Genomic DNA, 57,671 nt, shown 5'->3' with positions numbered 1-57,671 from the left:
CGCGGTGAAAGAACGCCGGGATCCAGCCCGGTCACCGGGCTCGCCATCACCGTGCTGACCAGGGCGAATCTCCGGCGCACGCCGTTCGAAGCCGTTCCGTGGGAAAGCGTGGACAACGGAACGTTGACCGGCCTTCCCTCGAGTCATAATCTCCGGTCGAACCGATTTCGCGAATCGATTCGACTCAAGCAGCGACAACGCCGGTCGAACGCGGCGTCCGGGAACTCCCCGGATGAAGGAAGATCAGATGAGAGCCAGATCACTCCTCATACCCACGCTGGTCGCGGCGTTCGTCGTCCTGGCGATGGGCGGCACGGCGCTGGGCAGCGGCTACCACGGAACCCCGTCGTCCACGGCCGTCCGCCCCGCCGCGGCGACCGCCGGATGCGGCCATGGGCCCGCGCCGGCGAGCGGTACGCACACGATTCAAAGCAGCGGCCAGAACCGCAGCTACATCCTGCGGGTGCCCGCGGGCTACGACGACAACCACCCCTACCGGCTGGTCTTCGGGTTCCACTGGGCCGGCGGCACCGCCAACGACGTCGACTCCGGTGGAACCGACGGTTACAACTGGTCCTACTACGGGCTGCGTCGCCTGGCGGACGGCGACGGCAACAACACGATCTTCGTCGCGCCCCAGGGCCTCGACAACGGCTGGGCCAACTCCGGTGGCCAGGACGTGACCTTCGTCGACGACATGCTCCGGCAGCTCGAGGCGGGCCTGTGCGTCGACACGACGCAGATCTTCTCCTCCGGTTTCAGCTACGGCGGTGCGATGACGTACGCGCTCGCCTGTGCCCGGCCGGCGGTCTTCCGCGCGGTCGCGGTCTACTCCGGGGCGAACCTCAGCGGATGCAGCGGCGGTACGCAGCCGGTCGCCTACATCGGGCTGCACGGCATCAGGGACAACGTCCTGCCGATCTCCTCGGGACGGGCCCTGCGCGACACGTTCGTCCGCGACAACGGCTGCACCGCGCAGAACCCGCCTGAGCCGGCCTATGGCAGCCTGACGCACATCGTGACCGCCTACTCCGGGTGCCGGGACGGCTATCCGGTCGTCTGGGCCGCGTTTGACGGAGCGGGTCATGACCCCGGCCCGATCGACGGGTGCACCTGCGACGGCTGGCACACCTGGACCTCCGGAGTGGTCTGGAGCTTCTTCACCCGGTTCGGGGGCGGATCCTCACCGCCGCCCTCGACGTCGGCTCTGGTCAACGCCGCCGCCGGCCGTTGCCTCGACGTACCGAACTCCTCGCAGACGAACGGCACGCAGGTGGAGCTGTGGGACTGCAATGGCCAGTCCAACCAGCAGTGGAACGTGAACGCCGACGGCACCGTCGTCGGCGTGCAGTCCGGCCTGTGCCTCGCCGCCGGCGGCGCCGGAACCGCCAACGGCACACGGATCGTCCTGTGGACCTGCAACGGCGGAAGCGACCAGAAATGGACCCGGAGCTGACCCACGGCTCCGGGCCGCGCCCGGCGGGTCCGGCCACGGCCGCCCGGCGAGGCGAAATCCCACCGAAAGGACGGATGATGAGTGATCATCTCTGGGGCGGCGGCCGCTGGAAGGCGGCCACTGCCGCGGTGGCCGTCGCCTGCGCGGCCATCACCGCCGGACTGTTCGGCGTCGGCGACGCCCAGGCCGGCACGCTGTCCGGGACCCTCTACCGAGATCCCACCTCGCAGGCGGTCCGATGGGTCCAGGCCAACCCGGGCGACGTGCGCACGCCCGTCATCCGCGACAAGATCGCCAGCCAGCCGCAGGCCCACTGGCTGTCGAATTTCGACCCAGGCACGGTGACCTCTGAGGTCTCCGGTGTGGTCAACGCCGCGAACGCCGCGAACCAGATCCCCGTCTTCTCGGTGTATGAGATCCCGAACCGCGACTGCGGCGGCGCGAGCGCCGGCGGGGCCCCGGACCTCGGCCAGTACCAGCAGTGGATCGGGGGCTTCGCCAACGGGCTGGGCGGCCGGACGGTCATCGTCATCCTGGAAACCGACGCGCTCGCCCTGCAGAGCTGCCTGAGCGGCTCGGAGGTCACGGCCCGCGACCAGGCGATCTCCCAGGCGGTACAGACGATCAAACGCGCCGACGCGAACGTCAAGGTGTACCTCGACGGGGGCCACTCGGCCTGGAACTCCGCCGGCGAGCAGGGCAGCCGTCTGAAGGCCGCCGGCGTCCAGTACGCCGACGGATTCTTCACCGACGTGTCGAACTTCCAGCCGCTGTCCAACGAGGCGGCGTACGGCCGGGCGATCATCTCCTATCTGCAGTCCCAGGGAATCTCCGGCAAGCACCAGATCATCGACACCAGCCGCGACGGCGGCGCGGTCGGCGCGGCGGGTGACTGGTGCGGCGACGACAACACCGACCACCGCATCGGCACCTACCCCACCCTCGACACCGGCGACCAGAACATCGACGGCTACCTGTGGGTCAAACCGCCGGGTGAGGCCGACGGTTGCGTCTACGCGGCCGGAAGCTTCGTGCCCGACCTCGCCTACAACCTCGCGCGCACGGCCCCCGACCCGCCGGGGTCATCCGACCCGAACCCCCCGGGCGACCGCGGCTGCGCGGCGGCGTACCAGACGACGAGCTCCTGGCAGGGCGGGTTCCAAGGGCAGATCTCCGTCACCGCCGGAAGCGCGGCGATCAACGGCTGGAAGCTCACCTTCTCGCTGCCCGCCGGCGTATCGATCAGCCAGCTGTGGAACGGCACGCTGACCACGAGCGGATCCACCGCGACGGTCGGCAACGCGTCGTGGAACGGCGCGCTGTCACCGGGAGGCTCCACTCAGGTCGGTTTCACCGCCGGCGGCGCCGCCTCCTCCCTCACCGTCACCTGTTCGGCATCGTGAACGGTTCGCGCGCCGGAGGTGGCCGCAAAAGGCTGGTATCTGATGTTCCAGACCGCTGACGCCTCCTATTCGACGAACCCGGATATCGGCGATTCCAATGGATGGAGCACGCCGAAGAACGTCCATTCTTCGATGCCAGGCGTCATCTCGTAGAAACCACGATTTGTTCGAGGCGAGCGGGCCGGCGGTGAGTCAACCGCCGGCCCGCGATCCTTCCCTCCGCTGGACGGCTCAGCCGGTCGTACAGGTCGTGCCGTTGAGCGTGAAGGCGGTCGGGGCGGCGTCGTCGCTCGCCCAGGTGCCCTGGAACCCGAACGACACGGCCGCACCCGCGGCGATCGTGCCGTTGTACGTCGCGTTCTTCGCGGTCACCGCCGTTCCGGACTGTGTCACCGTGGCGTTCCAGGCGCTGGTCACCTTCGTGTCGCCGGGAAAGGCGAACCCGAGTGTCCAGCCGTTGACCGGGCTGGTCCCGGTGTTGGTGACGGTGACGCCGGCGGTGAGCCCGCCCGGCCACTCGTTCTTCGTGTAGTCGACCTTGCAGGCGCTGCCGCCGCCCCCGCCGCCCGGGTGGAGCTGGACGACGACGAGCGAGTACGCCGGAATCGTCTGGCTGGTGGCGCTGCCGGCGGTCGTGGAGGTGATGGACGTGGCGTTCTGCGTGTACGTGTAGACGGTGGGCGTGGCCGAGGACGGGGTGAAGCCGCTGTAGGACAGGTTCGCGGTGTAGGCGTTCGACGGGTCCTTGTTCACGAACAGCAGGTCGACGTCCCCGTTGCCCCGTTTGACGGCGTGCACGGTCAGCGGCGACTGGCCGCCGGTCGCGGGGACGAGCGTGTCGCCGGGCGCGCCGAGCTTGGTCAACATCTGGATGCCGTAGTAGGGCGCGAACGGCGTCTCGGCGGCGGGCTCGCTGCCCGAGGCGTTGGAGAGCACACCCTCATCGTCGTAGTCGGTGGCGCCGTTCACGGTGCTGGTGCCGTTGGAGCCGTTGTGCAGGTTCCACCAGTCGACGTTGAACGCGCCGTTCTCCAGCCAGGTGAGGTAGGCGTCCGGCGCGAACAGCGCGGCCGGATGCGTGTCCTTGTCGATGGTGGAGTTGGTCTCGGTGACGGCGATGCCGACGTTGGGCGCGTTCGCGCCGGCGTACTGGTTGATCAGTGAGCGCAGCGTGGCGGTGATGGTGCCGATCTGCGCCTGTGGCTTGGTGAGCAGGTCGGCGGGGCTGTCGCCGCCCGGATACCAGTGCACGACCACGAAGTCGATCTTCGAGCCGGCGATCGACATGACGGTGTGGTTCCAGTCGGCGCCGTCACCGGGCCCGGTGATGCCGTCCGGCCAGCTCCCCGGGGTGGTCAGCACCGCACCGATCTTGATGGTGGGGTCGGCCGCCTTCATCGCGGTGGCGTACTGCAGCAGGTTCTGGGCGTACGTGGTCGCGCTCTTGCTGGAGTGGGTGTCGTTCTCCCACGAGGAGCCGTACTCGCCGTTGCCGTAGACCTCGTTGCCGATCTCCCAGTACTCGGCGCCGTACCCCTTGGTCACGTTGGCGTAGCGCACCCAGTCCGCGGCCTCCTGCGGCGTGCCGGACCCGTAGTTCGCGATGATGACCGGCTGCGCGCCGGCCGCGCGGACCGTGCCCATGTACGAGTCGAAGTCGGTGTTCGGCGCCACGTACCCGCCGTCGGTGGTGTTGGTCTTCCAGTGGTAGATGTCGGCGTACGAGCCGCCCGGGTAGCGCACCGCGCCGATCCCGGCGTCCTTCAGCAGGCCGGGCACGGGGGAGTCGTTCATGTAGCCGTCGTACACGGCCACGTTCATGCCGACCGCGGCCGACGGTATCGAGGCCAGCGAACGGCTCGTGTCGACCGACACGTCGACGGACGTGGCGGCCGAGGCGGGCGTCGTGCCGACCGGGACGAGGACGGCCGCGGCCAGCCCCGCGGCTCCGGCGAGCCCGCGGAGGAAAGGCCGGGACGGGCATGCGGCTCTGAGTCTTCTCACCGGCACTCCTGTCATGGGAATCCTGGTCTTCGCTTCGCTCCAATGAGCGGCATAGCGCTTTGATTATTCGTACGTCGACCCGGTGAGGCTCGCAATAGGTGTTCATTGCCGCGTCATCTTTCATTTTCTTTCATGCGCGCCATGGTCGCTACCAGCACCCGAACGGGTCACTCGGGGCGCCCAATCGACAATTCCTTGACTTCGCCCGGCCCGCCCGGATACTCCCGGCTGGAGCCAATTCCAATATCTCGCATTTTGTTCGAGATGCCGAACATCAGGAGGGTGGCCGATGAGAGGACCTCGATCATGAAACCTTCGCTCCGACCCCGTCGGGTACGGGCGCTCGTCTCGGTGCTGTCGGCCGCTGTCGCGGTCGCGGGGGCGGCCGTGCTCGTGCCCTCGCCGGCGCGGGCCGCCACCACGCTGGGCGCCCAGGCCGCGGCGTCCGGGCGTTACTTCGGCACCGCGGTGGCCGCCGGCCGGCTCGGCGACTCGACGTACGCCACGATTCTCGACCGGGAATTCAACATGATCACCCCGGAGAACGAGATGAAGTGGGACACCACCGAGCCGTCCCGCGGCTCGTTCAACTTCAGCCCCGCCGACCAGATCGTCAACCACGCGCAGGCGCACGGGCAGCGCATGCGCGGCCACACACTCGTGTGGCACAACCAGTTGCCGAGCTGGGTCGGCTCCATCACCGACGCGAACACGCTGCGCAGCGTGATGGACAACCACATCACCACCGAGATGACGCACTTCAAGGGCAAGATCTACGCGTGGGACGTGGTGAACGAGGCGTTCGCCGACGGCAGCACCCAGCACCGCGGCTCGGTCTTCCAGAACGTGCTCGGCAACGGCTTCATCGAGGAGGCGTTCCGCACCGCCCGGGCCGCCGACCCCTCGGCCAAGCTCTGCTACAACGACTACAACATCGAGAACTGGTCCGACGCCAAGACCCAGGGCGTCTACGCCATGGTCAGGGACTTCAAGTCCCGCGGCGTGCCCATCGACTGCGTCGGCTTCCAGAGCCACTTCGGCTCGGGCGGCCCACCGGCGAGCTTCCCGACCACCCTGAGCAACTTCACCGCTCTCGGTGTCGACGTCCAGCTCACCGAGCTCGACATCGCCCAGGCGCCGACGACCGCCTACTCCAACACGGTAAAGGCGTGCGTGAACGTCTCGCGCTGCGCCGGCATCACCGTGTGGGGCATCCGCGACAGCGACTCCTGGCGCAGCGGTGACAACCCGCTGCTCTTCGACGGCGGCGGCAACAAGAAGCCCGCCTACGACGCGGTCCTGTCCGCGCTCGGCGGCGGCGTCCCGTACGGCGGGGGAGGCTCGTCACCGCCGCCGGGCGACGGCGGGTGCTCGGTGACGTACACGATCGGCTCGCAGTGGTCGGGCGGGTTCGGCGCGAACGTGAGCGTGACGAACCTGGGTGATCCGGTGTCGAGCTGGACGCTGACCTGGTCCTTCGGCGCGGGCCAGCAGGTCACTCAGGCGTGGAACGCCACGGTGACCCAGAGCGGGTCGAACGTGACCGCCGAGAACGTCTCCTACAACGGTGCCCTGGGCACGGGCGGCAGCACGAGCTTCGGGTTCAACGGCTCCTGGAACGGCGGCAACCCGGCGCCCGCGAACTTCGCGCTCAACGGCACCGCCTGGACCGGCTGATCAGCCCAATCGCAGACGCCGGCCGGACGGGTGAACGACGCGTCCGGCCGGCGCCCGGCCACCCGGTCGGCCGGGCGTGCGTCACCCCCATCCACGACTGACGGAGGTCCCTTTCATGTCCCCACTTCCCACCCGCCTGCGACCGGTCGCCGTGTCGTTGACGGCCACGGCGGCGGCCGTGCTCGCCCTCGGCACGTCGGCGCTCACCGGCACCGCGTCGGCGGCGTCGCTGCCCTGTGACATCTACGCGGCGGGCGGCACCCCCTGCGTGGCGGCGCACAGTACGACCCGTGCGCTGTACGCCTCGTACAGCGGGCCGTTGTACCAGGTCCGGCGTTCGTCGGACAACGCGACCCGGGACATCGGTGTGCTGAGTGCCGGTGGGGTCGCCAACGCCGCCACGCAGGACTCGTTCTGTTCGGGGACGAGTTGTGTGATCACGATCATCTATGACCAGTCGGGGCGGGGGAACAACCTGACCCAGGCGCCCGGCGGTGGTGCGGCGGGTGGGCCGGACAACCTGGCGAACGCGACCGCGGCTCCCACCACGGTCGGCGGGCAGAAGGCGTACGGCGTCTATGTGGCTCCGGGTACCGGTTACCGCAATGACCACACCTCGGGCATCGCGACCGGGGACGCGGCCGAGGGGATGTATGCGATCTTCGATGGCACGCATTACAACGGTGGGTGTTGTTTCGATTACGGCAATGCCGAGACCAGTAACAACGACACCGGTAACGGGCACATGGAGGCCATCTACTTCGGCAACATCCGGGTCTGGGGTTATGGCACCGGCAACGGTCCGTGGATCATGGCCGACATGGAGAACGGCCTGTACTCCGGTGTCAATGCCGGCTACAACGCCAACGACCCCACGGTGAACCACCGGTACACCACCGCGATCATCAAGGGCCAGCCCAACCACTGGGCCATCCGCGGCGGCAACGCCCAGTCCGGGGGCCTGTCCACCTTCTACGACGGTGTCCGTCCCAACGTCTCCGGCTACAACCCCATGCACAAAGAAGGCGCCATCATCTTGGGCATCGGCGGGGACAACAGCAAAGGCTCGGCCGGGACGTTCTACGAAGGCGTCATGACCTCCGGCTACCCCTCCGACGCCACCGAGAACGCCGTCCAGGCCAACATCACCTCCGCCGGGTACGGGCAGGGCGGCGGCACCGGTGGTTCGTACCCGAGCGGCTACCACCGGCTGGTCGTCGGTAACAACGGCCTGTGCCTGGATGTGTTCGGCAATACGAGTACCGCGGGTGCGGCGATCGATCAGTGGTCCTGCAACGGGCAGTCGAACCAGCAGTTCCAGTTCGTGTCCGGTTCGAACGGCTACGGGGAGCTGCAGGCGCAGAACTCCGGTCAGGTGGTGGCGGTCGCCGGCGGTTCGACCTCACAGGGCGTCCCGGACATCGTGCAGCAGCCGCGTAACGGCGCGGCGAGTTCGATGTGGCGGCCGGTGGCGCAGTCCGACGGGTCATGGGCGTTCCAGAACCAGAACAGCGGCCTGTGCCTGGACGTCTACGGCGCGGGAAGCAACGCGGGTCAGCAACTGGACCAGTGGCCGTGCAAGAACGCGGCCGGCAACAACCAGGACTTCACCCCCCGCTGACACCAGGCCCTGACCGGCCCGAACCGGCCCTACGCCACCGGCAGGCGGACGGACCCCGCTGCCACGTAGGGCCCGCCTGCCGACCCGGCGGCCACCCTTCGGGGCGGCCGCCGTCCGCACGGGAGCCAGGACGTCAGCGGACCGTCAGGGTCCACAGGTGGTCTGCGGTGCCGTTGTCGTCCCACTGGATCACCTGGGCGCCCGAGGAGGTGCTCATGTTGGTGACGCCCAGCAGCAGGCCGCTGTTGTGATTGATGATCTTGTAATGGCCGCTACCGTCCGCGACCAGTTGCCACAGGTGGTCGGCCGTGCCGTTGTCGCCCCAGATCAGAGCGGTGCCGCCGTCCGAGGTGCTCATGTTCGTGATGCCTAGGAGCAGCCCGCTCGCCTGGTTGGCGATCTTGTAGAGACCGGAGCCGGTCGGCGTCAGGACCCAGGTCTGGGTGTTGCTGGAGGAGTTGACCGTGGCCTGGTCCACCAGGGTGCCCTGGGCCGTTCCGGAGTTCTGGGTGTCGAGCGCCAGGCCGCTGTTGACGTTCGTGATCCGGTACGGGCCGGACGGTGAGGAGGAACCGCTGCCCGGGGTCAGGACCAGGTGGTAGCCGTAGGCGGAGTTCATCGTCACCGGCACGGTGACCGATCCGCCGGAGACGGCGTAGTCACCTTCGGAGATGGTGGTCGGGCCGGCCACCGCCGTGGTGCGGCCGTTCGACGGGGTGTACTCCAGCTTCGCGTGGACCGTGCCGCCGAACGCCGAGCCCAGGCCGTTCACGGTGACCGCGGTCGAGCCCGAGCCGCCGCCGAAGATGACGCTGACCTGGTTGCCCGCGCTGTTGATGGCGGCGGCTCCGTCCAGGCCGGTCGAGCCGGGCGGGGTGGTGGTGAGCATGTCGCCGCTCATGTCGGCGTACCACTTGTAGAGCCAGTAGGCGCCGTTCGGTGAGCCGCCCTGGCCGGTCAGCAGGTCGCCGAGCGCGCCGGACTGGTTCCAGAAGGCCAGTTCGGCGTCGTGCACGCCGAGGCGTTCGAACTTGGCGATGTAACCGATCAACGCGCCGGGGATGCCCACCTGGGACGGCGCGGCGTACTCCTCGATCGCGATGGGGCGCGGGGTGATGCCCAGGTTCCGCTCGATGTTCGTGACCGTGGAGATGTCCCCGGCGATCTTGGAGGAGCTCGACAGCTCATGCCAGGAGATGATGTCCGGGACCGTGTTGGTGTTCACCGCGTTCTGCAGGAAGTTCTGCATGTCGCCGATGTTGTCGGAGAAGCTCGGTCCCTGGATCGGCGTCTGGGAGTCCTTGGACCGCACCTCCCGGTACGTCGTGGTCCAGAAGCTCTCGAAGCTGCCGTTGGAGGACAGCCAGGTGCCGTCGGGCTCGTTCCACAGCTCCCAGGAGGCGAGGTTCGTGATCCCGGATGCCTTGACCTGGGAGATCTGCTGGTCGACGACGCTGATCCAGTTGGACCAGCTGAACTGGTAGGGCCAGCCGGCGTAGTAGTCCGACAGGCGGTCCACGACCTTCGCGCCCGCGCGGGCCGCCTTCGGCGCCACGACGAGGATGTCGCCGGAGCCCTGCTGGTGGCCGCCCGCGGGCATCTGCACGAAGGTGTTCGGCTTGATCTGCTGGACCAGGGTGTCGGAGGGCGTGGAGGCGTTGGCCAGACCGTACAACGAGCCGGTGGCGACGTGGGTGACCGGCCGTAGGACGGAGCCGGCGTTGACCACCAGCGTGGTGGCCGCGTGTGCGGGCGCGGCGGTCAAGGCCGGGGCCAGAGTGAGCGCGGCGGTGAGCAGGGCGAGACGGGTCCTCTTCTTCATGGGGACACTCCGGGTGGGGGGCGAGGCCGGCGGAAGATCAGTCCTTGACGGCTCCGGCGGTGACACCGGCGGTCACGTACCGCTGGGCGAGGACGAGGAGGAGTGCGGCGGGCACCGAAGCGACCACGGCGGTGGCCATGATCGCGTTCCACTCCTGGTTGTTGTTGCCGATGTAGTGGTAGATGCCGAGCGTGATGGGGCGCAGGTCACCACCCCCGTCGAGGGTGTTGGCGAAGACGAAGTCCGACCAGGCCCACAGGAAGCTGAACAGGGAGACGGTGACCAGCGCGTTCCGGCTGACCGGGAGGACGACGGACCAGAACGTACGGAACGCTCCGGCACCGTCGATGCGCGCGGCGGCGAGGAGTTCGTCGGGGACGCCGGACATGAACGCCCGGAAGATCAGGACACCGAACGGCACGGCGATGGTGGAGTCGGCGACGATCAGTCCCCACCAGGTGTTCATCAGCCCGAGGTTCAGGAAGATCCCATAGAACCCCATGGCCATGACGATCCCCGGGATCATCTGGGCGATCAGCAACGCGAGGGCGAGCGCACCGCCGCCGCGCGGGCGCAGCTTGGCCAGCGCGTACCCGGCCGGAGCGGCCAGGACCAGCGTGAGCGCCACGGTGCCGAGACCGATGAGCAGGCTGGTCAGCAGGTACGGCAACTGGTCGTGCAGGACGGCCCGGTAGCCCTCGAACGTCGGGTGCCGCGGCAGGAGGTCCGGCGGGCTTTTGCGCATGTCCCGCTGTGGCGTGAGCGAGACGTTGACCATCCAGTAGACGGGGAACAGCATCAGGGCCGTGAGCACGATGCCGATCGCGGTGACCCGGATCCCGCGCCGTCGTCCGATCATGCCTCCTGCCTCCTCTGTATGCGGATGTAGAGCAGCCCGAAGACCAGGGCGATGACGATGAGGACGTTGCCCACGGCGGCGCCGGGGCCGAACTGCGGCAGCAGGGATCCGAACCCGAGCCGGTACGACCAGGTGGCCAGCGTCGAGGAGGAGTCCCCGGGACCACCCTTCGTCATGATCCAGATGAGGTCGAAGACCTTGAGCGTGTAGACGAAGCCGAGCAGCAGCACGACCATCGTGACCGGCCGCAGCAGCGGGAACGTGAGCCGCCGGAACTGCTGCCACGCTCCCGCACCGTCCAGCGCGGCCGCCTCGTACAGGTCGGGGGAGATGTTCTGCAGCCCGCTGTGGAGGATGACCAGGTTGAACGGGATGCCGATCCAGATGTTGGCGATGATCACCGAGGTGAGGGCCCAGTGGGGTGAGCCGAGCCAGTCGACCGGGGAGACGCCGACGAAGTGGAGGGCGTAGTTGATGACACCGCTCTCGCTGTTGAGCATCCACGCCCAGGTGGACGAGGACACGATCAGCGGCAGCAGCCAGGGGACCAGGAACAGGGCTCGCAGGAGGCCGGAGAGGCGGAAGTGGCGGTTGAAGAAGACGGCCAGGGCGAGCCCCGCTCCGTACTGGACCGCGATCGAGACCAGCGTGAACACCAGGGTGTTACGGATCGCCGGCCCGAACGTCGGGTCGTGCAGGACCTGGTCGAAGTTGGCCCAGCCGGCGAACGGCGCGTCGCCTTCGACGAAGGACCGCACCGTGTAACGGCGCATGCTCAGGTCCAGGTTCCGGTAGAGCGGATAGACGTAGAACGCGGCCAGGTAGATCACCAGGGGCAGCATGAACGCCCAGGCGGTGAGCCGGCTCTTCCGGCGGTGTACGCGGCGGTGCGGCGTCCTGGAGCCTGCGGTCGCCCGGACCGCGGCCGGCGACTGCTGCGGGTGGTCGGTTCGGGCGAGGGTCATGCAGAGCTCCTTGCTTCGGCGCCGGAAGGGTCAGCTGTGGGCGGCGGCGGCCTGCTGTGCCGTGTCGAGGGCGCCCTGCGCGGGTTTGCCGCCGGACAGCGTCGACTGGACCGCGGCCCACAGCTGCTGGGAGATCACGGGATACCTCGTGCCAAGGCCGTTGCTCGTACGCCCGCGGGCCGCGGCCACCGCGGAGACCCACGGTTTGAGCGCCGCGTCCTGCTGGACCTGCTGCTTCTGCACCGCTGCGGTCGGCGCGACGTAGGACAGCGTGGTGTCGGTCGCCAGCAGGTTCGCCGGGCTGACCAGGCAATTCACGATCTTCGTGCTGACGGCGTAGCGCCCGGTCCTCTTCTGCACGGGCACGGTGACGAACTCGCCGCCGGTGGGCACGGGCGCCGAGCCGCCGTGCTCGCCGGGAATGTTGATGACCCCGTATGGGAAGCCGGCCTTGGCCGCGTTGGCGAGCTGCCAGGTGCCGTTCTCCCCGAAGGCGTACTTGCCGGTGGCGAATTCCTGCCAGCTCGTGGTCTGGGTGTTCTGGAGGACGTCCTTGGGTGCGAGTCCCTGGTCCACCCAGCTCTTCCACAGCGACAGCGCCGCCACTCCGGCGGGGGCGTTCACCTTGGTCAGGTCGCCGCCGGCGCCCCAGAACCAGGGCAGGAACTGGAAGCTGCCCTCCTCGGTGCCGATGGCGGAGAAGGTGATGCCCTTCTTCCCGGTGGCCTTGATCTTCTGCAGGGCGGAGGTCAGCGTGGCCCAGTCCTTGATGCTCGCGGCGTCGACGCCGGCGGCCTTGAGGACGTTCTTGTTGTAGTAGAGGGCCAGCGTGTTGGCGCCGATCGGGACGCCGTACGCGGCGCCGTTGAGCGTTCCCGCACCGATGATGTTCGGCTGGACCGCGGAGGTGTCCAGGCCAAGGTCGCTCGCCTTGTTGAGGATGCCGGCCTGGACGAGCGTGGAGACGACCGGGTTGTCGACCAGCATGACATCGGGAGCGTTGCCCTGCTGGGCGGCGAGGAGAGCCTTGTTGCCCAGGTCGGTGGTGTCCATTCCGGTGCGCTTGACGCTGACACCGGCCTGCGCACCGCAGCCCGTGACCCGCTTGGCCCAGTCGGAGGAGTCGTCGAACTGCGGGTACGGATCCCAGAAGGTGTAGGTGCCCGACGCCGAGCCGCCGGAGTCGCTCCCGCTGGAGGAGGAACACGCGGCGGCGGACGTCAGGGTGCCGGTGGCGAGTACGGCGGCGATGAGGGTGCGGTGCAGATGTCTCATGGTCACCTCGTAGAGAGTGGGGAAGGCCGGTCAGGAGGTCGGCAGCCAGACGCGCATGCTGCCGACGGCGCGGTTGGCCCATGCGTGGTACGGCACGGCGACCAGCTCCAGAGGGGTGCCCGGAGCCTGGGACGAACCGGCGGGGACGTACGGCCACCAGCCCGGCTCGGGGAGAGACCGCCGGTACCCGGTGCCGCCGATGGTGACGACCCCGCCGAGCAGGTCGGGGCGTTCCTTGACGGTGAGCGGGCCGGCGGCGTCGATCACGACGTCGTCGAGGCCCCCGCCGGGGTGGTCCGCCTGTTCGAGGCAGTAGACGAGCGGGCCGCGCTCGATCGCGACACAGCCCCGTACCGCGTCCACTCGTGAGTCGGCGGACACCAGGCGCGGAGCGAGGTCGAGGTCCAGAACGACCTCGTCACCGGTGGTCCAGGATCGGTGGATCCGCAGCCATCCGTCCTGGACCTCGGCGTCGGTGGCGACACCACCGAGGGCGTACTCGGTACACCACTGCGGGATTCGCAACGAGAGCGTCCAGGGTGTGCCGGGAGTCCGCTCGACGGTGACAGCGGTACGACCTCGCCACGGATAGTCGGTGTTAACGCTCACATTCAACGGCGCCCCATCGGCTTCGCCGTGGAAGACGCCGGAGGCGTACTGGTGGATCTGCAGTCCCCGGCCGTCGGTGGAGGCGAAGTAGTGCTCCAGGCCGGCGAGCAGGCGCATGACGTTCGGCGGGCAGCACGCGCAGCGGAACCAGCGAGTCCGGCGGGAGGACTTGTCGCCGCCCTCGTCGACGTGACCGTCGCGCACCTGGAGCGGGTTGACGTAGAGCCAGCTCTCGCCGTCCAGCGACATCCCGGCGAGGAAGCCGTTGAACAGGGTGCGCTCGATCAGGTCGCTGTAGCGGGCCTGCCCGGTCAGCAGGGCCATCCGCCAGCCGAACTGGATGGAGGCGACGGCGGCGCAGGTCTCGCAGTACGCCCGCTCGGTCGGCAGCTCGTACGGGTCGCCGAAGTCCTCCTCCTCGTGATGCGCGCCGACACCGCCGGTCAGGTGGGTCTTGGTGGCGGCCATGGCGTGCCACAGCCGGACGCCCGCCGCGGCGAGAGACTCGTCGCCGGTCTCGATCGCCAGGTCGGCGGCGGCGGCGAGCAGGTACAACTGGCGTACGGCGTGGCCCTCGACCGTCTCGGCCTCGCGCAGCGGCACCCTGTCCTGGCAGTACGCCTCGTGACCGTGCAGGCCGTGGCCGTGCCGGTCGACGAAGTAGCGGGCCAGGTCGAGGTAGTGCCGGTCGCCGGTCTCCCGGTACAGCTCGGCGAGCGCGGTCTCGACCTCGGGGTGGGCGTCGAACCCGTCGATCGGCCGGCCGCTGCCGGCGGGCCCGAAGACGGTGCCGATGTGGTCGGCGAACCTGCGGGCCACGTCGAGGAGTTCGGTACGCCCGGTGGCGCGGTGGTGGGCGATCGCGGCCTGGATGAGGTGGCCGGCGTTGTACAGCTCATGACCCCACCGCAGGTCGCTGTACCGGCCGTCGCCCCGGCCGGATTGGCACCAGGTGTTGAGGTAGCCGTCTTCCTGCTGTGCCGCGGCGACCAGCGCCGTGATGCGGTCGACCTCGGCGTTCAGCGCGCCGGTGTCCCGGCCGGCCACGGCGTCCTGGGCGAGCTGCCAGGACGCGGCCTCCAGCCACTTGTAGACGTCGGTGTCCTGGAAGGGGTAGTCGCCGCGGAAGGCGCCCTCGGTCTCACCCGCGACGAGGCGCAGGTTGTGCAGGTTGCCCGCGGACTCCAGCAACCGGGGACCCTGGGGGATGCAGACCTGGGCGTTGATCACGCGTCGGTCGTACCAGAAGCCGCCGGTCACCGCCGGTGCCTCGGTCGGGCGCAGCGCCGCTCGCGCCTGCGGTCCGAGCCGGACCGGGCCTACTCCGGCGGTGGACGAGGACATACGGGACATGGATCTCCTCGGTGCTGGCCTTCCGGCCACGGCATGCGCGGATGCGCAAATGCGCAAACGTTTTCCATGCCGGAACGTATGGTTAACATGCCAAGGCGTCAAGGGTGTTATCCCAGGTTTCACGCTCTTATCGAGGATTGGCCAAGCGTGCACCGTCGATGGCATCATGAAGTCGGCAGCGATCAGTGAGCAAAGGACTGCGCGTGTCGGGACGAAGTCGCAACACCACCCGGGCGAGAGTCACCCTGAGTGACGTGGCCGAACTCGCAGGGGTGAGCGTCGGCACGGCCTCCCGCGCCCTCAGCGGCAATGGGCGCATGCGCCCCGAGACCCGCCGGCGGGTCAAGGACGCCGCCCAGTCGCTCGACTTCCGCCCCAACCAGCAGGCGCAGAGCCTGCACACCGGCCGGAGCTGGACCGTGGGCCTGATCACCACGGACGGCATCGGCCGCTTCAGCATCCCGGTGCTCCTCGGCGCCGAGGACGCCCTGGGCGCGGGCAGGATCTCGGTCCTGCTCTGCGACACGCGCGGCGATCTCATCCGCGAACGCCACCACCTGCAGAACCTCATGGACCGGCGGGTTGACGGCATCATCGTCACCGGCCGCCGCACCGACCCGCGCCCGCCTTTGCCCGGCGTCCACGACGGCGTCCCCGTCGTCTACGCCCTGTCTCCCTCCACCGACCCCCTGGACATCTCGATCGTCTCTGACGATGAGCAGGGCTGCGGACTGGCCGTCGAGCACCTCCTGAGCAGCGGCCGTGCCAGGATCGCCCACGTCACCGGTCCGGCCCACCACGCGGCGGCCGCCGACCGCGCCCGCTTCACCGAACGCCTGCTGAACGACGCCTCGCTGGGATTCGCCACCGGCCGCGCCCACTTCGGCGACTGGAGCGAAGCATGGGGCCGGCGCGCGGCGGAGACGGTGCTGCGAGCGGCACCCGACACCGACGCGTTCTTCTGCGGCAACGACCAGATCGCCCGTGGAGTGACGGACACCCTGCGTGAGCGAGGCGTACGCGTGCCCGACCAGGTCGCCGTCGTCGGTTACGACAACTGGGACGCGATGACTCTCGCGTCCCGGCCGCCGCTGACCACCGTCGACGTGGACCTCACCGAGATCGGACGCATCGCCGCCCTGCGTCTCCTTGAAGCGATCGATGAAAAGTCGTCACCGGGCCTGCACCGGGTCCCGTGCCGGCTGATCGTCCGCGACTCCGCCTGACCGGCGCGCCGCCCAAGGACGTCGAGTCGTTGGTGCTGCGTCACGAGAACGCCGTGCCGCGTCGTCAGGTGAAACGGGTGCGGCACGAGCCTGCGGACCGGTTATGGGGAATTCCCGGACTCGTCGATCGGAAATTGGATCAGGCTCATCAGGCGGGGGCCGCGGCCGGGGGCCGGCTGGTTTCCGGCGCGGGCCGCGAGGACGGCCCGCACCTCGCCGAGCATCTCGATCAGTTCGTCGCGGCTGAGCCACACGACGCCCTGCCGGTAGCCCACCAGGTCGGCGTACGGGTCGGCGCCGGGCCGGTTGAGGTAGGCGTCGAACTCCGCGTGGAGGACGGCCATGGCCGCGGTGAACCCCTGGCGGTGGTCGTCCGGTGACATCGACGCGCCCGCCTCCGCCTCGATCCTCGGCCGGTCCAGGCGCAGCCGGTAGTGGCGCTCCACCGCGCCGCGGACCCGCTGCTCGTCGGCGACCTCCAGCACTCCACCGTCGGCGAGCAGGCCGACATGGCGGTACACGGTGGTCTTCGGGACCTCGGGCAGGCTCGCGCACAGATCGGCGGTGGAGCGCACCCGCCCGCCGGACAGGGCGTAGACGATGCGCATCCGTACCGGATGCAGCAGCAGATCCAGGGCGTCCACTCCTCGAGTATCCCCATATTCGGTACCATTCCCAAAATTGGGAACGGTGGAAGGGGTACCGAGTGACCGACAGCACCTCGACGGCGGCCGGCCGGCTGAGCGCCTCGGCGGTGATGCCGCTGCACACGCTGGACCCGGATGCGCCACTGGATGACCTGGAGTGGCTGGACGAGGCGATCGGCGCCGCGCGGGTGGTGGCGATCGGCGAGAGCGCGCACTACAACGCCGAGACCTACCGGCTCCGCCACCGCCTCCTGCGCCATCTGGTCGAGCGGCACGGGTTCGGCGCGTACGCGATGGAGTCGGGATTCGCCGAAGGGTGGCGGACCGACGACTGGGTCCGGGGCGGTGAGGGCGATCTCGGCCAGGTCCTGGCGAACGGCATGACGTCACTGATGGGACTGTGGACCCAGATGCGCGCCCACCTGGAGTGGATGCGGCACCACAACCGGACCGCCGCACGGCCGGTCGGCTTCTACGGTGCCGACCTGTCCGGCTCCAACGCGTCCCTGCTGCCGAGCCTGGACGCCGTCATCGCCTACCTGGCGCAGGCCGATCCCGGGTACCAGGTGGATCCGGGCATCCGGGAGACGGCCGCCGTCTTCGCCGCGTCATCGGCGTTCTCCATCCCCACGGCCATCGGCGCCTACGCGCGGCTCGAGCCCGCGGCCAAGGACGCACTGACCGCGGGCCTGGCCGAGCTGACCGTGCGCATGACCGGACGCCGCCTCGAGTACACCCGGCGGACCACGGCCGGCGCGTACGAGCGCGCGCTGCGCTCGCTGCACCTCACGATCATCCTGGACGCGCTCGCCCGCGCGATGGCCCGCGGCGACCGGCCGACGGTGATGTTCGACCGCGACGCCGCGATCGCGGACAACGTCGAGTGGATCCTGCGCCGCGAGGACCGGATCGTCCTGGCCGCCCACAACGGTCACATCCAGCGCCTGCCGGGCATCCTGCCCGGCATGCCGGAGACGGCGACACCCGCGGGCATGCACCTGGCCGACCGGCTCGGCGAGGACTACCTCGTCATCGGCACGACCACGGGAGCCGGCCAGGCCCTCAACGCCGATGCCGACTTCTACACCGGCACGCTCTTCACCCCGATGGGGCCGCCGGAGCCCGGCACCCTCGACGCGCTCATGGCCGCCAGCCACGACGGACCCTTCGCGACCGACCTGCGGAGGCTGTCACCGGCCGACGCCGACGCCGTCCGCGCCGCAGCCCGGCAACGCTTCGGCACCTTCCACGTCGACCTGAACCCACTCGACGCCTACGACCTCATCGTCCACCTCCCCGACGTCACGGCGGCCGAGCCCGACCCGGCCGCCCTCGCCTGCTCCCCGCACGACGTACAGGAGGCGTTCTCGCACTGGAACCCGCGGTGACCCCGGCGGTTCGGCCCCCGCACGGCTCCGTGTGACGGTGGGAGTCCGCAGCGGTCGTGGTCGGCGGTGTAATTCCGGGGCGCCGGGGCAGGGCCCGGACCATGGCCGATGTCGACGCGGTGGTGGTCGGGGCCGGGCCGAACGGGCTGACCGCGGCGGTGACGCTCGCCCGGGCCGGGCTGGCCGTGCACGTCTACGAGGCGGAGGCGACCGCGGGCGGCGGCGCGCGGACGGCGGAGCTGACGCTGCCGGGCTTCCGGCACGACGTCTGCTCGGCGGTGCATCCCCTCGGCGCCGGCTCCCCGGCGCTTCGTGCGCTGCCACTCGAAGCGTACGGCCTGCGCTGGGTGCACCCGGACCTCCCGCTCGCCCACCCGTTCGACGACGGGTCGGCCGCGACGCTCGCGCGGTCGGTCGAGGAGACGGCCGCGTCGCTCGGCGCCGACGCGGCCGTCTACCGGCGGCTCGTGGCGCCCTTCCTCGGGCGGTGGGACGCGCTCGCCGGCGACGTGCTGCGGGCCCCGCTCGCCTCGTGGCCGGCTCACCCCTTGCTGCTGGTGAAGTTCGGCGTACGGGCGGGGGCCCCGGCCGCGCTGCTGGCGCGCCTGTTCCGGGGCCGGCACGCCCGTGGCCTGTTCGCCGGCCTGGCCGCCCACGCGATCGCGCCGCTGCGCACGCCGGCGACGGGCGGCGTCGCGCTGCTGTTCGCGCTGGCCGCCCACGAGGTCGGCTGGCCGTTCCCGCAGGGCGGTTCGCAGGCGCTGTCCGATGCTCTGGTGGCGTACCTGAACTCTCTCGGAGGGCGGGTCGTCACCGGGCGGCGCGTCCGGAGCCTGGAAGAGCTGCCCGCCGCCCGCGCGTACGTGCTCGACGTCATGCCCGAGCGGCTCGCGGCGATGGCCGGTGACCGGCTGCCGCGCCGGTACGCCGAACGGCTCCGGCGGTACCGGCACGGGCCCGCCGTCTTCAAGGTCGACTACGCGCTGTCCGGACCGGTGCCGTGGACCTCCGACGCCTGCCGCAGGGCCGGCACCGTGCATCTCGGCCCGTCGATGGAGGAGATCGGCGGCGCGCTCCGGTCGGCGTACGGAGGCGGCGTCCCCGGCGTGCCGTTCCTCATCACCGCCCAGCCGACCCTGTTCGACCCCTCGCGTGCGCCGGACGGCCGGCACGTACTGTGGGCGTACGGGCACGTGCCGAACGGGTGGACGGGCGACCTGACCGCGGCGATCGAGCGGCAGATCGAACGCTTCGCGCCCGGGTTCGGACGCCTCGTCCTCGCCCGCGGCACCGCCGGTCCCGAGCGGATCGCCGAGCACGACGCCAACAACGTCGGGGGCGACATCGCGGGCGGCGCGTGCGACCGGCTGCGGCTGCTGTTCCGCCCCACGGTCGCCCGTGTCCCGTACGCGACGCCGAACCCGGCGATCTACCTGTGTTCGTCGGCGACGCCGCCCGGACCCGGCGTGCACGGCATGGGCGGTTACCACGCGGCGCGGGCCGCGTTGAGACGTGTCTTCGGCACCGGAGCGGGGTGAGGGGAACACGCCATGCACTGGCTCACCGACCCCGGGCACGGGCCCGGCCGGCTGGTCTTCCAGCGCGGGCTGGCCCTGACGTACCTGGTCGGGTTCGTCGTCGCGGCGAACCAGTTCCGCGCGCTGCTCGGGAGCGGGGGCCTGACGCCGATCCCCGCGTACGTGCGCCGGGTGCCGTTCCGCCTCGCGCCGAGCCTCTTCCACCTTCACTACTCGGACCGGTGCTTCGCGACGGTCGCCTGGGCGGGAGCGGCGGTGGCCGCCGCGGTCGCCGGCGGGGCGGCCGACGCGGTGCCGCTGTGGGCCTCGATGGTGCTGTGGGCCGTGCTGTGGCTCCTGTACCTGTCGATCGTCAACGTGGGCCAGGTCTGGTACGGCTTCGGCTGGGAGTCGCTGCTGCTGGAGGCGGGTCTCCTCGCCGCCTTCCTCGGCAACGCGCGGACGGCGCCGCCGACGCTGGTGCTGTGGCTGCTGCGCTGGCTGCTGTTCCGCCTGGAGTTCGGCGCGGGCCTGATCAAGATCCGCGGTGATCGCTGCTGGCGGGACCTGACGTGCCTGTACTACCACCACGAGACACAGCCGATGCCGAACCCGCTCAGCCGGTACTTCCACCACCTGCCCCGGCCGCTCCACCGCGTCGAGGTCCTGGCGAACCACGTCACGCAGCTCGTCGTCCCCTTCGGCCTGTTCACACCGCAGCCGTACGCCACGGTCGCCGCGGCGATCGTCATCGTCACCCAGCTCTGGCTGATCGTGTCGGGGAACTTCGCGTGGCTGAACTGGATCACCGTGCTCCTGGCGGCCTCCGTCGTCGACTGGCGGGCGGTCGCACACCTCGTACACCTGTCGATCGGCCCGAGTCCGGCCGCCGAGCCGCGGTGGCACCAGGTCCTGGCCGTGGCGGTGACGCTCCTGGTCGTCTCGCTCAGCTACTGGCCGGTGCGGAACCTGGTCTCGCGGCGGCCGCGGATGAACGCCAGCTTCAACGCCTTCCACCTGGTCAACACCTACGGCGCGTTCGGCTCCGTCAGCAAGAGACGGTACGAGGTGATCGTCGAGGGCACGGACGACGCGGAGCCCGGACCGCGGACCGTGTGGAGGGAGTACGAGTTCAAGGGCAAGCCCGGCGACGTCCACCGGCGTCCACCTCAGGTGGCGCCGTACCATCTGCGACTCGACTGGATGATGTGGTTCGCCGCCCTCTCCGTCGGTTACGCGGAGCCGTGGTTCGTCCGGTTCGTCGCGAAGCTGCTGGAGAACGACCGGGCGACACTGCGGCTGCTGCGCCGCAACCCGTTCCCCGGCGCGCCGCCCGCCTTCGTACGCGCCCGCCTGTTCCTCTACCGCTTCACGACCCGCGAGGAACGCCGCCGGACCGGCGCCTGGTGGCACCGGGAACCGATCGTGGAGTACTGCCCGCCGATCCGGCGGGACGCCCGGTGAGAATGCCCGGTGACCGGTGGCGCCACCGGTGAACCGGGGGTCCCGCGCGGCGAGAACGCGCGCGGCCTGACGTCAGGACACGCAGATGCAGAATTCGTTGCCCTCCGGGTCTCGCCAGACCTGCCAGAGGTCCTCGTGCATCTCCCCGGCCGGAGTGGCGCCGAGTTCGGCGGCCCGTACGACCGCTCGGGCGAAGTCGTCGGCGACCAGATCCAGGTGGACGCGGTTCTTGGAGATCTTGGGCTCCGGTACCCGCTGAAGCGCGAGACCGGGACCGAGGCTGACCCAGTCCTCCTCCCGGCGGGTGACCCGCAGATCGAGCAACGCGCTCCAGAACCGGGCGAGCCGGTCCAGGTCGACGGCGTCGATGACGATGCCGCCCAGGCGGAGACCCGGCGAGCCCTCCCGCCCCTTGTCCACTCTCCGCCCCGCCGACGCCGCCGCGTCCGGCGACTCGCGATCGAACCGGCTCTCACCCCGCACACCCGAATACTCCCAGCCGACCGGCCGGGACGTCAGCGGACTCCTAGGCTCGGGAAGCGGAAGGCTGGTTCGCCCGGTGGCGGGACAGGCGGCCCGCGGCGGTGCGCAGCGCGGCGATGACGGCGTCGATCGTGTCGGCTCGGGCCGAGTTCGACCAGCTCAGCGCGTACACCTGGTGGCGTGGCCAGTCCCGCAGCCATCGGGTCACGAGCGTCGGCCCGCAGGTGTATCCGAGGCTGTCGACCAAGGCGATCCCGATCTCCCCGGCGACCAGGCTCCGCACGTCCAGCTGGTCCTCGACGATCGCCCCGATCCGGGGGGTGAACCCGACCCGCGCGCAGGCGTCGAGGAGATACCGGTGGTCGCCGTCCACCACCCACGACTGCTCGGTGAGGTCGGTGAGGGTGAGCGAGTCGGCGGCGGCCAGCGGGTGCTCCGCCGGGAGCAGGATGTGCACCTCGTCGGTCAGCAGCCGGATCGCCTGTATCCCGGCGTCGTCCGGTGCCGGCTCGTTCTCCGGGAAGCTCACCACGGCGATGTCGACCTCTCCCCGGCGCAGCATGTTCCCGGCGGCGTTCCCGTCGGCCCGGCGCAGCGCCACCTCCAGGTCCGGAACGGTACGGCGCGCGCTCGCCACCGCCTGCGGGATCAGCCGCGCGTGGCCGCCGTGCCCCACGGCCAGCCGCACCTGCCGCACGTCCTCGCCGGCCAGGGCGGACAGCTCGGCCTCGGCGTCCTTCAGCGCGGCCAGCACGACGTGCGCGTGCGAGGCGAGGACCGCTCCGGCCCGGGTGAGCCGCACGCCGCGGCCGGCCCGGGCGACGAGCGCCGTCCCGGCGGCCCGCTCCAGCATGCGCATCTGGTAGCTGATCGCGGGCTGGGTATAGCTGAGCGCCTCGGCGGCCGCGGTGTACGAACCGGTGTGCGCGACCGCCGCGAGGACGCGGAGCTGCCGTGGATCGAACACCGTTACGTCACCCCGTGAGCGTGCGGTCGAGACCCCGGTTCGCCGCCCGCGTGACGTTGTGCAGCGCGTGCAGCACACCGTCGCGACGGTAGGACGGCGGGAACATGACCGAGAGGGCGGCGACGATCCGGCCGTCGCTCACCACGGGGGCCGCCGCGCATTCCGGGCCGAGCACCAGGGGGCCGAAGACGGACGGGACGGTTCCCGGGGTGGGCCGGGGCGGCAGTAACAGGCGGGCGACGGTGGTACGCCGCGCCGTCTCGGTGCTGTCCGGAGCTCCGTCGCCGTCGGCCCTGGCCGGGTTGTTGCCGGCGATGTGCTCGAGGCACAGCAGCTCGCCGTGGAACGGCGCGTCGAGGAACACCGGGCAGCCGGTGGCTCGCGCGAGCCGCCGCAGGTGGGGCAGCAGATGGTCGCGGAGCACCGCCAGCCGGCGGTCGAAACGCGGCGGCATCAGGGTGAGGATCGGTTCTCCGAGCCGGTAGCTCGTGCCGGAGCGTTCGACGACGCCCCGGCGGACCAGCGCGGTGAGGATGCGGTGCACCGTTGACTTGGACAGGCCCGCACGGCGGGACAGGTCGCTGAGCCCGATCTCGGCGCCACCGGGCGGCATGGCGAACACCACGTCGAACGCCTTGCCGAGCGGACCGCCTGCCGAGCCCGCGCCGCTCTGCCGCGACGGGCGGGTCTCCACCGGCGCGTTCCCTCGCGGGTCAGATGCCTCCGGAGGTGGGGTTGCCGTATGAGGACGCACCCTTCGTCTCCTCGCTGCGTGGGAGGGATAAATAGCGAAAGCCGCTTCCGTATGCAACCCTCTCCGCCGGGTCCGCACCATGCAGAATCTTGTCGGAAATACGCACCGCTACTTCTGCCGGGTGGCGTTCCGGACCAGGTCGGACGCGTGTGACGGCTCGATGAGCGGGCCGGGCGAATAGGGGACGTATAAGAGACGCTTATCGATGTTCCTGCGGGCTCGACCGCGTCTGCGATATTTCACTGGTGCGTGCTGCGAGCCGATCGTCGTGGGGGCGGCGGCACCCGTCCACCCCCCTGACCCTGACACTGGCGACGGCCGTGTTCCTCGGCGAGGCCGCCGGGCCGGCCGGCGCCGCGCCGACCCCGGCACCGCGGCCGTCGGCCACCGCCTCGAGCCCCGGTGCGACCGATCTGCCGCTGATGCCGGCGCAACTCGGATTCGATGCCCCGTGCACCGGCCCCTCCCACGCCACGGTCACCCGCGTGCCGTGGCCGCAGGTGTACCTCGGCCTGGATCGGGCGTGGACGCTCAGCACCGGACGTGACGTCACCATCGGCGTCGTCGGCACCGGCGTCGACGACGCCGGAGCGCTGTCGGGGCGGGTGCGGTCCCTCACCCCGGTGGCGGGAGGCGAGACCGAGCCCGCCGACTGTGTGGGGCACGGCACGTTCGTCGCCGCGCTGGCCGCCGCGTCCCGCCGTCCCGGCGTCGGCTTCGCCGGTGCGGCGCCCGACGCCACGCTCCTCGCGGTGCGCGCGACCGAGCCCGACGGGACGACGACCGGGAAGGAACTCGCCCGCGGACTGCGGGCGGCGGTGGGCGGCGGCGCCCGGGTCGTCGTGGTCGCGTCGTCGGTCACCGCCGACGACCGCGACCTGGCGGCCGCGGTGACCGATGCCGCCCGGCACGACGTCGTGGTCGTGGCCCCGGCGTCCGTGCAGGCGAGCACGGCATCGTCGGTACGCGCGTGGCCCGCCGCGTACCCGGCCGCGGTGTCGGTGGCCGGAATCGCTCCCGGCGGCGCGCTCGGCGCACCACCCGCGGACGGGGCGCGCACCGACCTGCTCGCCCCCGGCTACCAGGTCATGAGCGTCGGGCCGGGCGGCGCGGGGAACTTCGCCGGTTCCGATGACGCGTTCGCCGCCGCCTACGTCGCCGGGACGGCGGCCCTCGTCCGCTCCTACCGGCCGGGGCTGTCCGCGGTGGAGGTGGTGCGCCGGCTCGAGGAGACGGCCGCCCATCCGGGGGGAGTCCTGCCCCACCCGTCCGCCGGGTACGGCGCGGTCGACCCCTACGCGGCCGTCGCCGATGTCGTCGCCGAGCCGTACCGTCCCGGCCTGGCCGCGCCGCTGCGTTTACGGCACACGAACGCGGCCGGCTCGCCCGGACGCACCGCGCTCTGGCTCACCGCGGTGCTGCTCGCGGCCGTCGCGGCGCTCGGCGCGGTGGCGGTGGCGGTACCGCGTGGGCGGGCCCGGCGGTGGCGGCCGGACGGTGTGCCCGCCGTGCGTACCGCGTCCACTCTCGAAAAGAGTGAGGAATGAGCCGGATCCTTTTTCGCCGACCGCCTCGACGGCCCGGTCCGGAGATGCCGAACGGCGAGCTGACACTGCAGGAACCCCCGACCCTGCCGGAGAAGCAGGCCACTACGTCGACGGTGTTCACGTACCTGCCGATGGCGCTGGCCTCCACCGCGACGATCCTCATCTTCGTCCGCCCGAACGCCGGAACCGCCACCGGCGGCTCGTCGATCCCGGGCACGTACCTCGCGGCCGGGCTGATGATGGTGTCGTCGATGGCGATGCTGGTCGGCCAGCTCGTCCGCGCCTCCGGCGACCGCAAGCGGCGGGTCCACGGCGCCCGGCGCGACTACCTGCGATACCTGTCGCAGACGCGGCGGCGGATCCGCGAGGTGGTCGTCGACCAGCGCGACGCGCAGTCGTGGCGGAACCCCGGCCCCGACGTGCTGTGGTCCCTGGCCGGCACGTCCCGGCTGTGGGAGCGCAAGACCACCCACGACGATTTCGGCGAGGTGCGCATCGGGGTCGGCGAGCAGCGGCTCGGGCTGCGGCTCGCCCCGCTGCAGACCAAACCGGTGGAGGACCTGGAGCCGCTGTGTTCGCACGCGCTGCGCCGCTTCATCCGCGCGTACGGCACGGTCGCCGATCAGCCCGTCGCGGTCTACCTGAAGGGATACTCGCTGGTCGGGCTGCGCGGCGACGTCGAGGCGGCCCGCGCGATGGTACGGGCGATCCTCGGCCAGCTCGCGGTCTTCCACTCTCCGGAGGAGCTGCGCATCGGGCTGTGCGTCTCGGATGAGAACCGCGCGAAGTGGGAGTGGCTCAAGTGGCTGCCGCACGCGCTGCACCGCACCGAGCAGGACGGCGCCGGGCAGGTGCGGTTGATCGCCCGTGGCACCGTCGAACTGGAGGAACTGCTCGGCGAGGAGTTCGGGCAGCGACCGCGGTTCGACCCGCAGGCCGAGCCCACCCACGAGGAGCCGTACACGGTCATCGTGCTGGACGGCGGTGACGTGCCGCCCGGGGCCCGCGCGGCAGGCGGGGGACACCGCAACGCCGTCGTGATCGACATCGAGGGCACCTCCGGCTGGGAGCTCGCCCCGTACGTGCTCGGCCTCGACGTCGCCCCGCGGACCCTGGAGATGATCGGCGAGGACCGCAACGGCCGCGAGACCACCAGGCCCCTGGGCCGTCCGGACCGGCTCAGCCTGGTGCGTGCGAGCGCACTGGCCCGGCTGCTCGCCCCGTACCGGATGAGCATGATCGCCGAGGTCACCGAGCCGCTCAACGCCGACTTCGAGCTGACGACGCTGCTGTCCATCGACGACATGCGCGAGCACGACGTGCGGGCGCTGTGGCGGCGCCGCGACCCCGGGGCGGCCCTGCGCGTGCCGATCGGGATGAGCGCGGACGGCTCGCCGGTCGAGCTGGACATCAAGGAGTCGGCGCTCGGCGGGATGGGCCCGCACGGGATGTTGATCGGCGCCACCGGGTCGGGCAAGTCCGAGCTGCTGCGCACGCTGGTGCTGGCACTCGCCCTCACCCACTCCTCCGAGGTGCTCAACTTCGTGCTCGTCGACTTCAAGGGCGGCGCGACGTTCCTGGGCCTGGACGAGCTGCCGCACACGTCCGCGGTCATCACGAACCTCGCCGAGGAGGTCGCGCTGGTCGCCCGCATGCAGGACGCCCTGCACGGCGAGCTGATCCGCCGCCAGGAGCTGCTGCGCGCCGCCGGGAACTTCTCCTCGATCCATGAGTACGAGAACGCCCGCGCCAAGGGGACGCCGCTGGCCCCGCTGCCCGCGCTGTTCGTGGTGGTCGACGAGTTCAGCGAGCTGCTCGCCGCGCACCGGGAGTTCATGGACCTGTTCGTGATGATCGGGCGGCTCGGCCGGTCGCTGGGCGTACACCTCCTGCTGGCGAGCCAGCGGCTGGACGAGGGCCGGATCCACCAGCTCGAGTCGCACCTGTCGTACCGGATCGCGCTGCGGACGTTCTCGGCGATGGAGAGCCGCAGCGTGCTCGGCTCGCCGGACGCCTACCAGCTCCCGCCCCAGCCGGGCAGCGGCTTCCTGAAGAACGACATCGACTCCCTGCTGCGGTTCAAGGCCGCCTACGTCTCCGGCCCGTACCGGCCCAAGCGCGGCGCCGCGGTCCGGACCGCGGCGACCAAGCTCGTGCCGTACACCAGCCGGTACGTCGCGCCGCAGCGGCCGGTCGAGCCGGAGCCGCAGCCGGAGGAGACCGAGGAAGAGGCGGACAGCCTGCTGTCGGTGGCGATCGGACGCCTGCGCGGCGTGGGTCCGCCCGCCCACCAGGTGTGGCTGCCGCCGCTCGGCGTGCCGCCGACACTCGACGAACTGCTGGGCCTCGAGGCCGGCATGCCGGTCTTCTGGCGGTGGCCCACGCCGCTGTCGGTGCCCGTCGGCATCGTCGACCGGCCGTTCGACCAGCGCCGCGACCCCCTCATGGCCGACCTGTCGGGCGCCGGCGGGCACGTGGGCATCGCGGGGGGCCCGCAGTCCGGCAAGAGCACACTGCTGCGGACGCTCGTCACCGCGCTGACGGTCACCCACTCACCGCGTGACGTGCAGTTCTACTGCCTCGACTTCGGCGGGGGCACGCTCACCGCGCTCAGCGGGCTGCCGCACGTCGGCGGGGTGACCGGGCGCCTGGACATCGACCGCGTGAACCGTACGGTCGGCGACATCTTCACCCTGCTCGCCCACCGGGAGCGGCTGTTCGCCGAACGCGGCATCGACTCGATGGCGACGTTCCGGCGCATGCTGGCCGCCGGCGGGCTGCCCGGGGAGCAGCACGGCGACGTGTTCCTCGTCGTGGACGGCTGGTCGACGCTGCGTCAGGACTTCATGGATCTCTCTCAGAACGTCGCGCAGCTCGGCGCGCGTGGCCTGAACTACGGCATCCACCTCATGGTCGCGTCGCCGCGCTGGTCGGAGATACAGCCGGCGTTGCGCGACCAGATCGCCACGCGCTTCGAACTCCGCCTCGGCGACGCCGTGGACTCGATGGTGAACATGCGGGTCGCCCAGACCGTCCCGCGCATCCCCGGCCGCGGCCTGCGCGAAGACCGGCTGCACTTCCTCACCGGGCTGCCGCGGGTCGACGGCCGCGGGTCGACCGCCGATCTCTCCGACGGCACCGCCGAGCTGGTCGCCCGGGTCGCCGGGGCATGGGACGGCCCGCGGGCCCCTGCCGTGCGCATGCTGCCGGCGATCCTGCCCGCGGCCGACCTGCCCGAGCCCGACGGCGACCTGCGCGTGCCGTTCGGCATCGAGGAGAACGAGCTCGGACCGGTGCGCCACGACTTCGAGACCACGCCGCACCTGCTGGTCGTCGGGGACACCGAGAGCGGCAAGACGAACCTGCTGCGCCTGTTCACCCAGGCGATCGTCGAGCGCTACACGCCCGACGAGGCCCGGGTCATGCTCATCGACTTCCGCCGCGAGCTCTACCACGCGGTGCCGGCGGAGCAGCAGCTCGGATACGCCGTCTCCATCGACGTGGCGCGGCAGGTGATCGTCGCCGCCGCGCAGTCACTGCGGGCGCGCGTGCCGGGACCCGAGATCACGCCCGACCGGCTGCGCCGCCGCGACTGGTGGGAAGGGCCGAAACTGTTCGTCGTCTGCGACGACTACGACATGCTGAGCGGCGGCGGGAGCGCCGCAGGGGCCTTCGACCCTCTGCTCGAAGTCCTCGCGCAGGGCGCGGAGATCGGTCTGCATCTTCTCATCGCCCGGTCCGCGGGCGGCGTGAGCCGCAGCATGAGCGACCCGCTGATCCGCCGCCTCACCGAGCTGAACACCCCCGCCCTGCTGATGTCGTGCCCGCAGAGCGAAGGCGTGCTGTTCGGGGGTCTCCGGCCGAGGACTCTGCCGCCCGGACGCGCTCAGTGGTTCGTCCGCCGCAGGACCATCCAGGTGCAGACCGGGCTGCTGCCCGCGCCCGACCAGGAAGAGGCATGACGTGTACGAGACCACCACGAGCGACCTGTGCCATCTGCTCATTCGCGGCCCCGAGCGCGGTTTCGAGATCTCGGTCCCGACCGGCGTGCCGCTGATCGAACTGCTGCCCACCCTCATCTCGTACGCGGCGGTCGAGGGGGAGAACCTGGGCGAGGTCGGCGTCGAACACGATGGCTGGGTCCTCCAGCAGCTCGGCTCGGAGCCGCTCGACGAGGAGGGCACGGCCGGCAGCCTCGATCTGCGCGACGGCGAGACGCTCTACCTGCGGCCGCGCCGCGAGCAGCTCCCACCCGTCCACTTCGACGACCTGGTCGACGGGGTGGCCACCGGGATCCGCGAACGCCCCAGCGCCTGGCGGCCGAGCTTCACCCGCCGGATGCTGCTCGGCCTGGCGCTCGGCGCGATCGCCGCCGCCCTGGTCGTACTGACCCGCGAGCACGGCGACCCGCGCATCATCGGAGGCGTCGGCGTCGGACTGCTCATGATGTTCGGCGCGACGGTCGCGTCGCGTGCGATCGGGGACGCCGTCGCGGGCAGCGCGCTCGGCGTCGCGACGGTCCCGTTCTTCGCGTTCGCCGGAGGACTGGCCCCTACCGGAACGGCCGGCCACGCACTGACCGGCGCGCGGCTGCTGGCGGCCGGCGCGTCCGGCGCCGCGGCGGCCGTGTTCGCGCTGGCCGGGGTGGCCGCCGCCGCGCCGGTCTTCCTCGCCGCCGCGGCGGCGGGCCTGATCGTGGCCGTCGGCGGTGCCGTCATGCTCGTCGCCGACGTGCCGCTGACCTCGACGGCGGGCGTGGCCGCGTTCCTCACGGTCGCGGTCGGCGGATTCGTGCCGGTGCTGTCGTTCCGGCTGTCCGGGTTGCGCCTGCCGCCGCTCCCCACCAACGCCGAGCAGCTCCAGGAGGGCATCGACCCGCATCCCAGCCGCGACGTGCTGTCCCGTACGACCATCGCCGACCAGCACATGACCGCCCTGTACGCGATGACCGGCCTGGTCTGCGCAGCGTGCATGACGGTGCTCGCCGGCGGGCACGGCTGGTCCCCTCGCACGTTCGGGCTCGTCCTCGCCGCGCTGCTGTTGTGCCACAGCCGCGGGCTGGCCGGCGCCTGGCAGCGGCTGAGCGTCATGGTGCCCGGGGCGTACGGCGCCGTGGTGATCCCGCTCGCCATGGTCTGGAACGGGGAGCCGCAGACGCGTCAGAGCATGCTCCTGTCGCTCGTCGCGGCGGCGACGGTGTTGCTCATGGCCGGGTGGACGCTCCCGGGCCGTCGGGTCGTCCCGTACTGGGGGCGCATCGCGGACATCGTGCAGTCGGGCCTGGCGATCGCGCTGATCCCGCTGCTCATCGCCGACCTCGGACTGTTCGGCTTCGCACGCGGACTGGGGGGCTGATGCACAACCGCCGTGATGAGGTCCAGGCCCACATGTTCGTGGTGTCGCGGCTGTCGTCGGGCCTGCTGCTCGCCGACCCGGACGCCACCGACCCGCCGATACGCCGGACCACGCGGGGACTCGTCATCGGACTGGTGCTCGGCCTGATCGCCGTGATCGGCGTCGGGATCTACGGGTTCCTCATGCCGGGCGGCGCCAAAAGCTGGCGTACGGAGGGGACGATGGTCACCGAGAAGCAGACCGGCGCGCGTTACCTCTACACCGGTGGCGTGCTGCGCCCGGTGGCGAACTACACCAGCGCGTTGCTCATCATGGGAAGCAGGCTGGGCGTACGGCGTGTGGCGGCCACGTCGCTGTCCGGTACGCCCGTCGGCGCGCCCATCGGGATCGAGGGCGCGCCCGACCGGCCACCGGCCGCGAAGGACCTGCGGAACGACGCGTGGCAGGTCTGCTCGTCCGCCGGGGGAGACGGCACTCCGGTGTCGACCCTGGAGGTCGCGATCCCCACCGTCGCACCGGCGATGGACCGTGGCCTGCTCGTCTCCGCACCGGGGGACGTCGAGTACCTGATCTGGCACGACCGGAGGTTCCGGCTGCCGGACGGGCCGAGGACGGCGGAGCTCCTCGGGTACGCGACGGTCCACCCGTACCCGGTGGGCGCGGCCTTCGTCAACGCGATCCCCGCCGGAGCGGACCTGGCGTTTCCGCGGGTGCCCGGCGCCGGCCGGGCGGGTCCCCGGCTCTCCGGGTCCTCCACCAGGATCGGGCAGGTGTTCGTCGAGCGGCGGCCGGGCTCCGCCGATCAGTACTTCCTGCTGACCCGCGACGGTCTGATGCCGCTCACACCCACCCTCGTGGCGCTCGGAGGAGGAGGCAAGAGCGCCGGTGCCATCGACACCGCCACCGCGTCGCAGCATCTGACCACCGCGCCCGGGAACGATCCGTCGTCGGGCCTGCCGCCCACCCCGCCGGCCGTGACGGACGTACCCGCGGGTGAGCAGCCGTGCGTACGGGTGGACCCGACCACGACCACGGTCGCGTTCACGGCCGATGAGGAGGTCGGCGGCTTCCCGGTGACCGCACGCGCCCAGACCACGCCGCCCTGCTCGGCCATCGACCGGATCGGCGTGCCGCCGGGGCACGGTGTGCTCGCGTACGCGCGATCCGACGGCGGGCATGCCGCCACCGGCGCGACGTTCCTGGTCACGGCGGAACGCGTGAAGTACCCGCTGGACGGCGGGACGGCCCTGAAGAACCTCGGATACGACAAGGCTCAGGCGATGCCCGTGCCGGTGAGCCTGCTCGACCTGCTGCCCACCGGTCCGCGGCTCGACCCGGTCGCCGCGATGAGCGGCACCACCGCGACCACGCCTCCTCCCACGGTCGGCTGCCGGGTGGAGAAGCCCGGCTCGTCTCCCGGGCAGTCCGGCTGACATTCCCGCTCATAAGAAGTTCGATTGCTCCTATAAGACCTTTTTAGATTTCCGCGCTATGTTCATAGGGTCGATTTTTGATGTAATTGTGCTGTCTCGTTGCATCTTCAGGAAGAGCTGATCATGCCCTCGCAGCAGTCCAAAGACGCCGATTCGATGGCCAAGGGCATCGTGTGCCTTGACGAGGCCGCGAACAAGATTCGCAGCATCGGTACGTACGTCCAGAACAATCGTGAAACGTTCGCGTCGCACTGGGTGGGAGGTGCCTCGCAGTCGTTCGACAAGGCTCTCATCATCTGGCTGGAGGACTTCCAGGAGATCCTCAAGAACATCGACAACCTGCGGGAAACACTCGCCGGCGTCGACAAGAACTGGAGCAACACCGAGCAGGACAACTCCAGGAACGCCCTGCAATGGATCAACGGAATCCTCGACGGGACCCCCGGAGTCACCAAGACCGGCGGCAACTGAAATCGGCGAGTAATCGGAGGTAGACCAATGGGAGCCATCTCGGACGGAAGCTTCTTCGTCAACCACGCCGGCTTCAACGAGGCCGCCGACTCCCTCCAGCAGGAGTCGAAGAACATCCAGCAGGTCCTCGACGAACTCACCGCGAACCTCCGGCCGCTGGTCGAAACCTGGGTCGGCGAGGCGAAGGACGCGTACCAGATCGCGCAGACGAACTGGAACAGCGCGGTAACCGACATGGAGGGGACGTTGATACGGGCGTATCACGCCTCCCAGGAGATCCATAACAACTACATCGTCGCGGACCTTCAGGGCAGCTACTCCTTCCAGGGGCTGTCCTGACGAAAAGCGTGCTGAAGCGTTCTACCGAGAGGCGGATGCGGTAAATGGCCGAGCAGGAGAACAGCGATCTGATCGACGAGATCGGAGATGTTCTCGCGGGCATGCACGTGTCGAAGAAGGCGATCAATGCCGTGACGAACGGTCTCGGCAAGAGCGGCACGAACGCAAGGAGGTTGACCGGCGGCGCCGCATCGCCGGGGTACTCCGATGGCCAGATGATGTCCGGCGTGCCCTTGTCGGACATGTCGCCGGGGGACGCCTCGTCCGGGGGCACGCCGGCCGAAGACGCGTCTCTCGCCGAGGGCGGGGCCTTCTCCGATGATGATCGAAGGGCGCTCCACAAGGCTCTGGCGGTGATCGGCGACGACGGCACCTCCTCCTCGCATGGTGGCCGGAAGTCCCACGAGCATCTGTTGGACATCAACGATCACTCGGGGAAGGCGCATGACATCCCGAGTATGACGACGCACGATGACAAGGTCGGCGACATCGATGTCCACACCGCCGGCCTGAAGATCGACTCGGCCGACGTCGAGATCGTCTCGTTGCATCACGGCAAGAGCGAAGTCGAGATAATCGACGTCGACGTGGGCGACAAGCATTTCGAAGTGCTCGATATCAAGGACGGCAAGAAGGAGAAGGTCTTCGTCATCGACTCCGACGATGACGAGGATGACGAGGATGACGAGGATGACGACGGACAGGACGATCAGGGCTCTCCCGACCAGTCCGATGGAGACGGGGGCTACGGCGACCAGGAGAGCGACGCGGAGGAGCCCGGGGACCAGGGGCAGCTGGACGATCTCGGTGGAGGTCACCCGGGGTCGGGCCGGCGTGGGAGCGCCAGCCCTCCGCTCGACTCCGGCCGTGCGACTCAGGCGCCGCTGATCACCCCTGCGAACGGCGCGGTCCAGGGAACGCCTGCGGTTTCGGGTGCACCGGCGGATGAGGCTGGGCAGCCCGGCGACGGCAGCGACGGTCTCTCGCAGAAACCGGTCGAACCCGGCGACAGAGCCGGTGCCGCGGTGGCAGCTCCATCGAGTAGTGGCGGGCAACACGATGACGGGCAGTCCAACGGGGGCGCCGACCACGATGGCGACGGTGCCGACCACGATGGCGATGGCACTGACCATGATGGTGACGGCGATGGGCAGCATGCCGGCGATGGGCAGTCTGGCAGCGGTGGGCAGTCTGGCAGCGGTGGGACCGGGCAGCCCGATGACGGTAAGACCGGCAAAGAGCACGTCGAGACCCCGCAAGAGCGGCAGCGAAATGCCGCCAACCAAGGGAACGACAATCCGGCGAACGGCAAGATCACCAAGATCGACGGCGCTTATCTGAATCTCATCCAGACGAAGCAGAAGACTCTGGCCGATACTGTCCACAACAGTACGGCGAGACAGCTCCTGGTCGGATTCGTGGGCAACGGGACTCCATATTCGGAGTCGACGAGGGGGGCGTCCAATTCGCCGTCATCGAGCCAGGCCGGTGAGCCGTCCGCCTCTTCGGGAAATACCGACACGAAGCTTCTGGCCGGTAACACTAAATGGGCTCCGGCTCAGGCGTTCAAGACCGCGTTCGATGCGACGGCGCTCGACGTCGTCAACCAGATGAACTGGTTCTATGGCTTTCTCGAACGAATGTCAGACGACATTAAATGGCAGGCGCAGAACTTCTCCGATGCGGAACAGCATAATGGGATGACGGCGCAGGACCTGGCTGGAATATTCAGCAACATGCCGGAGATCGGGGACTCCTCGATCCCCGGAGCGAGCGATGCGGTAGGCCTGCTTCAAGACATCATCCTGAACGGTCAGACGTAAGGATCAATTCTCCCTGAAGGGAGAGGTCGCGTGGGGGAAAAGAACGAGAAGACCTATGACGCCAAGCCGCCAGAGGTCACTTTTGCCGATCCGCCTACCGCCGCAGGCCAGGATGTGCTGTGGGAGCAGGTGCTCGCGATCCTCTCCGACCCGGGCGACGGTGGTGGAACGATGCCCGCTCCACCGAGTCGGAAGGTGATTCTGCAGGCTCCATGGTTCCAGTATGTCTTTTCCTCCTATTATAAGATTTCGCCGCCCCGAGGTCACCACCACGATCGCAACTACAAGCGGATGATAGCCGCCGGACCGGCGACGACTACGGATGGATTCGGCTTCATAGCCTCCGACTTCATCGACAGCTACAACTTCAACGCCAGAGACGAGAACGGCGTGGCCGCGGTTCCGTCGGACAGCTCGTGGTATCAGTTCCACCACAACTCGCTCCAGATCATCAACGGGCTGTATGCGAACCAGAGCAACAGCTCGGTCAGTCTCGCCTCGCTGACCGACGCTTTCAACGGCCTCTCCGGTTTCACCAATGATCTCGTGACGGACCACGGATATATACCGACGGTCTCCCAGTGGAGAGATGAGATAGCCAAGCCGGATACCGAATGGGACGGGCAGGCCGCCGGAACATACTGGCATATTCTCGATGGTCTCGTGCACTCGCTGATATCGCTTTATAACCAGATGAACAGCGGATCAACGGAAATGTTGAGCGCCGGCAGCGAGAAGACCAACCTGCAGGCCAATGCCGTGGACAAGGTGAAGCGCGGTATCACCGACGCCCTGGCGCAGTTGCGAAGTGGCTATCAGGCGTGGGTGAGCGGAAGATTCTTCTACCCGGACGAGGCTCTCGCTCATGCGATCGACACCGTCACCATTTTGAACGAGCCGGTTGCGCAAAGGCATCATGAGCGCGGCCCGGAGGTGGAGTTCACCTTCCCGGCGACCGCGAGACCGGACGGACCGACGAGCACCTACCGTGGAGACGTCAATCCGGCTGGCTCGTTCTGGACCTATCTCGAGCAGGCGGGAAAGAACATCTGGTCGGCTCACATGTCCCAGACCCTGGACAAGGCGGCGGTGCAGGCCTATCAAACGCTGAAAGACGCCTACACTTCGGCGACGACGACGCTCACCCACATCGTGCGGCCGGACGGGATCGATTGGCAGGGTGCCCACGACCCCAACATGACCACGAACAACAAGCACGCGCAGGACGATGCGAAGAACGGCGACAACGCCGGCGGATCCATCGGAGACCTCAACGGGATCCTGTCCGATTTCGGCAACGATCTCAATAATGGACTCGACAAGTTCGGCCAAGGCCTGGGCGACCTCGGCGATGGCATCAATGATGGCCTGGGCAGGTTCGGGGACGGCGTTGACAACTTCGGGGATGGAATCAACCAGGGTCTGAACAGTTTCGGCAACGACTTCGGCAATTTCGGCAATGTCACACCGCCTGGTGGAGGCCTGGACACCTCCTCCGTAGGAAATATCGGGCCGGGCGCGTACACCCCGACGTTCAGCGGCAATGACACGCCGGCCGGGGGCGGTATCTACGATCAGAACGGGAGTCAGATCCCGGACGCCACGATCGATTCCAACGGCAACGTCCTCACCCCGAACGGCAGTGTCGTACCGCCGATGGCGTACGGAACGAACGGAATGCCCATCGCGGGCGCGCACTACGACAAGAACGGCAACCTCGTCGACGGCACCGGCGAGTCCATCCCGGCGGCCGCCTACAAACAGGACGGCACGCCGATCGCCGGGTCCCACTACGACGACAAGGGCCAGATCGTCGGTCCGGACGGAAAGCCGATTCCGCCGGTCGCCTACGACAAGGACGGCACGCCGATCGCCGGGTCGCACTACGACGCCAACGGTGACCTCGTCGGTGCGGACGGAATGCCGGTCTCCCCGGTCGCGTACGACCAGGACGGCATGCCGATCCAGGGGTCGCACTACGACGCGAACGGTGACCTGGTCGGTCCGGACGGGGAGCCCGTTCCTCCCGTGGCCTACGACTCCCACGGGCAGCCCGTCAGCGGGTCACACTACGGCCCCGGCGGCACGATCGAGGCGCCGCCGGTCTACGACGCGAGCGGCCACGAGATCCCCGGAGCGCACTACGACGCCCATGGTCAGCTCGTCGACGGGAGCGGACAGCCGATCGCCCATCCGTACGACAAGAGCGGGCACGAACTCCCGAACGTCGCCTACGACAAGAACGGCCACCGGCTCACCCAGCCCGGCACGCTTCAGCCGACGCAGTTCACCCCGTCGGACGAGGGCCCCACATCCGCCTTCTTCAACGGGGGCTCCACCGGCACGACGCCGAACGCCGGGGTGCAGGGCGTCTCACCGCAGATGGTCGACGCGGAGGGGAATCCGGTCGGTTCGGAGCTCGGCGGTCCGTACGGCACCGGAGGCGTCAGTCCGCTGGAGAGCGCCGCCGCGGCGTCGAGCGGTCAGCCGGCCGCGTCCGGCATTCCGATGTACCCGCCCGGAATGGGGATGGGCATGGGCATGGGCGGCATGGGAGGCATGGGCGGGGGCCAGAACGGTGAGCGCGAGCGCACCACATGGGTCGCCGAGGACGAGGAGGTATGGGGCACCGAACCGGATCTGGCCCCGGCGGTCCTCGGCCGGCCTGGACGTGATTCCGACAAGAAGGGGGAGGGCCGTGGAATCCCATCTTCAGGAGGAGCTGGACGCCGCATTGGAACGTCTGGCGGAAACAAGAAGCCGAGCGGCCGAGGCGGTGGCAAGCCTCGAACGGCGGAAGGCGACCGCGACGTCCACGGATCACATGGTTAGCGCCACCGTCGACAGCCGCGGGGTACTGGTCGGGCTGAAGTTCAACACGACCAAGTACCGCACCATGGCTCCGGCGCAGCTCGCGGCGGCCATCACCGAGGTGGTGGGGGAGGCCAACGCGGAGATGTCCACGACCGTGGACGAGATCCTGGCGCCGCTGCGGGACATCGGAAACACACGCAGGCACCGGATACCGCTGCCCCCGGACCTGGCCGATCTGTTCGAGCGGATGGGCGTGCGCGTCGGTGGGTTCGCCGGGCGTTCGGATGAGACCGGAAACGAAGAGTAGGAGTTCGTCATGGGTGTGACCGGTGGTGTTCCGAACGAGATCGCCAGGTACTCATACCTGATCACTCGGCCGGCCGACAGGTTGAAGCGTTTGCATGAGACGGTGCTGAGCTCCGTCGAATCGGCCGGTGATTTCTACGGCTCCGGCGATCCCACCGGAAAAGCGTTCATGCTGTCCTTCAAGCCGGCGGTGAGTGGGCTCGGCGTGAGCGTGGATCTGGTGCACAAAGGGATGAAGAACGTCGCCAAGATGACGATCGAGGTCGCACAGCACCTCTATATCGCCGAAGAGAACAGTAAGAACCAGGCTGTTCAGCTGGGTCGTCAGGTTCCTTCCGGAGGGAAGGGGCCCCACGGCGGTGACCGCCATTAGCGTGTGAGCTGACGTGTCTGCCAAGGTTTATCCCGATCCGGAGATCCCGCCGGGTTTGCGCTGGATCGTGGAACTCATCTGCGCCACCTCGTTTCCGGCGTACAGCATCAGTACCGGCGCCAAGCTGGAAGATGACTTCACGGCCTTTGCCGCGACGGTCAGAGAGACCCTTCCAAAGGACATACTCAACGCGATCGGCGGCGTGAACAGCGCCGGGGCCGGCGCATGGGTCGACTACTTCACGCAGGCGATGCGCAAGCAGTTCCTTTCCGGTGAGGGGCCGCTGGAGGAGCTGAGTACCAACGCGCTGGACATCGGCAAGATGCTCGGCGACACCAACGGCAAGGTCTCGTTCACCAAGATTCTCCTGCTGGCCCAGGCAGCGGAGCTTTTCATCGAGCTGGTGGTCGCGGCGATTCTGGCGTACTTCACCGGCGGCGCCTCGGAGGCGGCGGCGGAGGAGAACGTGGCCGAGGCCCAGGCGTTCTGGCGTGTCCTCCTCAAGTGGCTGGTCGACAACGTCGGCCGTCCCGTGGCCATCAGCACCGCGATGGCGGAGGGCCTCGCCATCACCGCCGACCTGGCCTCCGGCCGGGGGGTCAACGGGGAGGACCTGCTGGAGATGGGGATCGGCGGTGCGGCCGGCGGTGCCATCTTCGGTATCGGCGACGTCATGGTGAGGAATCTCGTCAATCGCTTCGTCACCGACGTCAAGTCCGTTCTCCAGAACGATCTCAAACATATCTTCGATGATCTTCCGCCCGGCGCTTTTGGAGAGGGCTCCTCTCCGGGGGACGGATTCTCGGGTGACCTCGCCGGCCTCGTGGCGGACCACGCGCCGAACCTCACGTCGATGGGTGACCACCCGCCACCCGCGCTCAAGCCGGAAAAGGTGGACGCGCTCGCGAACGGCTACGGCGACCTGTTCGCCAAACATTTCGCCGATCTTGTCGACTCCGACGGAAACAGGCTCGGTAGTGATGCCGCGAAGGCGATCGGCTCCGATTTCGGCAAGAAGATCGCCCTGAACCTCGCTGATCTTGAAAAGGCGAATATCCCACCGCTTCTCACCGATGCTTTCAAGAACCATACGGCGTACTTCAGCGCGCCGCTGCGTGACGCCCTGACCCGGCGGTACCCGATCGCGATCACGCGCTCCCTCGACGAGGCGCGGCACAGCCTGCGTCGCTATGCCACACAGGGCCTGGGAAACGCCGCCAGCGACTTCGTCAACGGCGTGTTCTCCTCGTTCGTGCAGACGGCGATCTTCGACCCCGAGAACATGTCCTTCGACTGGAAGACCGGACTTCTCAACATCGGCGCCGGCGCCACCGCCCGCTATCTGCCCCCGATGGCCGCCCGGTACATAAGGCGGCTCGGGTTGACACCGACCCTTCCCGATATCGCCATGGGCCCGCCCAGAGAAGGCTCCGGCGACGCCCTGCGGGAACCGGGCGGCGGGGCGCACACGGCCACGCGCCCGCCGAGCGTACTGACGACGCACGGGGAGAATTCGCCGTTCACCGACGCGTCGTCGCGGACGCACGTGGACGTGCCGGACGTCGACGCGGTGTCCGTGGCGACGCTTCAGGCCGAGCACATCGGAGAGGTACTGCAGGGAGCAGGCCAGAAGGGCAAGGAAGCGGCACGCTTCGACACCGCCGCTCTGAGTCGGCCCATCGAGGAGGGGAAGGCCGCCCACTCCGGCGCTGCCCGGGCGAGTGATTCCCGGACCGCGCGTCCGGCCACTTCGCCGGTGGCCGGCTCTCGCCCGGCCGCTCGGTCGGAGGGGACCGCCGGTCGTACGGCGGCTTCCGTCCAGCCGTTGGCGGCGCCATCCCGACCGACGGTACCGGGTCCACCACGCCATTCGCCGCCGTCGGCGGCGGGTCCGACCGTCCATTCGGGGGCGTCGACGCCTCACGATCTCGGGTGGCTGCGGCTGCGCCCTGAGGAAGTCTCTTCGGAAAAGGCCGTTGAACTGGCGCTCGACCTGGCGAAGATGCCGCCGCGGGATCGGGAGGCCGTGCCGGCTCTGATGCGGCCGTGGGAGCGGGTGCGGCTGGCGACCGATCAGGGTTTCGTGGAAACGCTGCGCAGGACGTTGCTCGGTCACGCGGGTGCCGGCACGCCGGAGAGGGCCAAGGCGCTGGGGGAGTTCGTGGCGGTGGCGACGAACCTCATGATCGATATTCCGCCAGGGATCGAACGGCCGATCGCGGCGAGATCCGCCATGCACAGGGTTTTGAAGGTCGTGCTTCAAAATCCAGACGTTGCACAGACGCTGCTCCTCAAGGGGCAACGGTTCCTCCCGGTGCCCAAGCATCAGACGCTGACATCTTTGCCGGAGTTCAACGCTTTCGATGGCAAATTCACTAGCGGTGGTTCCCCGTACAACCATGTGCGGGGGCTTCACTATGGGCTCATCACGGGCATCAGCGAGGAAAACCTTTTTGGTGAGTTCAGTAGCGTGATGGTCCCCAAAGCGGAGGGTAAGGACACTACGGTTCATGAGGTTGCGCACTCCCTGCATGAGCATGTGCTGAGTGACGAGCAGAAGGAAGACGTGCGCGCCGCGTACCGGGAAATGCTTGTTTCCGGGGAGGGACCTAACGGCCCACGGTACAACGCGATTGGCATGGAAAGCTATGCCTTCACAAACGAGTATGAAATGTTCGCGGAGGGGTTCGCTGCCTGGGTAGGAGGGCATGCCGGTAACGACCTGATAACCGGCCTGCCGCACAACGACCGAAAATGGATCCGGCGTAACATGCCGAAGCTGGTTCCAATTTTCGAGTCGTTGCTCCCGGGAGAGGTCAAATTCTCTGCGCCGTTGAATCCGCGAGAGAGCGCTCGAGCGGAGAATAACGTATTCTTGGGACTCAGAGCATTTTGGGACCGGGTCGATAGCTCCGGCGGAGCTGAATCCGCTGCTCATGTTGGTGCTTCGCCAGGTGTGCGTACCGATGAACACTTGTATGTGAACGACGACCCTGATGAGAAATGGGTCGGTGTGATCTACAGCTACGACGACGACCACATTCTTCGCCCCGATCGGTGGGGCGCGGTTTCGCGCAATGAGCACTTCCAGTGGATGAACGATCCGGTCAACGGTCCGATAGCGGTCGCGCACATGTTGCCAAGCCAGGCTGCCGGATCGGCGCGCGTTGTCGGCGACGGACTGTCTCGCTTTGAGGTGGAGATGGCCGTGGAGGCGGCGCGGTCTGAGAACTACCAGACCGTGCTGCTGGAAGCCAGCTTCGCCGAGCATTCGCTAAGGGACACAGGGCAGTGGCTACAGCGAGAAATCGCTGACCGATACGGGATCACTATTGTGCGGCCGAGGGGCCGGGTCGCCCTGACGTCAGAAGGACCGGGTGGCATCCTCCACTTGGATGCCGATCCCAATGATGGGGAGCCGGCCGGCTGGGAGATGATCCGGCCGCGCGGGAACGGGCCGGTCCGGGTGGAGACCCACATCATCAGAGGTCCCATTCGGCGCTGGGAGGAGCAGTACCCGTCACCGGATCAGTGGCTCGCTCCTTTCGAAGGTCCCCCTGCGGACTGGGCGCACGAACCCGGAAGTGTTCCACCGCCCGGGGGGAGTACTGCGCAGCCGCCGGGTCACGGTGTGCCGCCGTACTCCGCGCAGCACGCGGCGACGGGCCCGGTCCCCGGTGGGCCCGCTCATCCCGCCCCGGCCGCGCCGACCGTGCCGGCCCAGGATGAGATCCTTCCTGCCGAAGCGATCGGTGGGCGGCCGCCGGGCGATGGCAGTGGCCCGGCCGAGCGGGCGCTGATAAGAGAGGTGTACGGCACGGCGGCGCCGGGCGCCGGTGCCGCCCGCGCGCTCAGGCAGACCGTTCGGATCGCACGGGAGGAGTATCTCCTCGCCGATGTCCGGAACGGGGCGGACCTGGCGCCGGTGCTGAACGGCGTGTTCGGTGCGGACCACGACTGGAGTGCCGGTGAGTTCGTGGACCTGGTCGGGCGGGCGATGGCCGGGTTGGGACGTGAGGTCAGTGCTCACGATCTGTTCCGGTGGTCGGAAGCGGAGCGGCTTCTCTACGACTTGCAGGAAGACGCGGCGATTCCGGAAGCTCTCACCGTTTCGGCGCGGCACGTCTTTGATCTGGTCGGGTTGTTGCGCGAGGGGTGGCCGGTGGCGGCCGAGCGGCTCGACGGGCCGGTCGGTGTCGATGATCTGTTGCCGTTGGTGCGGGAGACGCTGGATCCGGCGGCGGACCGGGTGACCACCGATCACCTGCGGGTCCTGCTGAGGACGGCGCAGGTGATCGACGGGTACGGCCATCGGCTGACGGTGGCGGCGCTGGAGCAGCACGCGTGGCAGCCCGACGCCGGTGGCCGGTGGAGCGGTCGCAGCCGGCTGGCCTTCGCCCGCCGGCTCGTGAGCGCGGATCGGCACCTCACCCCGGAGGAGGCCGATGGGAAGCTGCGGCAGGCGTACGCCGATGCGAAGCCGTGGCAGACGTACGCCAGGATGCGGGGGAAGCTCGTCAGGCGAAACCCGGCGACCCCGATGGCGGACGCCATCGCCGACGCGGTCGTTCTGCAGCATCTGGTGGACGGCCGCGTCGACCTGGCCCGGAGCGGACGGTTGCGTGAGTTGCACGTGCTGGGCGACCTGATCCGGCAGACGCGTGGGGACGAGGACGTTCGTTCACCGCTGACCCGGCATGACGTCGAGACGTTCGTCGGACGCGTGCTGGGGCCGGACGCCGCCGGTGATCTGCCGGAGAAGGTGTCGGCGACCGTCGGGCTGGCCGGGCACCAGGTGCTTCCGGTACAGGCGGTGGTGCGGCGGGGCGCGTTCGACCGGCTGGCGAAGGCGCACGGGATCGGGATCCGCGAGCAGGCGAAGGCTCGAGCGGTTCTGGGGTTCCCGCCGCGGTTGGGCAGCGGGCGTGCCACGGAGCTTCTCGCGTTGCAGGCTCAGGTGTACGGGCGGGTCGATCCGGGCCGGACGGATCAGTTGCTGGGGTTGTACCGGCTGGCCGACCTGGTGCATTCGCTCGACCAGCGGGCGTCGCGCGAGGGCCCGCTCGGCCTGGAGTCCTTCGACAGGCTGAAGCCCGCGCTCGGTTCCGCCGCGGGCGACGACCGGGCGGCGAACATCAGGGCGCTCGCCGGCGTCGCCCCGGATGCCGAGCTCACCCCCAGGGGCCGGCCGACCTTGAGCGCGTTGTGGCGCGCTTACTGGATCTCGCGGCGTCCCTCAGAGATCCCGGTCATGACCGAGATCCGGCGCGACGCGCTGGAGACCGAGCAGCAGGCCGCGATGCAGAGGCTGTTCGGTGAGGAGATCTCCGACCCCGTCGACCTGGCCGAAGGCCCCGAGGAGACGTTCCACGGGCTGGAGGCGGTCGTGGCGCTGGTCCCCGGCGAGTACGCGGATGTCGTCGCCGGGGAGCCACGTGACGGAAAGCCGTTGCCGGATGTCCAACGTGCGCACCTGCTCCCGGTGGTACGGCGCACGCTGGACCCGCAGGCCACCGAGGTCACTCTGCAACACGCGAAGGACTTGGCGCAGGCCGCCCGTGATCTGCGGGCACAGGGCCGGGAGGTCACGCTCACCAACCTGGAGGGGAGGCTGACGCCGGACCGCGACCGGAACACGTGGGCGCGGAGCCTCATCGAGCAGGCCGCCGGGCGGGTTTCGACCGCGGGCCGGCAGCCGCGGACTCTCCAGATCGGTGTCCGGCGGATCGATCTGAGCTTCAAGGCGTCGAAACGGCTGACCTTGAGAACGGCCACCCCCGACGCGCTCGCGTTGCAGCACCTGCTGGACGGGAAGCTCGCCCTGGGCCGGCGGGGTCGTATCGCCGAGCTGTACCTTCTCGGACGGCTGCTGCGGGACGGAACCCAGGACCGTACCGGCCCGCTGCCGCCGTTGCAGGTGGGTGACGTGCATCGCATGGCCGCGGATGTTCTCGGCGCGGGCGCGCCCGGGAAGAACACCGATGCCGCCGCGGAGCTCATCAAGCTCATCCGGAAGGCCGGCACGCCTACGGTCGCGGCGGTGAAGGCCGCGCGTGCCATGGAGTCGGTCCCGTCCGCCGACCCGTGGCGACGGTTCACCATGGTGGGCTGGAAGGGGCTGGTGCCGGGCGGGGCCCGGCGCGTACGGGACGTGTCCGCTCTGCACCGCGAGCTGAACATGAACGTGCTCGTCTCCTCGTCCGTGGAGATGACCACCTCCTCACCCGCGGAGCCGGCGGTCGCCCGGTCCGAAGCGGTGGCGGTCGTCCAGTCCGAGGGGTCGGCGGCCGTGCAGTCCGAAGCGGTGGCGGTCGCCCGGCCCGAGGGGTCGGCGGTCGGGCGGTCCGAGGGCCCGGCGGTCGGGCGGTCCGCGGAGGTGTCGGCCGCCTCGGCCGCCGGGCGCACGGCCATTCCGTACGCGGCGCTGGGCGCGCTGGTGGACGCGTTGCGGGTCAGTGAGCCGGGGGTGCGTCCGCACGGTGATCCGGTGCGGCTGGGTGACTTCGAGCGGTTGAGCCAGGAGGTTCTGCGGCGGCCCGCGACCGTGGAGAGCGTACGGGAACTCGCGGGGCTGGCCGGAAAGGCGGCGAAACGCGGTCCGGTGACGCCCGCCGCGATGCGTACGGTCGCGGCGTTCGACGCGCTCCGGACGGAACTGGGCCGAGAGGACCTCGGCGAGCTGGACGCTCAGGTCCAGGGGCTGCGCCGGGACCTTCCCGACGTCGCGGCGGCGATCCGGGCGGGCGACGCCGACCCGTTCGAGCAGGTCATCGATGCGATCGGGCATCTCTACCGGGGCAAGGTGGCGAGGCTGGAGGGGCCGATCCGCCTTCCGCTGCTGCGGCGGCTGGTCGAGGACGTGACCGGCGAGGCCGAGATAACCGCGCACGCGGTCACCGAGATCGGGACCCGATGGCGGGAGCTGCGCAGCGCCGGGGGACCGCGGACGCTGTCGCGGCTGCGCGCAAGCTACACGCCCGCTCCCCGAACGGCGCCGGTGGACCACCCCGAGCCCGCGCGCGAGGGGAGGGTCACCCGGTACAACCGCAGACTCCGGGTCTGGGTCGCGGCGGCCGAACGCGCCGTGGCACCGCTGGCCTGGACGAAGCGCGAACAAGACCATGTTCCGGACACCGACCCGGGTACGACGGCCCCCGTGCGGCAGCGTGACCTGGCCGAGGTCAGGCAACTTTTGATCGACGAGGGCTGGAACCGGGCGGTACGGCTCACCGACGACGGGAGCGTCCCCGCCGACGCCGAGAAGCTCACGGTCGTCGGCCTGGCGCACGACGTCTACGACGGGTTCCCGGAAGGCGTCGAAGAGGTGGTGGAGTCCGGAAGCCGGCCGTGGTCCCGGGGGATCGGCGCGTTGTCGCAGATCTTCCAGAAGGAGTTCGCGGACCGGTACCGGCAGGTGGAAGGGCGGCTACGCCTCGATGATCTCGCTCCGATGCTGGAGAGGCTGGCCGGCCCGGAGGCGGTCGACCCACAGCAACGCGAGCGAATCGAGTCGCTGATCGCGGCGGCGTCCGGCCTCACCGAACCGACCATGGCGACGCTCGCCGCCGCGATGCGCGAGCGGGGGGACCCGTGGCAGCAGATGGTGACGCGGATGGCGGCGCACACCGGGGGGGACCAAGGCAAGGCGGCGAAGACCGCGGCGTTGTGGGTCCGGCTCAGGAGGGCGGATTCGGCGCTGCGGCCCGAGGACATGGCCAGGCTGGTGGAGGTCCAGGAGCGTGACCACCCGGCGAGCGGCCAACGGTCGCCGTTCGACCTGGATGGTCTGTACGCGCCGCTGGTGCGTGATCTGCTCGGCGGTGCGGAGGCCACGCACGGGAACCTGCGCGCGGTCGCGGCTCAGCTCAAGGCGGTGGCCTCCTCGTCACGGGAGTTGCCGTCCCGCGTGGACCTGCGGCGCGCCGCCATGGAGAGCCGCTGGAACCCGGCTCTTCCGGGCGGCGATCCGAACCGGCGTGACCCGGCCAAGGTGGCGGATCGCAACGAGGACATCCCGGGGCTGTCCTACTACCGGGACATGTCACCGGAGGACTTCGATGCCCTGCACCAGTGGATCAACGACCTGGTGCCGGGCGCATCGATCAGCAGGGAGACCCTGCTGAAGGCCCTGCGGTCGGGGTTCGGCGGGCTGCGGGACCGCCGGGCGCGGCTGCCGGTCGAGGTCGATGGGAGGAAGTACCTCATCGAGCCGAGCCTGCATGCCGTCGAGTCGCCGGCCCGGGTGGGTGATCCGGAGGACGTCAAGCTGGAAAAGCGCGCGAACATGACCACCGACCTCGGGCCCGGGAGAACCAGCAGGAAGGGCTGGGCGGCCGGGCCGGAGGGGCGGGGAGGGCCCGTCGTCGGCGAGCACGGCTTCTCCCTCTCGCTGACCGCGGGAGGCGGCGGCAGCTACGGCAGGGAAGGGGGCAACGACTACCAACGTTCGGTGGGCTCCTACAACTACATGAAGCCCGCGGACAAGTCCTACAACCTCGTCGTTCGTGCTTTCTGGGCAGCGAAGATCAACGAGGTCGAAACCGGGCGTTGGCGGCATGAAGAATGGCGCGTGAACGGCGATCGGAAGATCACCGATGTGCGGCTCTACACGCCCAAGCACCTCGGCGACAAGGCCACGGACGGGAACCTGATCGAACTCGACCGCGACGACGTCGCAGAGCTCGACCTGGCGAACAAGCATTACATCGTCGAGGGGACCACGGTCATCGGGGACCTCTCACAGTCGCTGCGTACGGCGCTCGGTGACAAGGAGTACATGTTCTGGGAGCCGGAGATCGCCGCGTTCATCAACCAGGACGCGTTCGCCTCGCTGGTGGTCCCCGCGCACACGGCGCCGGCCGCGGGAGACTGGCAGTCGCTTCCCCGCCTGCCCCTGCGGAAGGGGAAGCGCTGGCTCAACATCGCGCTCGGCGCCGACGCGGTCGCTGCGAAGAAGTTCGGGGCTCCGGTCAAGAACATGCAGTTCGACCAGCTCAAGCAGCTCATTGAGAAGAGCGCGTCCGGTGCCACCAAGAAGTGGACGTTCAAGTTCATCACGGTCAGTAAGCTCAAGCTCTTCTTCGGCACCGTCGCCGACCGTTCGCGGCTGAGTCTCGTCTGGACCCGGGACCGTTCCTGGTCGAATTCGCACCTGCAGACCATTCAGCGGGCGATCCGCGCCAAGGACACCTCGCAGGTGTACGCGTTGTTCTCCGACTATCACCCGTTCGTCAGCTTCGGCGACGACCGTACGGGGACGGTCACGAGCCTCGCTCTGGATCCGGTGCGCGGCAGCGCCCAGATCCGGCTCCGGGAGGCAGAGGTCAAGGGGACCAAGCTGCACTCGCTCACCGGCGAAGAGCAGCAGAGTCTCGCCGACGAAAGGCAGAAGAAGTCCTCGAACGCGCTGCGCTACAACACCACCTGGTGGATGCGTGGTAAGTACGGGCTGGGACACGGCACACCCGTCAGGCTGACCGGGATCGAGAACCTGTACGACGACATCGTCGCGGGTGGCGTGAAGGCGGGGCTGCTGCCCCGCGCCGCGCTGGGGCCGGAGGGGCGTACGCCCTGGCAGCACCTGCAGACGCTGAACCCGACCGGTGACGCGCTGACCGTCGACGACCGGCTGCACCGGAACTGGAAGACCCTGGTCGACGAGATAGCGGGAAAACCGCTGATCAGATCGATCGACGACCTCCTGGGCACGGGAGCGCTCACCGAGCTCGAGGCAGCGGACGGCACGATACGCCCGATCCGGACCAAATTGGTGTTCGACACCGGCGGCGAACCTCGGGCGTCGGACAAGTACATGCCGATCGACATCAACATCGGCGCGCACACGAACACGGTGTTCCACGCGAAGGCCTTCCAGAAGGAAGTCATGCCGTTCGAGGCCATCGGCACGGACTACACAGAGGGCGCGGACGGGCGGCCGAACCCGGGAGCGGAGCGGGTGCAGACCCGGAGCCGGCGGAACACCAAGAAGATCAGCGACATCACCTCGATGACGGTGATGACCTACCTCCGCAGCGAAGGGGACAGCGTCCTGTTCGATCGCCCGGGGCGGTATGTCTGGTGGCTCGATGAGGACGAGATGGGCACCGTCAAGGGCGGCGCGCACATCTGGTACGCCGAGAATCTTCTCGACGGCGATGAAGCCACTCCGTATCGGCCGCTCGACACCACCGCGGAATCGTCGCTGCTCGGGAAGGAATTCGCGGGTTCGGCCGTCCCCACCGAGCTGGAGGAACTGCAGGGAAAGGTGATGGCCGGCCTCGGTCGCGGTCATGAGACGGCGACCAGAAAGGGAATGGGAAACTCGCGTTTCCGCACCGACGTGTCCCGGATCTTTGCGGCGGGCACCGACGTGAGCATCGACGGCAGGGTCGTCGGATGGTCTGCCGAGCCCGTCGGTAAACCTCAGATCCTGAAATTCCCTAAGGCGTACGCCGAGGCCAACCGCGAGGCGCAGGTCGGCCGGACGGTCGACCAGGAGAAACGTAACGAGCGGATCTCCGGTACCGGGGCGGGGCACAATCCCGACCTGTCCAGCACTTCGGAGGGCAACTTCCTCGCGACGAAGACCGCCGGGAAGGCGACCGCCGCGTCGAAGTCCGAAGGACGCACCGACGGGAACTACCGGACGGCGACGAATACGCTGGACATGGCGCTCGTCCGCACCGCGGTCCGCCACTCGGTCACGCTGCCGAACGGGCATGTCGTCAAGCACGATGGCGAAATGATCGCTGAGTTCTGGCCGAATAAGATATTCGCGGATCCCGAGTGGCGGAACAAATGGGAGGACCTGACCGGGAAGGCTGAGGACTTCGCGAAGAAGGTCAAGCAACCCAAGATGGACTTGACTCCGCCTCCTGCCTTCCGCGAAGGAATGGTGGGAGAGGCCGGTTACGGCAGCAAGCTCGGGCAGCTGAAAGACCTGGGTGATGAGCTTCAGTACGTCGCGCGGGAGCTGGACGGTCCCGAGCTGGCGGCCATGGTGTCGTCGGCGGTCGCGGATGCTCCGATGGCCATGGTGGAGATGAAGGACGGCGGTTGGAGCCGTAAGTTCGGAGTGGGCGCCACCGAATACACCCTCATCCTGGACGCGAGAGAGCTGACAGAGGCCGAGCTCGGCGAACTCTTCTTGAGCGGCGGACTCAAGTCATACAAGCGAACCAACCACATCGACGGCCAAAAAGATGGGCTGTTGTCCAGCAGCCAGTATCAGTTCACCGGTGTGACTCCGACGCCGTTGAAGGGGGCCCCGATCTCCGTGCGTGGTTACGGGGCGAGGCAGACGGTGGACGGCGAGATCGGGCGCGTGGCGGGGAACATGCTCGTCATGAAGGGCTTCCGCCCCAAGGCACTCGCGGAGTTCGAGCAGCCGGCGCTCATCACCTACACGTTCTTGAAGAACGGGAAGCCCGCCTCGTACGGCTCCGTCGTCCACAAGCACGCCGCCGTCGGAGAGGTGATCGAGGACATCTCCTACCTGCTTCCGCTGGAGGGGACGACACTCGACGGCAAGGAAACCGGAAGAGTGGACATCCCGCTCAATATCAGACCGTCGGCCATGGACGAGATCGCTCCGGTCGACTTCCGGGTGATGAAGGCGCTCCTGCGCTCGGTGGAGAACGGCGGTGGGCGGGATGTCGCGGCGGCGTCGGACACGAACGCCCTCACCCGTGAGAAGTTGGGGCCGGACTTCTTCAATCTCGCATCGTCGAAGCACTATGACGGCGTCACGAACGGCGGCCGGACGGTTTCTCTCCCGGGCGGTGTGACGGTGAGACTCGCCTCACTCGTGGCGCGGCGGATCTACGCTTCCAAAGACGGTGAGTTCGAAAACTACGATCATGAAACTCAGACCGCCGGCAACGAGCTCTACAAGGCATCTAGGAATACCGCCGGATTCCTCATCAAAGGCACTGGCGAAAAGCCGGGAATCCCGGTCAAGTTCCTCGGCTATCTGGGTGGGAGCCACAGTCGTTGGAAATCGGCCTCCGACGCCCGGGGAATGAGCAGCGAGTCACGCATCTGGAGGCGCCAGATGCGCGACTTCTTCAAGGTACTCGCCGCCTTCTCCCTCGAACTCACCTTTCCCGGGGGAAGGCAAGAGACGGTCGACGGCCTCACCGACATCGGCGCCACGACGGAAGGCGCCCTCAGCCTGGGAATCCCCCAGGACGTACTGGACCAGGCCCTGGACGACCGCGACAACCTGATCGCACAGATCAAGGAGTACCTCAAGGCCGCCGCCACGGACACGGAGCCGAAAGCCGTGCCCCCGGCCCTTCCCGAGGTGATCGCGGAGAGCTCGCGGCAGAACGACCCGTCCACCGGCACGGACCCCGCGACACGGACGGCCCCGGGCGAGGAGGCGCCCGAGGTCACGAGCCGGCCGCCCACGCCGGGCGAACCTCGGCGGACCGAGGCACCGAGCGGCGTCCGGGATACGTGGCTGTCCGCCGCGAAGACCTTCCTGAAGACGCCACTGTCGGCATCGCTGAAGTCGGTCACGGCCAGGAAGCCGGTTGCGGAGCCAGGCGGTGGGCGGGGTTCGCGGCAGGTGCTGCCCGGAGGGCCGGCCGGAGGGTCGCGTGATGTCGGGGCCGAGCCATTGGCGTTGGGGTGGCCGATCGGCCACGAGTTCGTGGTCACGGTTCCCCGTCGGGGCGTTGGGGGAGCGCGTCCGGGAGCCGAGGACGCGGGTTCCGGTAACGGGGCGCGGCACTGGGGCGGTCGTCCCCACGTCGTGCCGGACGTTCCGGCCGCCGGTACCGGGATCGCCGCCGGGAAGGGGAAGGGACGGCTGGAGCGGCCGGCGACGTTGACGTACTACCGTGCCGTGACTCCGGAGCGGGGCGAGCGGTCTGGTTCGCGGCCGGTGGAGTTGACCTACCGCATCAGCGGCGACGGTGAGGTGATCTCGCCGGACGGGTCCGCCGATGGGCAGGCGTTGGATCCCGGGGGCTGGGTGCGGTTCGGTGATGATTTCTTCCATCCCGAGTCGGGTGCGTTCCTGCGCGGTGACAACGGCTGGCTCGGCCGGGTCGGCAACGCCGATGAGTTGCGCGCCGCCTTGGACGACCCGATGCTTCCGGATTTCGCGACGGTTCCCTACCGGCTTTCGGTGGACTCATCCGCCCTCTACCTGACGCCGGCCGCCGGTGACGGCCCGACCGTACGTATCGCGCTGTCGGAGGCCGGGCCGGCCGAGGCGTTCCACGCCGATCGTCTCGCGGCGCTGCTGGGCGAGAGCCGGGTGGACGTTGCGGCGGTCATGCGGCAGCTCCGCTATCGGCGTTCGGTCGGTGATGGCCGGTCGGCCGAGTCGTTGGACGAGGCGTTCGGGGCGCGATCGAGCGGGGTCTCGCTGGTGGGGGCGGTGCGCAGCGCCGTGGAGCAGGGGCGGGCGCCGGCGTGGCTGGTCGGGCGGGTCGAGCGCTATCTCGGTCTCGCGGGAGTCGATGCCGCCTCACCTGGACGGATCGCGGTGGCTCCGGGGGAGTCGCCGGCGTCGCATCCACGGATCGTCGAGTTCACCCGTGATCTGCACACGACGATCGCGCGCGAGGACGTCGAGGGTGCTTTCACCCGGCTGGAACTGCTCGACGGGGATCTGCGCTCGCTGTGGGGTGTCCGCGGTGCGTACCGCAGACTGTTCGGAGCGTCGCTCGAGCAGGATCTCCGGGGCCTGTGGCCACAGCAGGACGACGCCGCGACCTCGGACGATGACACGCTCTCAGCCGGCGACCCCGATGACGGCGGGTTCTCCGAGCGGTGGGACGAGTTGTGGCCGGCCGGGGCCGCCGACGATCTGTTCGGCGGTTCCCGTCCGGAGCCGGTCCCTTACGAGCAGACGGCCGCCTGGTATGACCGGCTGGCCGAGCTGGACTTCCAGCACCATGAGCTCGGCGCGGTCCGGATGCCCTACGACCACGTCTCCGACGGCTGTAACGTTCGAGCCCACCTGGCGGCGATGCGGCTGCTGGAGTGGGGAGCGCCGGTCGGCAAGATCGCAGTCAGCCGGTTGACCCCGGAGGGCGAGCCCGGGCTGGGCCTGCCGTCGGCCGACGTCCCGGGTTCCCTCCAGCCGACGGCGGCGCGGTGGGCGTATCACGTCGCTCCGGTGGTGTGGAGCAAGACGAAGAACGGGGCGCGGGGGTGGCTCGTCGTCGACCATGCCTTCGAGCGAGGAGCGGCGCGGGGATCCGGTGACGGCGAGCGGCCGGGACTGCTCACGATCGGTGAGTGGCTGGCGAAGATCGGGGTCGATCCCGGGAACGACCGGAACCTGTTCGTGGAAGGCCCGCTGGACGATGTCCAGGTGGCGCTGCGGGAGGAGTACGACAAGGCCCCCTCGACCTGGGAGTACAGCGAGGAGGGGCCGGACCCGCTCGGCCGGGCCGTGGCGGTCATCACGGAGGCTCGGCTTTCCGGGCACCCCATGGGGGGTTCGGCCACCTTGGCCGACATCGACGCGAGCTATCTCGGCCAGACCGACGAGCTCGTCGAGCACGCCCGTGCCATGGGCGAGCTGCGGTACGCCCGGCGCGCGACGCGGATCCTGGAGGAGCTGCGGTCGGAGCGGAACGAGGGCCGTGTCACGGCCGAGGAGGCGGCCGGTCGGCTGACCGCCGAGCTGAGCGGTCACAGCCCGAAGTACGACACGCTGACGCTCTATCCCGAGCTGGGAGACCTCCTCCACGAGGTGCTCGGCGATCCCTACCACGAGCTGGTCGCGGGCACGCTCTTCCCCGAGCCTTCGGATCCGTTCGCGGACATGCCGGTGGAGGAGGTCCGGGAGGCGCTGGCCCGTACGTCCCTGAGCGCGGACGTGAGCCAGGCCGGCAGCCCGCCCCGGCCTCTCGAAGAGTCGCCGGTGCCGCCGCGGTGGCCGCGCTGGGAGAGGCCACCGCACGTCGCATCCGGCCTGCTGGGTGATCGGCCGACGGCCGTTCGGACGATGCCGGGTATCGTCTCGCCCGCTCAGAGCGATCCCGTCCCGCGGGCCCCGATCAGGTCGGGTGACGTTTACCGCCACGGCGACTGGCCCTCCGTACGGGACGCGTACGAGCGTGACTTCACCCGGCTCGTGGAAGCGGACACGGCCGTGGCCGGTGCCGCTCATCGCGCCTTGCGCCGCCTCTACACGACGCTGATCCGCGGTATGTCCCCGGACGAGGCCGCCATCGGATTCTTCGAGGATCGGCCCGAGACGGCCGCCGGCTCGCCGGCGAAGGAGCTGGAGCGGCTGCTCGGCGAAGGCTTCTCCGGATCGAACCTCAAGGAGGTCCTGACCGTCTACGAACGGGCGGTCCGGCACCATCGCGACGCCCTGACCCGAATGTTCGGGGAGATCCGGTACAGAAGAAACCCGCGTGGTGATTCGTGGCTTTCTGAAATGCGCGCCCGTGGCTACTCGGTGCGCGATCTGCCGCCCAATGAGAGCGAATGGCTGTTCCGGGTTTATCGGAATCTGGAGGTCGCGCCCAAGGACCGGCCGTTGTTCTTGCAGGCGATGATGGCCTGGGGCGGTTCCATCGCGCAGCCGGTGTTCGACACCGTGCTGGCCTGGCGTTGGGCCGGGCTCGGTGAGGACGCCCCTCACGCGGTGCCCGCGGAGGTGCTCAACACCGAGGCGGCCGTTCTGTACGACTGGCTCGACCGGAGGTTCATCCGCGGCGGCGGAGCCCGCCCACCGGCGGGACCGAACCCCCTGATACCTCCCCATCGGAGGCGGTTCGAAGAATCGGATGAAGCCGGTGAAAACGCGTTCGACACGAGAAATTCCCCGACGCCGGAACTCGCGTACGTCCCCCGTACCGGGTCGAACGGGCAGGGAGCGGGCGACCTTGTCCAGCAGATCGACGAGGTGCTCAATCCGCACTGATGCGTCGAGCGGTCCGAAATCCGGAACACGCGATGGCATGGGGCGGCACGATCTCGGCACGATGTGACGGCCACGGGTGTGCGTCCGATTCATGGCGAACCAGTTAGGAGAGGCGCGTGAACGGCAGAGGTGACGAATCACCCGAAACATCGGCGAGCCCGGCGATGCCGCGAGGCAGGACCGGGAAGCTGGGACGAATGATCCGCAGGCCGGCGCGGAAGAAGGCCGCTGCCCGCGTCGAGTACGCGCGTGCCCGCGTGGAGCACCCCCGGGCCCGGCCCTCGACGTGCGTGGTCTGCGGCGGTGCCTTGGATCTCGTCGGTTCTCCCCCCGTGTCGAAACCGGGCGACGGTGGCGCACGTGCCGACGTGGCGCTCGGGCGGCAGAACGCGGCGGCGGGCACCGGCGAGACGTTCGTCCCTCGCCAGGCCGCCGCCGACGAGAGCAGAGCGGCCTGTACCTGCCGTACGGACGGTGGGAGCGTCACCGCGCCCGGGAACGCCCGCGTCAACGAGGCCGGCCTCGTCCTGCGGCCCCCCACGCCCCGGCTCCTCCCGGATCCCGCGGAGCCGCTGGAGCCACTCTCGGGGAGGCCGGTGAAGGCGCCGGACCCCGCCGAGCCACCGTCCGAGCGGCCGGCCGGGTCCGGCGACGGCTCCGATGAGGAACCCGCACCGGCCGCCGACGGCGTGGCGACGGCCGTAGCGGAACCGGGCCCCGAGACCGGATCGGACGGCGATGCCGAGGCCGGTTCCGAGGCCGAGGCCGAACCCGGGCCCGAAGCCGCCGGACAGCCGTACGCCGCATCGGAGGCGCAGGCCGAGCACGAGGGCCGCGATGAGCGGTACGCGCACGCCGCGGCACCGGAGGCCGGCGAGTCGTCCGCGGCTCCCGCGATCGCCGACGCGCCGGATCCGGCGACGGATCCCGGCGAGTCGTCGGTGCTTCCCACGTCCACCGCGGTGCCGGACCGGGAGATGGAGCCCGCCGAGCCGACGGTGCTCCCCGCGTTCGTCGCCGTGCCGGACCCGGGGACGGGCTCCGCCGAGTCGCCGGCGCCGCCCGCGGCCGCCGCGGACGGCGGAAACGACGACGTGGACGGGCCGACCGACACGGACGGGCGCCGGCCGGCACGGCCGCCCGCGCCGATGCTCGCCGCCGCGGTCCTGGTCGGAATCGTGCTCGGATCCGTTCCCTTCGTGGTCTCGCGGGTGAACGTGAGCGACGACGACGCGCAGCGGACGGCGAGTCATGACATCGCGCTGGGCGGCACGGAGTCCGCCCGTCCCGGTGCGGACGGCCTCTCCGGCAACAGCGGCTTCATCCCCCGCGTCAATCGGACGACCTCCGCCGCCGCGCCGGCGGTCGGGCGGACCGACCGATCGCCCACCCACGAGGCCCCCGGCAGGTCGTCGGGCTCTGCCCGGCCGACCGAGCACCCTTCGGCGACCACGGATCCGGACCGGACGAAATCTCCCGTGGACAGGGTTCCCCTGCTGGCCAGAACGCCGTCCGGCACGAAAACGCGCTCGGAGCCCGAGAAGTCACCGACCACCAAGAAATCGCCGGCCGCCGAGAAGTCACCGGTGGCCGGAAAGCAGAGCGACGTCCAGACGAAAGACGAGAAGAACCCGGCCGGCGATCGCGGAAACGCGGCCGCGTCCGCCGACCGGCCCGCCGTCGCCCCCGCTCCGGCTCCTTCTCCCACCCCGTCGGAGGAGCGGCCTCTGGCGCAGGTGGCCGGCCCGGGCTGCCAGAACACCGCGACGGCGTCCTACCAGGAGCACGGCCGCTACGAGGAGGGGAAGGACGGCTGGCTGGGCGGCTCCGGAGACGGGCCGGAATGCGGCGGAGACTACGCGTCGGTGCCGATGTCAGGAGACGCCGATGTCGCGGACCCCGACATCTCCACGACGTGGACCTTCGACCCGGGCCCGAGGAGGCTCTGCACCCTCTACGTCTTCGTCCCGCGCAACACCGACGTCTCCCTGGTGGGAGGCGACCCGACGCACTACACCGTGTTCGCGGGCCCGGAGGGGAACGGCGACAAGATCACCGACTTCATCGTCGACCAGGTGAACTATCGCGGTTACTGGATCGCGCAACGAGAGTTCACCACGGACGGCGTCTTCACGATCCGGCTCGACAACCGGGGCGTGGACTACGCCGGTGACCAGCCGACCTACGCACACCACGCGGCCGCCCCGATCAAGGCGTCCTGCCACTGACCAGGAAGGAGCGCATGTCGTGGCACGCGAGGTGCTCACCGTGGCCCTGGGCGAGCCGGAGGCGTACGCCACGATCGGGGAGGCGGTGCGGGCGGCGGCCAGCGGTGCGGTGATCAGGGTCGCGCCCGGGCACTATGAGGAGAACCTCGTACTGGACGAAGTCGTGACGATCGTCGCCGAGGGCCGGCGCGGGGACGTACGGGTCGTGCCGCGTCGCGGTGTCGCGCTGTCGGTGTCCGCGGAGGTCATGCTGACCGGTGTGACCGTGTGCGGTGTGGAGGACGACGAGATCCCCGCCGTCGACGTGTCCTACGGCCAGCTCGCCATGGAGCGCTGCGAGGTGACCGGCGCGGCGTGGACGGCCGTGCTGGCCCGTGGCGAGGGCTCGCTGGCGATGCGCGAGTGCCGGGTGACCAACCCGGCCGGTGCCGGCATCGTGATCACCGCGGAGGCGCCCAGCGTGGTCGCCGACTGCGTCGTCGAGAACCTCGGCACCTCCGCGGTGGTGATCGGGTCGCGCAGCGACCCGTCGGTGCGCGGATGTACGCTCCGCGCGGCCAAGGGCAACGCCGTGTGCGCCAACGGGCACGGTCGCGGCACCGTGGAGGACTGCGACGTGTCCGGCGCCGAACAGCCGGCGATCGCGCTGGATGAGAACAGCTCCACCAGGATCCTGCGGGCCCGGGTCCACGACACGTCCGGCACCGGGATCCACATCAGGAGCCGGGCGCGCGTCACGGTCGAGGACTGCGAGGTCCGCAACACCGGCGACACCGCGGTCATCCTGGACGACGGCACCGATCCGGTCATCCGCCGGTGCCGGATCGAGGCCCCCGCCGGGCACGGCATCCGGGTGAGCGGGCAGGCGCGCGGCACCGTCGAGGAGTGCACGGTCAGCGCGGCCACCTCGGCGTCCGTACGGGTCGAGGAAACGGCCTGTCCGATGTTCACCGAGCTCACCGTGCGGGACGGGAAGGCCGCGGGGATCGAGCTGACCGGCGGGAGCACCGCGGAGTTCACCGGCGTGCGGATCCACGACCCGCACGGTGCCGGCATCGCGCTCGCCGAGGACGCCGACCCGTTCGTACGCGGACTCGTCGTGACGGGCTGCCAGGGGAACGCGATCGAGGTCACCGGGGCCAAGGGCCGGTTCGAGGACGCCGAGATCAGCGACGGACGCAAGCACGGCATCCGGATCAGCGGACGCTCCGCGGTGCACGTGTCCCGCGCCGTCGTCCGCCGTGGCGGTGGCTGCGGCGTGACGATCAAGGATGAGGCGGAGGTGACCCTCAACGACTGCGAGGTCTTCGGCGCCGCCTCCGACGGCGTCGCGGTCGGTGCGTCGGCGTTCGCGCGGGTGACGCGCGGCTCGATGCACGGCGGGCGGCGCAACGGCGTCCTGGTCGCGGCGGGCGGGCGCGCACGGTTGACCGGCTGCCAGCTGTTCGACAACGCCGGGGACGGGCTGCTGGCGCACGGCACCGGCCAGGTCGAGGTGTGCGACTGCCTCGCGCGGGGCAACCGGCGCGGCGGCGTGCGTCAGACCACACCCGGCGACCACCTTCTCGTCGAGAACCTGGTGAGCGAGGCCAAC

At 69.6% G+C, this 57,671-nt stretch carries 32 protein-coding genes (1 of these 32 running past the window's edge); 21 read left to right on the top strand and 11 right to left on the bottom strand.

Annotation, left to right across the window (positions count from 1 at the left end):
* Window positions 1-247: 247 nt before the first annotated feature.
* Together ABEA10_RS12405 and ABEA10_RS12400 are read left to right on the top strand one after the other, a co-directional pair.
* Window positions 248-1,456, top strand: coding sequence for a ricin-type beta-trefoil lectin domain protein (locus ABEA10_RS12405; protein ID WP_345461971.1), 1,209 nt, complete (start codon window positions 248-250; stop codon window positions 1,454-1,456).
* Window positions 1,457-1,533: 77 nt separating this feature from the next.
* Window positions 1,534-2,859 carry a glycoside hydrolase family 6 protein gene (locus ABEA10_RS12400; RefSeq protein ID WP_345461968.1) on the top strand — a complete coding sequence of 442 codons (1,326 nt, stop codon included), beginning with the start codon at window positions 1,534-1,536 and terminating at the stop codon, window positions 2,857-2,859.
* Between the two features lie 231 nt (window positions 2,860-3,090).
* Here ABEA10_RS12400 and ABEA10_RS12395 read toward each other — a convergent pair whose 3' ends face one another.
* Together ABEA10_RS12395 and ABEA10_RS12390 are read right to left on the bottom strand one after the other, a co-directional pair.
* A complete protein-coding gene (locus tag ABEA10_RS12395) occupies window positions 3,091-4,863 on the bottom strand; it encodes a cellulose binding domain-containing protein (RefSeq protein WP_345461965.1) in 1,773 nt (590 codons plus the stop codon).
* Between the two features lie 167 nt (window positions 4,864-5,030).
* Entirely contained in the window at window positions 5,031-5,171 is a 141-nt protein-coding gene (locus ABEA10_RS12390; RefSeq protein WP_345461962.1) for a hypothetical protein, read from the bottom strand.
* Between ABEA10_RS12390 and ABEA10_RS12385 the strand changes: the two genes are divergently transcribed.
* Together ABEA10_RS12385 and ABEA10_RS12380 are read left to right on the top strand one after the other, a co-directional pair.
* Window positions 5,170-6,540, top strand: coding sequence for a glycoside hydrolase family 10 protein (locus ABEA10_RS12385; protein WP_345461959.1), 1,371 nt, complete (start codon window positions 5,170-5,172; stop codon window positions 6,538-6,540). The two genes, ABEA10_RS12390 and ABEA10_RS12385, sit on opposite strands and share 2 nt — an antisense overlap.
* 115 nt (window positions 6,541-6,655) lie before the next feature.
* Window positions 6,656-8,161, top strand: a complete 1,506-nt coding sequence (locus tag ABEA10_RS12380; protein ID WP_345461956.1) for an arabinofuranosidase catalytic domain-containing protein — start codon at window positions 6,656-6,658, stop codon at window positions 8,159-8,161.
* 133 nt (window positions 8,162-8,294) lie between these two features.
* Here ABEA10_RS12380 and ABEA10_RS12375 read toward each other — a convergent pair whose 3' ends face one another.
* Genes ABEA10_RS12375 through ABEA10_RS12355 form a run of 5 tightly spaced genes read right to left on the bottom strand, consistent with a single transcriptional unit; the run spans window position 8,295 to window position 15,044 of the window.
* The gene (locus ABEA10_RS12375; RefSeq protein ID WP_345461953.1) at window positions 8,295-9,983 is read right to left on the bottom strand and encodes an RICIN domain-containing protein; all 1,689 of its coding nucleotides are present in this window, start codon (window positions 9,981-9,983) and stop codon (window positions 8,295-8,297) included.
* Between the two features lie 37 nt (window positions 9,984-10,020).
* Window positions 10,021-10,842, bottom strand: coding sequence for a carbohydrate ABC transporter permease (locus ABEA10_RS12370; protein ID WP_345461950.1), 822 nt, complete (start codon window positions 10,840-10,842; stop codon window positions 10,021-10,023).
* Complete coding sequence (locus tag ABEA10_RS12365; protein WP_345461947.1) at window positions 10,839-11,807, bottom strand: carbohydrate ABC transporter permease; 969 nt, start codon at window positions 11,805-11,807, stop codon at window positions 10,839-10,841. Before ABEA10_RS12365 ends, ABEA10_RS12370 begins: the two co-directional genes overlap by 4 nt.
* A 30-nt stretch (window positions 11,808-11,837) precedes the next feature.
* Window positions 11,838-13,082: a sugar ABC transporter substrate-binding protein gene (locus ABEA10_RS12360; protein ID WP_345462221.1), complete on the bottom strand. Its 1,245-nt coding sequence runs from the start codon at window positions 13,080-13,082 to the stop codon at window positions 11,838-11,840.
* Between the two features lie 30 nt (window positions 13,083-13,112).
* Window positions 13,113-15,044 carry a glycoside hydrolase family 127 protein gene (locus ABEA10_RS12355; RefSeq protein WP_345461944.1) on the bottom strand — a complete coding sequence of 644 codons (1,932 nt, stop codon included), beginning with the start codon at window positions 15,042-15,044 and terminating at the stop codon, window positions 13,113-13,115.
* Between the two features lie 254 nt (window positions 15,045-15,298).
* Between ABEA10_RS12355 and ABEA10_RS12350 the strand changes: the two genes are divergently transcribed.
* Window positions 15,299-16,270: a LacI family DNA-binding transcriptional regulator gene (locus tag ABEA10_RS12350; protein WP_345461941.1), complete on the top strand. Its 972-nt coding sequence runs from the start codon at window positions 15,299-15,301 to the stop codon at window positions 16,268-16,270.
* Window positions 16,271-16,371: 101 nt separating this feature from the next.
* Here the strand turns inward: ABEA10_RS12350 and ABEA10_RS12345 are convergent, their stop codons facing one another.
* Window positions 16,372-16,914: a helix-turn-helix domain-containing protein gene (locus ABEA10_RS12345; protein WP_345461938.1), complete on the bottom strand. Its 543-nt coding sequence runs from the start codon at window positions 16,912-16,914 to the stop codon at window positions 16,372-16,374.
* A 62-nt stretch (window positions 16,915-16,976) separates the two neighbouring features.
* Between ABEA10_RS12345 and ABEA10_RS12340 the strand changes: the two genes are divergently transcribed.
* The 3 genes from ABEA10_RS12340 (at window position 16,977) to ABEA10_RS12330 (ending at window position 21,286) form a co-directional block, all read left to right on the top strand.
* Complete coding sequence (locus tag ABEA10_RS12340) at window positions 16,977-18,305, top strand: erythromycin esterase family protein (protein ID WP_345461935.1); 1,329 nt, start codon at window positions 16,977-16,979, stop codon at window positions 18,303-18,305.
* Between the two features lie 101 nt (window positions 18,306-18,406).
* On the top strand, window positions 18,407-19,843 hold the full coding sequence (locus ABEA10_RS12335; RefSeq protein WP_345461932.1) for a phytoene desaturase family protein: 1,437 nt from the start codon (window positions 18,407-18,409) through the stop codon (window positions 19,841-19,843).
* A 12-nt stretch (window positions 19,844-19,855) separates the two neighbouring features.
* Window positions 19,856-21,286 carry a lipase maturation factor family protein gene (locus ABEA10_RS12330; protein WP_345461929.1) on the top strand — a complete coding sequence of 477 codons (1,431 nt, stop codon included), beginning with the start codon at window positions 19,856-19,858 and terminating at the stop codon, window positions 21,284-21,286.
* 72 nt (window positions 21,287-21,358) lie between these two features.
* On the opposite strand, the gene ABEA10_RS12325 is transcribed toward ABEA10_RS12330, so the two are convergent.
* Genes ABEA10_RS12325 through ABEA10_RS12315 form a run of 3 tightly spaced genes read right to left on the bottom strand, consistent with a single transcriptional unit; the run spans window position 21,359 to window position 23,430 of the window.
* Window positions 21,359-21,769 carry a VOC family protein gene (locus tag ABEA10_RS12325; RefSeq protein WP_345461926.1) on the bottom strand — a complete coding sequence of 137 codons (411 nt, stop codon included), beginning with the start codon at window positions 21,767-21,769 and terminating at the stop codon, window positions 21,359-21,361.
* 43 nt (window positions 21,770-21,812) lie between these two features.
* Entirely contained in the window at window positions 21,813-22,736 is a 924-nt protein-coding gene (locus ABEA10_RS12320) for a LysR family transcriptional regulator (RefSeq protein ID WP_345461923.1), read from the bottom strand.
* Between the two features lie 7 nt (window positions 22,737-22,743).
* Entirely contained in the window at window positions 22,744-23,430 is a 687-nt protein-coding gene (locus ABEA10_RS12315; RefSeq protein ID WP_345461920.1) for a helix-turn-helix domain-containing protein, read from the bottom strand.
* 305 nt (window positions 23,431-23,735) lie between these two features.
* Between ABEA10_RS12315 and ABEA10_RS12310 the strand changes: the two genes are divergently transcribed.
* The 13 genes from ABEA10_RS12310 to ABEA10_RS12250 form a co-directional block, all read left to right on the top strand.
* Window positions 23,736-25,037 (top strand): S8 family serine peptidase, encoded by a 1,302-nt coding sequence (locus ABEA10_RS12310; protein WP_345461917.1) that lies wholly within the window; start codon window positions 23,736-23,738, stop codon window positions 25,035-25,037.
* Window positions 25,034-28,999 carry a type VII secretion protein EccCa gene (gene eccCa, locus ABEA10_RS12305; protein ID WP_345461914.1) on the top strand — a complete coding sequence of 1,322 codons (3,966 nt, stop codon included), beginning with the start codon at window positions 25,034-25,036 and terminating at the stop codon, window positions 28,997-28,999. The genes ABEA10_RS12310 and eccCa overlap by 4 nt, the downstream gene beginning before the upstream one ends.
* 1 nt (window position 29,000) lies before the next feature.
* Window positions 29,001-30,392: a type VII secretion integral membrane protein EccD gene (eccD, locus tag ABEA10_RS12300; RefSeq protein WP_345461911.1), complete on the top strand. Its 1,392-nt coding sequence runs from the start codon at window positions 29,001-29,003 to the stop codon at window positions 30,390-30,392.
* Window positions 30,392-31,825, top strand: coding sequence for a type VII secretion protein EccB (gene eccB / locus ABEA10_RS12295; protein ID WP_345461908.1), 1,434 nt, complete (start codon window positions 30,392-30,394; stop codon window positions 31,823-31,825). Before eccD ends, eccB begins: the two co-directional genes overlap by 1 nt.
* Before the next feature lie 99 nt (window positions 31,826-31,924).
* Complete coding sequence (locus ABEA10_RS12290; RefSeq protein ID WP_329260168.1) at window positions 31,925-32,296, top strand: WXG100 family type VII secretion target; 372 nt, start codon at window positions 31,925-31,927, stop codon at window positions 32,294-32,296.
* 27 nt (window positions 32,297-32,323) lie between these two features.
* Window positions 32,324-32,635, top strand: a complete 312-nt coding sequence (locus tag ABEA10_RS12285) for a WXG100 family type VII secretion target (RefSeq protein ID WP_345461903.1) — start codon at window positions 32,324-32,326, stop codon at window positions 32,633-32,635.
* 44 nt (window positions 32,636-32,679) lie between these two features.
* Window positions 32,680-34,458, top strand: coding sequence for an ICP22 family protein (locus tag ABEA10_RS12280; protein WP_345461900.1), 1,779 nt, complete (start codon window positions 32,680-32,682; stop codon window positions 34,456-34,458).
* A gap of 30 nt (window positions 34,459-34,488) precedes the next feature.
* A complete protein-coding gene (locus tag ABEA10_RS12275) occupies window positions 34,489-37,290 on the top strand; it encodes a hypothetical protein (RefSeq protein ID WP_345461893.1) in 2,802 nt (933 codons plus the stop codon).
* Window positions 37,235-37,579 (top strand): YbaB/EbfC family nucleoid-associated protein, encoded by a 345-nt coding sequence (locus tag ABEA10_RS12270; RefSeq protein WP_329260178.1) that lies wholly within the window; start codon window positions 37,235-37,237, stop codon window positions 37,577-37,579. The genes ABEA10_RS12275 and ABEA10_RS12270 overlap by 56 nt, the downstream gene beginning before the upstream one ends.
* 9 nt (window positions 37,580-37,588) lie before the next feature.
* Window positions 37,589-37,951, top strand: coding sequence for a hypothetical protein (locus ABEA10_RS12265; protein WP_345461889.1), 363 nt, complete (start codon window positions 37,589-37,591; stop codon window positions 37,949-37,951).
* A 13-nt stretch (window positions 37,952-37,964) separates the two neighbouring features.
* Window positions 37,965-53,849: a protein-glutamine glutaminase family protein gene (locus ABEA10_RS12260; RefSeq protein ID WP_345461887.1), complete on the top strand. Its 15,885-nt coding sequence runs from the start codon at window positions 37,965-37,967 to the stop codon at window positions 53,847-53,849.
* A gap of 197 nt (window positions 53,850-54,046) precedes the next feature.
* Window positions 54,047-56,077: a hypothetical protein gene (locus ABEA10_RS12255; protein WP_345461884.1), complete on the top strand. Its 2,031-nt coding sequence runs from the start codon at window positions 54,047-54,049 to the stop codon at window positions 56,075-56,077.
* Window positions 56,078-56,096: 19 nt separating this feature from the next.
* Window positions 56,097-57,671 carry the beginning of a right-handed parallel beta-helix repeat-containing protein gene (locus ABEA10_RS12250; RefSeq protein ID WP_345461881.1) on the top strand. The gene runs 1,791 nt beyond the window's last position, so the window shows 1,575 of its 3,366 coding nt (coding positions 1-1,575); the start codon lies at window positions 56,097-56,099; the stop codon falls past the right edge of the window.

The sequence above is a fragment of the Actinoallomurus oryzae genome (assembly GCF_039541955.1).
GTDB classification, from domain to species: domain Bacteria; phylum Actinomycetota; class Actinomycetes; order Streptosporangiales; family Streptosporangiaceae; genus Actinoallomurus; species Actinoallomurus oryzae.
This window is presented reverse-complemented; position numbering and strand designations above follow the sequence as displayed.

Bases quoted from the DNA above. Each gene is read 5' to 3' on its own strand.
- ABEA10_RS12405 (WP_345461971.1), top strand. From the start codon at position 248: ATGAGAGCCAGATCACTCCTCATACCCACGCTGGTCGCGGCGTTCGTC.
- ABEA10_RS12285 (WP_345461903.1), top strand. From the start codon at position 32,324: ATGGGAGCCATCTCGGACGGAAGCTTCTTCGTCAACCACGCCGGCTTC.
- ABEA10_RS12330 (WP_345461929.1), top strand. From the start codon at position 19,856: ATGCACTGGCTCACCGACCCCGGGCACGGGCCCGGCCGGCTGGTCTTC.
- ABEA10_RS12390 (WP_345461962.1), bottom strand. From the start codon at position 5,171: ATGATCGAGGTCCTCTCATCGGCCACCCTCCTGATGTTCGGCATCTCG.
- ABEA10_RS12265 (WP_345461889.1), top strand. From the start codon at position 37,589: ATGGGTGTGACCGGTGGTGTTCCGAACGAGATCGCCAGGTACTCATAC.
- ABEA10_RS12335 (WP_345461932.1), top strand. From the start codon at position 18,407: ATGGCCGATGTCGACGCGGTGGTGGTCGGGGCCGGGCCGAACGGGCTG.
- ABEA10_RS12380 (WP_345461956.1), top strand. From the start codon at position 6,656: ATGTCCCCACTTCCCACCCGCCTGCGACCGGTCGCCGTGTCGTTGACG.
- ABEA10_RS12400 (WP_345461968.1), top strand. From the start codon at position 1,534: ATGAGTGATCATCTCTGGGGCGGCGGCCGCTGGAAGGCGGCCACTGCC.
- ABEA10_RS12355 (WP_345461944.1), bottom strand. From the start codon at position 15,044: ATGTCCCGTATGTCCTCGTCCACCGCCGGAGTAGGCCCGGTCCGGCTC.
- eccB (WP_345461908.1), top strand. From the start codon at position 30,392: ATGCACAACCGCCGTGATGAGGTCCAGGCCCACATGTTCGTGGTGTCG.
- eccCa (WP_345461914.1), top strand. From the start codon at position 25,034: ATGAGCCGGATCCTTTTTCGCCGACCGCCTCGACGGCCCGGTCCGGAG.
- ABEA10_RS12375 (WP_345461953.1), bottom strand. From the start codon at position 9,983: ATGAAGAAGAGGACCCGTCTCGCCCTGCTCACCGCCGCGCTCACTCTG.
- ABEA10_RS12255 (WP_345461884.1), top strand. From the start codon at position 54,047: ATGATCCGCAGGCCGGCGCGGAAGAAGGCCGCTGCCCGCGTCGAGTAC.
- ABEA10_RS12370 (WP_345461950.1), bottom strand. From the start codon at position 10,842: ATGATCGGACGACGGCGCGGGATCCGGGTCACCGCGATCGGCATCGTG.
- ABEA10_RS12360 (WP_345462221.1), bottom strand. From the start codon at position 13,082: ATGAGACATCTGCACCGCACCCTCATCGCCGCCGTACTCGCCACCGGC.
- ABEA10_RS12385 (WP_345461959.1), top strand. From the start codon at position 5,170: ATGAAACCTTCGCTCCGACCCCGTCGGGTACGGGCGCTCGTCTCGGTG.
- ABEA10_RS12280 (WP_345461900.1), top strand. From the start codon at position 32,680: ATGGCCGAGCAGGAGAACAGCGATCTGATCGACGAGATCGGAGATGTT.
- ABEA10_RS12365 (WP_345461947.1), bottom strand. From the start codon at position 11,807: ATGACCCTCGCCCGAACCGACCACCCGCAGCAGTCGCCGGCCGCGGTC.